The sequence below is a fragment of the Candidatus Rokuibacteriota bacterium genome, assembly GCA_030647435.1.
Lineage (GTDB): Bacteria > Methylomirabilota > Methylomirabilia > Rokubacteriales > CSP1-6 > AR37.
Window position 1 is genome coordinate 1 of the sequence record JAUSJX010000106.1, and the last position, 53,500, is coordinate 53,500.

Annotated in this window: 54 protein-coding genes and 1 pseudogene; 32 read left to right on the top strand and 23 right to left on the bottom strand. The window is 68.9% G+C overall.

Annotated features, from left to right (window positions below):
• Positions 1–390 precede the first annotated feature (390 nt).
• Positions 391–1,059 carry an ABC transporter substrate-binding protein gene (locus tag Q7W02_18520; protein ID MDO8478153.1) on the top strand — a complete coding sequence of 223 codons (669 nt, stop codon included), beginning with the start codon at positions 391–393 and terminating at the stop codon, positions 1,057–1,059.
• A gap of 5 nt (positions 1,060–1,064) precedes the next feature.
• On the top strand, positions 1,065–1,703 hold the full coding sequence (locus Q7W02_18525; protein MDO8478154.1) for an FMN-binding negative transcriptional regulator: 639 nt from the start codon (positions 1,065–1,067) through the stop codon (positions 1,701–1,703).
• 30 nt (positions 1,704–1,733) lie between these two features.
• Here the strand turns inward: Q7W02_18525 and Q7W02_18530 are convergent, their stop codons facing one another.
• Positions 1,734–2,366: an ABC transporter substrate-binding protein gene (locus Q7W02_18530; GenBank protein MDO8478155.1), complete on the bottom strand. Its 633-nt coding sequence runs from the start codon at positions 2,364–2,366 to the stop codon at positions 1,734–1,736.
• Positions 2,367–2,492: 126 nt separating this feature from the next.
• On the opposite strand from Q7W02_18530, the gene Q7W02_18535 reads away from it, so the two are divergent.
• Positions 2,493–3,782, top strand: coding sequence for an LLM class flavin-dependent oxidoreductase (locus Q7W02_18535; GenBank protein ID MDO8478156.1), 1,290 nt, complete (start codon positions 2,493–2,495; stop codon positions 3,780–3,782).
• 24 nt (positions 3,783–3,806) lie between these two features.
• Here the strand turns inward: Q7W02_18535 and Q7W02_18540 are convergent, their stop codons facing one another.
• The 5 genes from Q7W02_18540 to Q7W02_18560 form a co-directional block, all read right to left on the bottom strand.
• Positions 3,807–4,409 (bottom strand): thioredoxin family protein, encoded by a 603-nt coding sequence (locus tag Q7W02_18540; protein MDO8478157.1) that lies wholly within the window; start codon positions 4,407–4,409, stop codon positions 3,807–3,809.
• 97 nt (positions 4,410–4,506) lie between these two features.
• Positions 4,507–5,505, bottom strand: a complete 999-nt coding sequence (locus tag Q7W02_18545) for an MBL fold metallo-hydrolase (protein MDO8478158.1) — start codon at positions 5,503–5,505, stop codon at positions 4,507–4,509.
• A 31-nt stretch (positions 5,506–5,536) separates the two neighbouring features.
• A complete protein-coding gene (locus Q7W02_18550; protein MDO8478159.1) occupies positions 5,537–6,565 on the bottom strand; it encodes an amidohydrolase family protein in 1,029 nt (342 codons plus the stop codon).
• A complete protein-coding gene (locus Q7W02_18555) occupies positions 6,562–7,569 on the bottom strand; it encodes an NAD(P)-dependent oxidoreductase (protein MDO8478160.1) in 1,008 nt (335 codons plus the stop codon). Before Q7W02_18555 ends, Q7W02_18550 begins: the two co-directional genes overlap by 4 nt.
• The gene (locus Q7W02_18560; GenBank protein MDO8478161.1) at positions 7,569–9,278 is read right to left on the bottom strand and encodes a thiamine pyrophosphate-requiring protein; all 1,710 of its coding nucleotides are present in this window, start codon (positions 9,276–9,278) and stop codon (positions 7,569–7,571) included. Before Q7W02_18560 ends, Q7W02_18555 begins: the two co-directional genes overlap by 1 nt.
• A 169-nt stretch (positions 9,279–9,447) precedes the next feature.
• Between Q7W02_18560 and Q7W02_18565 the strand changes: the two genes are divergently transcribed.
• The gene (locus Q7W02_18565; GenBank protein ID MDO8478162.1) at positions 9,448–10,242 is read left to right on the top strand and encodes an enoyl-CoA hydratase-related protein; all 795 of its coding nucleotides are present in this window, start codon (positions 9,448–9,450) and stop codon (positions 10,240–10,242) included.
• The gene (locus Q7W02_18570; GenBank protein ID MDO8478163.1) at positions 10,242–11,018 is read left to right on the top strand and encodes an LLM class flavin-dependent oxidoreductase; all 777 of its coding nucleotides are present in this window, start codon (positions 10,242–10,244) and stop codon (positions 11,016–11,018) included. Before Q7W02_18565 ends, Q7W02_18570 begins: the two co-directional genes overlap by 1 nt.
• Positions 11,019–11,810: 792 nt before the next feature.
• On the opposite strand, the gene Q7W02_18575 is transcribed toward Q7W02_18570, so the two are convergent.
• Together Q7W02_18575 and Q7W02_18580 are read right to left on the bottom strand one after the other, a co-directional pair.
• A complete protein-coding gene (locus Q7W02_18575; protein ID MDO8478164.1) occupies positions 11,811–12,899 on the bottom strand; it encodes a mandelate racemase/muconate lactonizing enzyme family protein in 1,089 nt (362 codons plus the stop codon).
• 28 nt (positions 12,900–12,927) lie between these two features.
• Positions 12,928–13,743: an alpha/beta hydrolase gene (locus Q7W02_18580; protein MDO8478165.1), complete on the bottom strand. Its 816-nt coding sequence runs from the start codon at positions 13,741–13,743 to the stop codon at positions 12,928–12,930.
• Positions 13,744–13,827: 84 nt separating this feature from the next.
• Here Q7W02_18580 and Q7W02_18585 point away from each other — a divergent pair, with 84 nt between their 5' ends.
• A complete protein-coding gene (locus Q7W02_18585) occupies positions 13,828–14,721 on the top strand; it encodes a TIGR03619 family F420-dependent LLM class oxidoreductase (GenBank protein MDO8478166.1) in 894 nt (297 codons plus the stop codon).
• 16 nt (positions 14,722–14,737) lie between these two features.
• Here the strand turns inward: Q7W02_18585 and Q7W02_18590 are convergent, their stop codons facing one another.
• On the bottom strand, positions 14,738–15,520 hold the full coding sequence (locus tag Q7W02_18590) for an alpha/beta hydrolase (protein ID MDO8478167.1): 783 nt from the start codon (positions 15,518–15,520) through the stop codon (positions 14,738–14,740).
• 12 nt (positions 15,521–15,532) lie between these two features.
• On the bottom strand, positions 15,533–17,143 hold the full coding sequence (locus Q7W02_18595; GenBank protein ID MDO8478168.1) for an ABC transporter substrate-binding protein: 1,611 nt from the start codon (positions 17,141–17,143) through the stop codon (positions 15,533–15,535).
• Positions 17,144–17,357: 214 nt separating this feature from the next.
• Here Q7W02_18595 and tkt point away from each other — a divergent pair, with 214 nt between their 5' ends.
• Positions 17,358–19,436 (top strand): transketolase, encoded by a 2,079-nt coding sequence (gene tkt, locus Q7W02_18600; GenBank protein MDO8478169.1) that lies wholly within the window; start codon positions 17,358–17,360, stop codon positions 19,434–19,436.
• 39 nt (positions 19,437–19,475) lie between these two features.
• The gene (locus Q7W02_18605; protein ID MDO8478170.1) at positions 19,476–20,546 is read left to right on the top strand and encodes a C-terminal binding protein; all 1,071 of its coding nucleotides are present in this window, start codon (positions 19,476–19,478) and stop codon (positions 20,544–20,546) included.
• Positions 20,547–20,854: 308 nt separating this feature from the next.
• Here the strand turns inward: Q7W02_18605 and Q7W02_18610 are convergent, their stop codons facing one another.
• Both Q7W02_18610 and Q7W02_18615 read right to left on the bottom strand, forming a co-directional pair.
• Entirely contained in the window at positions 20,855–21,844 is a 990-nt protein-coding gene (locus tag Q7W02_18610; GenBank protein MDO8478171.1) for an aldo/keto reductase, read from the bottom strand.
• A gap of 4 nt (positions 21,845–21,848) precedes the next feature.
• The gene (locus Q7W02_18615) at positions 21,849–21,986 is read right to left on the bottom strand and encodes a hypothetical protein (GenBank protein MDO8478172.1); all 138 of its coding nucleotides are present in this window, start codon (positions 21,984–21,986) and stop codon (positions 21,849–21,851) included.
• Positions 21,987–22,080: 94 nt separating this feature from the next.
• On the opposite strand from Q7W02_18615, the gene Q7W02_18620 reads away from it, so the two are divergent.
• On the top strand, positions 22,081–23,397 hold the full coding sequence (locus Q7W02_18620) for an Npt1/Npt2 family nucleotide transporter (GenBank protein MDO8478173.1): 1,317 nt from the start codon (positions 22,081–22,083) through the stop codon (positions 23,395–23,397).
• 18 nt (positions 23,398–23,415) lie between these two features.
• Here Q7W02_18620 and Q7W02_18625 read toward each other — a convergent pair whose 3' ends face one another.
• From Q7W02_18625 to Q7W02_18645, 5 genes are all read right to left on the bottom strand, one after another.
• Entirely contained in the window at positions 23,416–24,030 is a 615-nt protein-coding gene (locus tag Q7W02_18625) for a hypothetical protein (protein ID MDO8478174.1), read from the bottom strand.
• A 110-nt stretch (positions 24,031–24,140) separates the two neighbouring features.
• A complete protein-coding gene (locus Q7W02_18630; GenBank protein MDO8478175.1) occupies positions 24,141–24,461 on the bottom strand; it encodes a hypothetical protein in 321 nt (106 codons plus the stop codon).
• A gap of 68 nt (positions 24,462–24,529) precedes the next feature.
• Positions 24,530–25,450, bottom strand: coding sequence for an aldo/keto reductase (locus Q7W02_18635; GenBank protein ID MDO8478176.1), 921 nt, complete (start codon positions 25,448–25,450; stop codon positions 24,530–24,532).
• A 76-nt stretch (positions 25,451–25,526) separates the two neighbouring features.
• The gene (locus tag Q7W02_18640) at positions 25,527–26,132 is read right to left on the bottom strand and encodes a glycoside hydrolase family 19 protein (protein ID MDO8478177.1); all 606 of its coding nucleotides are present in this window, start codon (positions 26,130–26,132) and stop codon (positions 25,527–25,529) included.
• Positions 26,133–26,284: 152 nt separating this feature from the next.
• Positions 26,285–27,472, bottom strand: a complete 1,188-nt coding sequence (locus Q7W02_18645) for an ABC transporter substrate-binding protein (protein MDO8478178.1) — start codon at positions 27,470–27,472, stop codon at positions 26,285–26,287.
• Between the two features lie 114 nt (positions 27,473–27,586).
• On the opposite strand from Q7W02_18645, the gene Q7W02_18650 reads away from it, so the two are divergent.
• Complete coding sequence (locus tag Q7W02_18650; GenBank protein ID MDO8478179.1) at positions 27,587–28,579, top strand: aldo/keto reductase; 993 nt, start codon at positions 27,587–27,589, stop codon at positions 28,577–28,579.
• A gap of 50 nt (positions 28,580–28,629) precedes the next feature.
• Complete coding sequence (locus tag Q7W02_18655) at positions 28,630–29,535, top strand: D-2-hydroxyacid dehydrogenase family protein (GenBank protein MDO8478180.1); 906 nt, start codon at positions 28,630–28,632, stop codon at positions 29,533–29,535.
• An 81-nt stretch (positions 29,536–29,616) separates the two neighbouring features.
• Here Q7W02_18655 and Q7W02_18660 read toward each other — a convergent pair whose 3' ends face one another.
• On the bottom strand, positions 29,617–30,240 hold the full coding sequence (locus Q7W02_18660; protein ID MDO8478181.1) for a DedA family protein: 624 nt from the start codon (positions 30,238–30,240) through the stop codon (positions 29,617–29,619).
• Between the two features lie 140 nt (positions 30,241–30,380).
• On the opposite strand from Q7W02_18660, the gene Q7W02_18665 reads away from it, so the two are divergent.
• From Q7W02_18665 to Q7W02_18690, 6 genes are all read left to right on the top strand, one after another.
• The gene (locus tag Q7W02_18665; protein MDO8478182.1) at positions 30,381–31,559 is read left to right on the top strand and encodes a mandelate racemase/muconate lactonizing enzyme family protein; all 1,179 of its coding nucleotides are present in this window, start codon (positions 30,381–30,383) and stop codon (positions 31,557–31,559) included.
• A complete protein-coding gene (locus Q7W02_18670; protein ID MDO8478183.1) occupies positions 31,556–32,302 on the top strand; it encodes a hypothetical protein in 747 nt (248 codons plus the stop codon). Before Q7W02_18665 ends, Q7W02_18670 begins: the two co-directional genes overlap by 4 nt.
• Positions 32,303–32,432: 130 nt before the next feature.
• The gene (locus tag Q7W02_18675) at positions 32,433–33,293 is read left to right on the top strand and encodes an amino acid ABC transporter substrate-binding protein (protein MDO8478184.1); all 861 of its coding nucleotides are present in this window, start codon (positions 32,433–32,435) and stop codon (positions 33,291–33,293) included.
• 13 nt (positions 33,294–33,306) lie between these two features.
• Positions 33,307–34,206 carry an ATP-dependent Clp protease proteolytic subunit gene (locus Q7W02_18680; GenBank protein MDO8478185.1) on the top strand — a complete coding sequence of 300 codons (900 nt, stop codon included), beginning with the start codon at positions 33,307–33,309 and terminating at the stop codon, positions 34,204–34,206.
• A gap of 4 nt (positions 34,207–34,210) precedes the next feature.
• Positions 34,211–34,792: a hypothetical protein gene (locus Q7W02_18685; protein MDO8478186.1), complete on the top strand. Its 582-nt coding sequence runs from the start codon at positions 34,211–34,213 to the stop codon at positions 34,790–34,792.
• Positions 34,789–35,427, top strand: a complete 639-nt coding sequence (locus Q7W02_18690; protein ID MDO8478187.1) for a hypothetical protein — start codon at positions 34,789–34,791, stop codon at positions 35,425–35,427. Before Q7W02_18685 ends, Q7W02_18690 begins: the two co-directional genes overlap by 4 nt.
• Before the next feature lie 21 nt (positions 35,428–35,448).
• Here the strand turns inward: Q7W02_18690 and Q7W02_18695 are convergent, their stop codons facing one another.
• Complete coding sequence (locus tag Q7W02_18695; GenBank protein ID MDO8478188.1) at positions 35,449–35,625, bottom strand: CPXCG motif-containing cysteine-rich protein; 177 nt, start codon at positions 35,623–35,625, stop codon at positions 35,449–35,451.
• 53 nt (positions 35,626–35,678) lie between these two features.
• Here Q7W02_18695 and Q7W02_18700 point away from each other — a divergent pair.
• Positions 35,679–36,029: pseudogene (locus Q7W02_18700) on the top strand (FKBP-type peptidyl-prolyl cis-trans isomerase).
• Here Q7W02_18700 and Q7W02_18705 read toward each other — a convergent pair.
• The gene (locus tag Q7W02_18705; protein MDO8478189.1) at positions 36,026–37,075 is read right to left on the bottom strand and encodes a hypothetical protein; all 1,050 of its coding nucleotides are present in this window, start codon (positions 37,073–37,075) and stop codon (positions 36,026–36,028) included. The pseudogene Q7W02_18700 and the gene Q7W02_18705 overlap by 4 nt on opposite strands.
• A gap of 132 nt (positions 37,076–37,207) precedes the next feature.
• Here Q7W02_18705 and Q7W02_18710 point away from each other — a divergent pair, with 132 nt between their 5' ends.
• The 5 genes from Q7W02_18710 to Q7W02_18730 all read left to right on the top strand — a co-directional run bounded on the left by Q7W02_18710 (position 37,208) and on the right by Q7W02_18730 (position 42,567).
• Positions 37,208–38,197, top strand: a complete 990-nt coding sequence (locus Q7W02_18710) for an L-threonylcarbamoyladenylate synthase (protein MDO8478190.1) — start codon at positions 37,208–37,210, stop codon at positions 38,195–38,197.
• A gap of 82 nt (positions 38,198–38,279) precedes the next feature.
• On the top strand, positions 38,280–39,221 hold the full coding sequence (locus Q7W02_18715; protein ID MDO8478191.1) for a Tim44 domain-containing protein: 942 nt from the start codon (positions 38,280–38,282) through the stop codon (positions 39,219–39,221).
• Positions 39,222–39,304: 83 nt separating this feature from the next.
• Entirely contained in the window at positions 39,305–39,883 is a 579-nt protein-coding gene (locus Q7W02_18720; protein ID MDO8478192.1) for a peroxidase-related enzyme, read from the top strand.
• 162 nt (positions 39,884–40,045) lie between these two features.
• The gene (locus Q7W02_18725; protein ID MDO8478193.1) at positions 40,046–41,806 is read left to right on the top strand and encodes an acyclic terpene utilization AtuA family protein; all 1,761 of its coding nucleotides are present in this window, start codon (positions 40,046–40,048) and stop codon (positions 41,804–41,806) included.
• On the top strand, positions 41,803–42,567 hold the full coding sequence (locus Q7W02_18730; GenBank protein ID MDO8478194.1) for an exodeoxyribonuclease III: 765 nt from the start codon (positions 41,803–41,805) through the stop codon (positions 42,565–42,567). Before Q7W02_18725 ends, Q7W02_18730 begins: the two co-directional genes overlap by 4 nt.
• Positions 42,568–42,573: 6 nt before the next feature.
• Here Q7W02_18730 and Q7W02_18735 read toward each other — a convergent pair whose 3' ends face one another.
• Positions 42,574–42,966 (bottom strand): RidA family protein, encoded by a 393-nt coding sequence (locus tag Q7W02_18735; protein MDO8478195.1) that lies wholly within the window; start codon positions 42,964–42,966, stop codon positions 42,574–42,576.
• Between the two features lie 176 nt (positions 42,967–43,142).
• On the opposite strand from Q7W02_18735, the gene Q7W02_18740 reads away from it, so the two are divergent.
• Positions 43,143–43,496 carry an ESPR-type extended signal peptide-containing protein gene (locus Q7W02_18740; GenBank protein ID MDO8478196.1) on the top strand — a complete coding sequence of 118 codons (354 nt, stop codon included), beginning with the start codon at positions 43,143–43,145 and terminating at the stop codon, positions 43,494–43,496.
• A 291-nt stretch (positions 43,497–43,787) separates the two neighbouring features.
• Here the strand turns inward: Q7W02_18740 and Q7W02_18745 are convergent, their stop codons facing one another.
• Positions 43,788–44,027 (bottom strand): carboxymuconolactone decarboxylase family protein, encoded by a 240-nt coding sequence (locus Q7W02_18745; protein ID MDO8478197.1) that lies wholly within the window; start codon positions 44,025–44,027, stop codon positions 43,788–43,790.
• Positions 44,028–44,079: 52 nt separating this feature from the next.
• On the opposite strand from Q7W02_18745, the gene Q7W02_18750 reads away from it, so the two are divergent.
• The 3 genes from Q7W02_18750 to Q7W02_18760 all read left to right on the top strand — a co-directional run bounded on the left by Q7W02_18750 (position 44,080) and on the right by Q7W02_18760 (position 47,072).
• Positions 44,080–44,958, top strand: a complete 879-nt coding sequence (locus Q7W02_18750) for an aldolase/citrate lyase family protein (protein MDO8478198.1) — start codon at positions 44,080–44,082, stop codon at positions 44,956–44,958.
• 554 nt (positions 44,959–45,512) lie between these two features.
• Positions 45,513–46,193, top strand: a complete 681-nt coding sequence (locus Q7W02_18755) for a PEP-CTERM sorting domain-containing protein (protein MDO8478199.1) — start codon at positions 45,513–45,515, stop codon at positions 46,191–46,193.
• Positions 46,194–46,346: 153 nt separating this feature from the next.
• Positions 46,347–47,072 carry a PEP-CTERM sorting domain-containing protein gene (locus Q7W02_18760; protein MDO8478200.1) on the top strand — a complete coding sequence of 242 codons (726 nt, stop codon included), beginning with the start codon at positions 46,347–46,349 and terminating at the stop codon, positions 47,070–47,072.
• Here the strand turns inward: Q7W02_18760 and Q7W02_18765 are convergent.
• Positions 47,038–47,493, bottom strand: a complete 456-nt coding sequence (locus Q7W02_18765) for a hypothetical protein (protein MDO8478201.1) — start codon at positions 47,491–47,493, stop codon at positions 47,038–47,040. The genes Q7W02_18760 and Q7W02_18765 overlap by 35 nt on opposite strands.
• A 212-nt stretch (positions 47,494–47,705) precedes the next feature.
• Here Q7W02_18765 and Q7W02_18770 point away from each other — a divergent pair, with 212 nt between their 5' ends.
• The 5 genes from Q7W02_18770 to Q7W02_18790 form a co-directional block, all read left to right on the top strand.
• Positions 47,706–49,052 carry a glycine/betaine/sarcosine/D-proline family reductase selenoprotein B gene (locus tag Q7W02_18770; GenBank protein ID MDO8478202.1) on the top strand — a complete coding sequence of 449 codons (1,347 nt, stop codon included), beginning with the start codon at positions 47,706–47,708 and terminating at the stop codon, positions 49,050–49,052.
• Positions 49,042–50,352, top strand: coding sequence for a glycine/sarcosine/betaine reductase component B subunit (locus Q7W02_18775; protein ID MDO8478203.1), 1,311 nt, complete (start codon positions 49,042–49,044; stop codon positions 50,350–50,352). Before Q7W02_18770 ends, Q7W02_18775 begins: the two co-directional genes overlap by 11 nt.
• A 16-nt stretch (positions 50,353–50,368) precedes the next feature.
• Positions 50,369–51,823, top strand: a complete 1,455-nt coding sequence (gene grdC / locus Q7W02_18780) for a glycine/sarcosine/betaine reductase complex component C subunit beta (GenBank protein ID MDO8478204.1) — start codon at positions 50,369–50,371, stop codon at positions 51,821–51,823.
• A 16-nt stretch (positions 51,824–51,839) separates the two neighbouring features.
• Complete coding sequence (grdA, locus tag Q7W02_18785) at positions 51,840–52,301, top strand: glycine/sarcosine/betaine reductase complex selenoprotein A (GenBank protein MDO8478205.1); 462 nt, start codon at positions 51,840–51,842, stop codon at positions 52,299–52,301.
• 487 nt (positions 52,302–52,788) lie between these two features.
• The coding region (locus Q7W02_18790; GenBank protein MDO8478206.1) for an ABC transporter substrate-binding protein at positions 52,789–53,500 on the top strand (712 nt) is incomplete at its 3' end.

The following is a 53,500-nucleotide window of genomic DNA, read 5'->3' on the forward strand; positions in this document are numbered from 1 at the left end:
TGCGGTACCTGAGCCAGGCCTGAAAGTGCTCCCAGCCGATAGGTCACATAACCCATGACGCGAAGCACCCAGGAAAGCCCGGTGCCGGAAACCGGCACGCCGGGTTTGAGGTGGCGGGGGCTGGAAACGGCTTACGGCGAAACCTACACGGGCACGAAGCTGGAAACGGCGGACACAGCCAAGGGGAGCCTACGGAGCTTTGCGCCAGTCCTCGACCCTACTCAAGACGGCGAAGGCACTCGGCCTGACGATTCCCCAGTCCCTGCTGGGGCGGGCGGACGAGGTGATCCGGTGAGCTGTGGCCCCGGATCCTGTGCGACAACGCGAGAGAGCTCTACGGGCTGTAAGCGTGTGGCTTCGGGTCGCCCTTCGGTATAAGATGACCCCGCTATGACCCGCGCGCTCATTGCCCTCGCCGCCATGCTGGCGCTTCTCGTGGCGCGCGACGCTGTCGCCGGCGTCCCCACCGACCAGCTCCGCGGGTCGATCGACCTCGTCCTGAAGATCGTCACGGATCCCGAGCTCAAGAAGGAGGCGAGGACGGCCGAGCGCCGGAGGAGGATCCGGGCGGTCGTCAACCAGATCTTCGACTTCACCGAGATCTCGCAGCGGGGCCTCGGGCGCCACTGGCAGGCGCGCACGCCCGCCGAGCGCGAGCAGTTCGTCGCGCTCTTCGGCGATCTCCTCGAGAACGCGTACATCACCAAGATCGAGAGCTACTCCGGGGAGAAGATCCAGTACCCCGGCGACCTCATCGACGGCGCCCTCGCGGTCGTCAAGACGCGGATCGTGACGAAGCAGGAGACGGAGATCCCGATCGACTACCGCATGTTCCTGAACGGCGGGCGCTGGGCCGTCTACGACGTGAGCATCGAGGGCATCAGCCTCATCGGCAACTACCGCACCCAGTTCAACGCGGTCATCCAGCGCTCGGGCTACCCCGACCTCGTCGCCAAGCTCAAGGCGAAGCAGGACGAGCGCCCCGGGGCGCGGGAGGCGGGGCGTACGGAGCCGGTCGCGCCGACCGCCGCGGCGGTGAAGCCGCACGAGTCGCCCTAGCCTGCATGTACGTCCCGTCGCATTTCGAAGAGACACGGCCCGAAGTCCTTCACCAGCTGATCCGCGACCACTCGTTGGCCGCGCTGGTAACGTTCGGCTCGGACGGGCTGAACGCGAACCACATCCCCCTCGAGCTCGACCCCGGGCCGGCTCCGTTCGGGACGCTGCGGGGCCATGTGGCGCGCGGCAATCCGGTGTGGCGCGACTTCTCACGAGACGTCGAGGCGCTCGCTGTCTTTCAGGGGCCCCAGGCGTACATCTCGCCCTCGTGGTACCAGACAAAGCGGGAGACGGGCAAGGTCGTGCCGACGTACAACTACATCGTCGTCCACGCGTACGGCCCCATGCGGATCATCGAAGACCGCGCGTGGCTGCGGGGGCTGGTGGAGCGGCTCACGAACCGCTACGAAGCGGGCAGGGCGGAGCCGTGGAAGGTCACGGACGCGCCCGCCGACTTCGTCGAGCAGATGCTGGGCGCCATCGTCGGAATCGAGATCCCGCTCACCCGGCTGGTCGGCAAGTGGAAGGTGAGCCAGAACAGGCCGTCGGCGGACCTGGACGGGGTCGTGACGGGCCTGCGTGAGATGAACGACAGCGATGCCCAGGTGATGTCGGGCCTGGTGAAGAAGACCGCGGGCTCGTAGCGCGAGGCCGCGGCGCCGTGAGACGGCCGGCTAGCGGTTGCCCTGACCGTCCCGTCGCGGGGTCTTGATCGCCTTGTCGCTGAGGAACTCGCCCCGGGTTTTCAGCCGCTTGACCAGCTCCTCGTACGAGGTCGTTCGGATCACCCGATCGAACTGCGAGCGGTAGTTGGAGATCAGGCTCAGGTTCTCGACGAGGATGTCGTAGATCAGCCAGCGGGTTTCCTTTCGCAGGAGCCGCGATTCGACCGGCACCTCGGTGCCGTTTTTGGTCATGATGCGCGCCCGGACGATTGCCCGGTCGCCGTCGATCTGCTCGCTCACGTACCTGAGCTTCTCCCCGCCGAACTCGTCGATCCTGGCGATATACGTCTGCTCGAGCAGGTTCGCGAAGAGCTTCACGAACTCCTCGCGCTCGGCTGGAGTCCGCTGCAGCCAGTGCGGGCCGAGCGCCCGCTTGGCCGTCTCTGACACTTCGAAGACGTCCTCGGCGAGGTGCTTGACCGCCTCGCGCCGCTCCGGCAGCGAGAGCGCGGGATTCTGCAGGACCTTCAGCACCTGGTCGGTGTAGGCGCGCAGCTGGTCCGTCGGCTGGCCCGCCCAAGCATCCGACGCGAGGCCCAGCACAAAAACCGCTAGCAGGGGGATCAATCGATGCCCGCTCATGCCGCCGTCTCAGTCATAGTGGTATTGTCGCACGACCGCGACTGTCGCGCCTCCGTTGGCGCTGAGCGGGCGGGCGTTATGGTACTGTCCCAGCGCGGGTCCGACGCAGGCGAAAGGAGGGGAGCAATGCGCTTCGGCATCTTCTACGAACACCAGCTCCCGCGCCCGTGGCCGGAAGGCGGCGAGCTCACGCTCTTCCAGGACGCCCTCAGCCAGGTCGAGCTGGCCGATCGGCTTGGCATCGACTACGCGTGGGAGGTCGAGCACCACTTCCTCGAGGAGTATTCCCATTCCTCGGCGCCCGAGGTTTTCCTGGCCGCCGCGTCTCAGCGCACCAAGCGGATCCGTCTCGGGCACGGCATCACCCTTATGCCGCCCGCGTACAACCATCCCGCGAGGGTGGCGGAGCGGCTGGCCACGCTCGACCTGGTCTCCAACGGCCGCGTCGAGTGGGGAACCGGCGAGTCGGCATCGCGCGCGGAGCTTGAAGGCTTCGGCATCGACCCGGCCGAGCGGCGGGCGATGTGGCGCGAGACCACCGAGCAGGTGGCGAACATGCTCGCGATGGACCCGTACCCGGGCTACCAGGGCAAGTACTTCGCGATGCCCGTGCGCAACGTGGTGCCCAAGCCCGTCCAGAAGCCGCACCCGCCGCTCTGGGTCGCGTGCTCGAACCGCGAGACCATCCACTTGGCAGCGCAGCTCGGGATGGGCGCGCTCACCTTCGCGTTCATCGACCCCGCGGAGGCGGCGCACTGGATCGCGGACTATTACGACACGTTCAAGCGCGAGTGCGTGCCGATCGGCCACAGCGTCAACCCGAACGTCGCCATGGTGACGGGCTTCTCGTGCCACTCGGACGCCGAGGAGGCGGGGCGGCGCGGCACGGACGGCTTCCGCTTCTTCCAGTTCGCGCTCGGCCACCACTACAGCTTCGGCAAGCACACGCCTGGGCGGACGGACATCTGGAAGAAGTTCATTGCCGTGCGCGAGCAGCTCGGGCTCGAAGTGCTCGGCGGCGGGACGGGCTGCATCGGCACGCCGGCGCAGCTCACGGCGAGCCTGCGGCAGTTCGAGGCGAACGGCGTCGACCAGACCATCTTCATCCAGCAGGGCGGCAACAACCGCCACGAGCACATCTGCGAGTCGCTCGAGCTGTTCGCGCGCGACGTGATGCCGGAGTTCAAGGAGCGCGACGCCGCGCGGCAGGCGCGGAAGATGGAGGGGCTGGCGCCGTACATCAAGGCGGCGTTCGAGCGCAAGAAGTCGATGCCGTCGCTCGCCGAGCGCGACATCCCGACCTACGAGGCCTACGGGCTGACGGTGGCCGAGGTGGACATATCCAAGATGCCGGAGGCGAACCGGCTCCGCTATCTGACCTTCCGCAAGATGCGCGAGATCGCCGAGCGAAGCTGAGCGCTCGGCGATCTCGCCGGTCGGCTACTTCTTGGCAACGAGCCCGAGCCGCGTCTCCAGCACGCCGCGCACCTCTTTCGCCGTGTCCCGCCAGAGGCTCTTGTCGGGAGCGGTGTCGTAGGCGGCCTGGATCTGCTTCCGGAACTCCGCCATCGCCGCCTCCTGCTGGTCCTGCGGCGCGACCTCGAGCGTCTTGGCGCGGATGGCGAACGCCCGCTGGGTGGCGGCGCCCGGGCGCTCGATCCAGCGCCCGATCTCGTTCCAGTCCTTGTCGAAGAAGGCGACGATGGGGATGGACCGGTAGCCGTTGTTCAGGAAGCAGTCCGTCAGGTCCGGGTTCTGGTCGCGCAGGAACACGCGCAGCTCGCAGCCCGGCATCGCCTCGGCGATCCGCGCGATCATCGGCGAGTTGCGGTGGACGTCGCCGCACCAGTTCTCGGCGAGCATGAGGATGGATTTGACCTGGCCCAAGGCGCTGAAGAACTGCTTCTCCTCGGCCGTCAGCGAGGCCTTGGTGTAGTTTTCCTCGGTGCGGGCTCGGGTGTCTCCCATCTGGGCCAGGTAGTCCTTCCAGGTCATGCCCTTGGCGAAGCGCTGCGCGTCCAGGGGAATTTTCACTTGCGCCATGTCGTCGTCTCCTTGGTTCTGAGGGTTGGATTGCATCGTCCGAGGCCCTGATAGTACACCCCGGGGCGCGCGTCCTGCTCGATCTCGGGCGGGCGCCTCAGCTGACCATCGCGTAGGTGCGCTCGATGTTGCGCAGGAGGCCCGCGCGCCAGGGCCTGTAGTCGCCGTACGTGGAGAACGGTTTCTCGTACGTGGGGGCGAGCCGGTCCGGAACGCGCCGCTGGACGTCTTCGAGCGTGGCGCCGCGGGCCGCCTCCTCGCTGACGGCCTCGACCATGTCGTGGACGTAGCCGCGGAAGGTGCGGAGCCAGTCGCGGCCCGCGGGCTCGCCGTGGCCCATGATGATCTGGGTGAAGTCGAGCTCGGCGAGACGGTCCAGCGTCGTCACCCAGTCCTCGGGGTAGCCGTCGCCCATGAAGGGCGTCCAGCCGATGACGGCGTCGCCCGTAACAACCACTTTTTCTTTCGGGAGATACACGAACACGTCCCCCTCGGTGTGGGCGCGCCCGAGGCAGAGGAGATGGATCTCGCGGTCGCGGCGGTAGAGCTTCATCGTCCGCTCGAAGGCCATGGTGGGGAGCGTGGGCTTGAGGGCCGTCACTTCCGCGAGGTACGACTCGGCGTGGCCCAGGTCGGCCTGGAGCTGCGCGCGCTCTCCGGGGGTGGCGGCCGCGGCGAGGTCGGCCTTGAGCTTTGCGATCTCGCCCGGCACCTGTCGGACGTGATCCTGGATGCGCTTGAGCCCCTTCCGCACCATCGCCTCTCGCGTGAGCTGGTTGGTGATGATCTCGGCGTTGGGGTAGGCGGCGGGGTAGACCTCGTTGCCGTGCCAGTGGTCCCAGTGGAAGTGCGTGTTGACGACGTAGCGGACGGGCTTCTTGGTGATGTCGCCCAGCCCCTCGACGATGACGCGCGCCGCCGAAGGCTTGGAGTGCGTGTCCACGATGACCACGCCGTCGTCGCTCTCGATGATCGCGGTGTTGCAGTTGACCTTGTAGGCGGGCGCCGCGACCGCGACGTGCACGCCGTCGGCGATCTTCTTGAAGTCGAACTTTGCGTCGCCCTTCGCCGGCCCCTCGTGGCCGCAGCAGTCCATTGATCGGGTCTCTCCCTCTCCGGGGGTTGGCTCAGGGCTTGAGGCCGTAGAGGCGGCGCGTATTGTCCGCGAGGATCTTCCGCTTCTGCGCATCCGTGATGTCGCCGCGGTCCTTGATCTCGTCGATCGAGCCCGGGTAGCTGTGGTCCCAGTGGGGGAAGTCGGACGCGTAGACGATCTGGTTCTCGCCGCAGAGCTTCACGGCCTGCGGCAGCAGCCACTCGTCCGCCTCGCAGGAGAAGTAGATGGATCCGCTCCGGATGTACTCGCTCGGACGCTTGCGCAGCGCCGGCGCTTCTTCCGCGCGCTTGGCGTACTCGTCGTCCATGCGCTCCATCCAGTACGGGGCCCAGCCGCAGCCGGCCTCGAGGAAGGCGAGGCGCAGGCGCGGGAAGCGCTCGGGGATGCCCTCGAAGACGACGGACGTGAGCTGGCGCATCTGACCGAAGGCGTGGGAGCAGGTGTGGGCCTGGATGAATTTCGGGAACAGGTCCACGCCGGCGCCGCCGAGATGCGAGCCCGAGGCGTGTATGCCCAGCATGACGCCGAGCCGGTCGGCTTCCTCGTAGACGGGCAAGAAGCGCTCGTCGCCCAGGAGGTGGTTGCCGTCGGCGGCGAGCATCCCGCCGACGTGGCCCAGCTCGCTGACGGCGCGCCGCAGCTCGAGCGCGGCGGCCTTGGGATCCTGCACGGGCAGGAGCGCGACGGCCTGGAGCCGGGGGCTGACCTTGATGAACTCCTCGTGCATGAGCGTGTTGTAGGCGCGGCAGAGCCTGACGGCCCAGTCGCGATCCTTGACGAAGCTCATGAAGAGGCCGAGGGTCGGGTAGAGCACCGACAGCTCCATGCCGCCCTTGTCGAGCGCGCGGAGCCACTCGTCGGCCGTGCCCGCCCAGTCATGGAATTTGTCGACGAGCCGCCGGTCCCACCCGTCGGCAGTATAGAGAGGGAAGGTGAGCGGGCGCCGGCGCCAGGGTTCGTCGAGGTACTTCGCGATCTGCTGGTACGACTCGGTGACGTGGCCGTCGGCGTCGAGAACGGGGATGGAAAGCTGGCTCATCGCCTGATCCTCCAGCGAGGGATCGCCTCGGGGTTGACGCAGTGGGCGGGCGCCTCGCCGCGACCGGCGGCGAGGATCTGCTCGAATGCCAGGCGGAGATTGGCGCGCCGGCCCGCCTCGCTGTGGCTGACGTTGTGCGGGGTCAGGATGAGACGCTCGGGATCGACCCCGCGGAGCGGGTTCCCGGGGCCCAGCGGCTCCTTGACGAACGCGTCGATGGCCGCGCCGGCGATCCAGCCCTCGCCGAGCGCCCGCGCTACGGCTTCCTCATCGGCCATCTCGCCGCGGGCCGTGTTGACGAGGAGCGCTCCGGGTTTCATGCGCCGGAGCTCCTTCTCGCCGATGAGCCCCCGCGTTTCCTCGGTCAGGGAAGCGTGGAGCGAGACGATGTCCGACTCGCCCAGCAATGCGGCGAGGTCCACCAGCGTTGCGCCGAGGGCCTCAGCGTGGGCCGCCGGCACATAGGGATCGGCTGCCAGGAGGCGCACGTCCCAGTTGCGGAGCCGCCGCGCGACGTGGGAGCCCACGCGGCCGAGGCCGACGAGGCCGACCGTCTTGCCGAAGAGGAACTCGCCGCGGTCCTGGCGCTGGGCCCACTCCCCGCGGCGGAGCTTGGCCTCGTTGTGCTTGATGCGCTTGAGCAGCATCAGGATGAGACCGATCGTCGCCTCCGCGACGGCGATGAAGTTCTCCGGCGTCGGGCTGTTGGCGACGAGGACGCCGAGCTTCGAGGCCGCGGCGAGGTCGATCTTGTCCGTTCCGATAAAGGGCACGATGACGAGCCGGAGGTCCGGCGCGGCTTCGAGGACCCCCCGGCTGATGGTCTCGAGGTGTGAAGCGAGGATGACGTCAACGCCGCGGGCACCCTCGATCAGCTCCGGTTCCGTGTAGGCCTGCCGGCCGGGCTGGTCGAGCGGGCGGCCGATGATGACCTTGTGGCCGGTTTCGAGTAGCGGATCGAGCTCTTCGGTCGGGCCGCTCGGTCCCGTGGCGAGGATCTTCATCACGGCTTCTTGCAGATCACGTTGAGGAGGGCCTGGCGCTTCTCTTCCTTGACGATGCGCAGCGCGCGCCTGAGGGCGTCGGGGAGCTGCGCGGGGTCCTCGACCCGCTCGCCGTGGCCGCCCGATGCCTGGCACACCAGCTCGTAGTCGGGCGCCGGCTCGAGCGCGGTCAGCGGCATGGAGCCGGTCCGGACGGCCCAGCCGTCGTGGGCAAAGGACTGGACGGCGCGCTTGACCGCGTTCCAGGTGCGGTTGTTGAAGACGACGAAGAGGACGGGCAGGTTGTAGGCGCGCGAGACGAAGTGAGCGGCGGTGGGCGCGCCGAAGATGTAAGCGCCGTCGCCGACGCAGCAGATCAGCGTTTTGTCCGGCGCCGCCAGCTTGGCCCCGAGCGCGGCGCCGAGTCCCCAGCCGAGCCCTCCGGACGGCGGCGCGGCGAAATAGGTTCCAGGTATCCGGAAGCACGCCTGTGTCGCGTCGAGGTCGTACTCGTTGACGACGATGGTCCGGTCATCCACGAGATCCCCCACGCAGCGCGAGAGCCACGTCATGTCGATGGGCGAGTCGGCCTCCACGGCGCGCGCCCGCGCCGCCGCGGCATCACGCTGGCGCGCGTGTAGGCCCTCCCAGCGCTTCCGGCGCTCCGCGACGGCACCGGCATCCACGCAGCGCGCGACGGCGTCGCGGAGCGCCAGGAGCGCCAGGCGCGGAGTGCCCGCGAGGGCCAGGTCGGTGGGGAAGCCTCGGAGCGGGTAGCGGGAGAAGAGCGGGTCCACGCCGAGGTGGACGATCCGCGCGTCTGGCCGCGGCCGCTTCAAAGCCGGGAGCCAGGGCACGTCGGACTCGACGACGAGGATCGCGTCGGCCTCCTCCAGATGGGGCATGACGTCGAATCCGCCGTGAAGCGGATGGTCCTGGGGAAAATTGACGTAGGTATGGAACTGGTCGAAGACCGGCGCGCCGAGCGCTTCGGCCAGCGCCACGAGGGCGGGAACGGCGCCCGGATCGCGGCCCACCGCCTTGACGATGATGAGCGGGTTCCGCGCTGACGCTAGAAGCTGCGCCGCCTCCGCGACGGACTCGGGAGAGGGAAGGAGCGGCCCGGGAGTGGCCATGCGGGCGGGATCGGCGTACTCGATCGCCTCCCGGCGCTCCGCCAGCACTTCGCGGGGCAGGGTGAGGTAGACCGGCCCCTGAGGCTCGGCCTGCGTCAACGTCAGCGCCCGGTCCACCACGGTCTCGAGGTCGGAAGCGCTCCTGAGCTCGTAGTCCCACTTGACGAACTCGCGGACCATCGCGGCCTGGTCGAAGGACTCCTGCGCCCAGTGGATGGGCCGGTCGCGGCTGCCGGGGTGGTCCGCCTCGGTGATGGGGTTCCTTCCGGCGCTGAAGAGCATCGGCACGTTCGAGCGCGCGGCATTGATGATGCCGCCGATAGCGTTGCCCGCGCCCACGATCACGTGGACCATGACCGCCTGGGGCCGTCCCGAGACCATCGCGTAGCCGTGAGCCATCGCGACGGCGGGCACCTCGTGCGGGACGGTTATCGGCCGCGGCGCGGCCTGCCCCTGCGCGTCGCGCTTGGCGTACGCTTCGATGAGGGGCGCGAAGTCCGTCCCGGCGTTGGCGAAGAGGTACTCGACGCCGCGCGCGGCGAGGAGCTCCAGATAGGCTTCGGCGGTGCTCTCGACTGCCGCTCGCTTCTGCATCTCGGGCTCTCCTTTACGCGGAAACGGGTAAGGGGCGAAAGCCTGCCGAGCTTAGCGCCGGGCGCCCAAGCGGTCAAGGACCCCGGAGACCGGTCCGGCTTGCGTCCCATTGCCGTCCGGGATAAGGTCGCGGTGGCCTCTACCCTTTCCCTCCGGAAGGAGCCCTATCGTGCCGCGTGACTACAAGGACATCCTGTACGTGACGAAGAACCACGTCGCCCGGATTACCATCAACCGGCCCAAGCAGTACAACGCGTTCACGGGCGACACGCTCAAGGAGCTGACGCTCGCGTTCGAGGAGGCCAACGCCGACGACGAGGTGGGCGTGGTCGTGCTCACGGGCGCCGGCGACAAGGCGTTCTGCGCGGGCGGCGACGTCAACTGGGAAAAGGAAGGCGGGCTCGAGCGGCAGGTGCTCGAGCCGTACATGCTCCACGTGACCGTGTCGCGCTGCTCCAAGCCCGTCATCGCGCGGGTGAACGGCTACTCGATCGGCGGCGGCAACCACCTCGCGTACTTCTGCGACTTCACCATCGCCGCCGACCACGCGGTCTTCGGCCAGAACGGCCCGCGCGTGGGCAGCCCGGCCGGAGGGCCGATCGTGAACTATCTGGCGCACGTGATCGGGCAGAAGCGCGCTCGGGAGATGTGGATGCTCTGCCGGCGCTACACGGCGAAGCAGGCGCTGGACTGGGGCCTCGCCAACGCGGTCGTGCCGCTGGCCGAGCTCGACGCCGAGGTCGGGCGCTGGTGCGAGGAGCTGCTGGCCCTGTCGCCCACCTGCCTCAGGATCCTCAAGGCATCGTTCGTCGCCGAGTTCGACCACATCCTCGGGCAGGGCGACGCGGTCCGGCGTCTGGTCGTCACACCGGAGTTCTGGAAGGAAGAGCAGCAGGAAGGCGCGCGGGCGTTTCTCGAGAAGCGAAAGCCCGACTTTTCCCGTTTCCGCAAAAGGAGGGTGTGATGGCACGCGGTTTCGCACTGTTCGCCGGCTCCACTCCCGAGATCATCCGCGCCTCGGCGCGGGAAGCCGAGGCGCTCGGGTACAGCTCCTTCTGGGTCAACCATCCCGGCTCCTTCGACGGGCTGGCCGCGCTCGCCTTCGGGGCGCGTGAGACGAAGAGTATCGAGCTCGGCATCGGCGTCATTCCGCTCCACACGCGGGGACCCGAGGCGATCGTCCAGGGAGTGCGGGTCACCGCGCTGCCGCTCGAGCGCCTTCTCCTGGGCGTGGGCAGCCCGAACCCGAATTCCCTCGGCCGCGTGCGCGACGGCGTGGCGGCGTTGAAGTCACAGCTCAAGACGCGCGTGATCGTGGCGGCGCTCGGCCCCAAGATGTGCCGCCTGGCGGGGGAGATCGCCGACGGCGTGCTCTTCAACTGGCTGACGCCCGAGCACGCGCGCGTCTCGGCCGGCTGGGTGCGCGAAGGTGCCCAGGCGGCGGGCAGGAAGCCGCCCACGCTCTTCGCCTACGTCCGTCTCGCCCTCGGCGGGAAGGCGTGCGAGAAGCTCGCGGAGGAAGGCGGTCGCTACGCGGCGATCCCGGCCTACGGCGCCCACTTCGAGCGCATGGGGGTGAAGCCCGTCGACACGTGTATCGCCGCGCAGAAGGTGGACGAGATCCCGAAAGCGCTCGGGAAGTGGCATGGTGTGGTGGACGAGGTCGTGCTCCGGGCCATCACCGGCGACGACACCGTCGAGGACAATCTGGCGCTGCTCCGGGCCGCGAAGCCGGTGTAGCGGTCAGAAAGGCGTCGGCTCCCCACGGCTATCTTGAGACCTCCACGAGCGCCGGACCTGGCTGGAATTTCCAGCCTTTGGGGCCCCGCGCGACCCGCAGTCGTACGGGCTTAGCGGGCCGGTCGTCAGCCGCCAGTTGCGCAAGCACGTCGACCTGATACCCGGTGACGGGTGTTTCCTTTGCCACGAGGAGTCATAGAAGCCGATCGGACGCGGACCCCATCGGCGCGCGTCCATGCTCCCAGCGTGACACCGTCTCTGCGGAGGTGCCCATGTGTTTGGCGAAATCGACGCCCGACCAGCCGAGGGACTTCCGAAGGAACTTGATCTCTTGCGGCGCGAGCCGTCCCTTCTTGTAAATGACCGCCGCCGCGATAGCGCGATGCAACCCTTCGATAGCCGGGATCCCCGTGTATGTCTCTCCGCAGCGTCGACACTCAGTGATTTCGACGCCGCCCACGACAACGTTTGGTAGGCCGCACTCCGGGTAGCGATAGTTCTTCTCCAGCCTCGTCTTTACAGGGCCACCGCAGTCGACACACGTCGTCATCGTCCAATCCTCCAGGCCGTTATCACGATAGCCTCCGTTTTGGAGGGCAGGGTCACGACCACACAAATTCGGTTGGTCTTGACGCGGTGTCGCCAGGAGCCGCTCACGAGTTCCGAGGGCTCAACCACACCGGCTCGCAAAACATTCAGCGCGTCCTGGGTCGTCAGCTGATCCTTCGCCATCTCTGCCTTGGCGTGGCCCGAGAAGCGAAAGACTCCTGACGTCTTCTGGATGCGGCGGCTTCAGCTCACCTGGTAGCGCTTGATCGCCGCCTGGTCGAAGGCGAGGCCGAGGCCCGGCTTCTTGGGCACGATCAGATGTCCGCCTTCCATCGCCGGCGTCTCCTCGTAGAGCCGGAGCGTCCACGGCATGTACTCGACGGTGAGGCCGTTGGGGATAGCGGCCACAAGGTGGACGTGGATCTCCGGGATGAGGTGGCTCACCACGGGCAGGTTGAATGCCTCGGCCATGCCGGCGACCTTCATCCACTGCGTGATGCCGCCCACCCGCAGGAGATCGATCATCACGATGTCGACGGAGCGCGCCTCCAGTAGGTGACGGAAGGGCACGATGCCGTAGTGGTACTCGCCCGCAGCGATGGGCGTGACCAGGGCGTCGGCCACGCGCGCGAGGCCGGCATAGTCGTCGTGGGCGGTCGGATCCTCTAACCAAAAGAGGTGGTATGGGGCGATCCGGTGCCCCACGTCGATGGCGTGGTGCACGCTCCACAGCTGGTTGATGTCGCACATGAGGTCGATGTCGGGGCCTACGGCTTCGCGCATGACGCGCACGCGCTCGACGGATGCCGCCATCGTCGCCTCGCTCCCGCACTGCATCTTCATCTGCCTGAAGCCCATGTCCACCAGCCGCGGTCCCGCCTTGGCGAGGTAGTCGACCGGGTGCTGGCGCATGAGAGCGCCGCTCGCATAGGTCGGCACGCGATCGCGCAGGTCACCGAGCAGCGCGCAGACCGACTTGCCCGCGGCCTTTCCCTTGAGGTCCCAGCACGCGATGTCCACGGCCGAGAGCGCCAGCGAGAAGATGCCGCCGGAACCCGAGCTGCCCGCGGCGCGTCTGAGCTTTGCGGCGATGGCCTCGACCTGCGTCGGGTCGTCGCCGATGATGAGCCGCGCGAGCGCATCCACGGCGGCCTTGAGCGCCGGCGTCAGCGCGCCGCCGAAGAAGGTCAGCCCGAGCCCGACCAGGCCCTGATCGGTGCCCAGCTCGAGCGTGACGAACTCGCGCGTGTCGGTGGGCTCGGGCAGGCCGACGACGAGCGGGTTATCGGCCGGCGTGCGCAGCACGCGCGTGGTGACGTGGGTGATCTTCATCGGCGGAGCCTCTCTTGTCGATCCAGGGTCAGAAGGCCAGGAAGTCCTTCAACGCTGCCAGGACCGCCTCGGGATTGTCCTCGTGAAGCGTGTGGACCGCCCGCGGGATCTCGACGAAGCGGCCGTGCGGCAGCTCTCGAGCCATGCGTAGGGCGACCTCGCGGTCGAGGATGGGGCTCGATTCGCCGCGGAGCACCAGGGTCGGCGGCGTGATCGAGCGCACGACGCCCCACCAGTCGAGATCCGGCTGGGAGCGCCGCTCCTTCACGCTCGGGTGCCAGGCCCACACGATCGCGCCGTCGGGGCGCTGCCGGAGGCTGTGCGACGCGACCCAGCGATAGTAGTGGATCCCGGGATACGGGTTGCCGCGGTAGAGATGCTGGGCCGCCTGCTCGATGCTCTCCCACGTGTCGGGCTCGGGAGGCCCCGCCGGAGCTTGAGCCGCCCGCTTGCTGATCTCGGGACCTATGTCGACGATGACCAGCTTCTGGACCCTGTCGGGCCGCTTTGACGTGAAGTACATCCCGTTCCGGCCGCCCATCGAGAGCCCGATGAGGACGAACGAGGTGAGGCCCAGCTGATCCACGACGCCGGAGATATCGTCGAAGGCCACGATGGCGTTGTAGACCTCGGCCGGATCGCTGTCGCCATGGCCGCGCTGGTCGACCGCGTACACGTGGAAATGCGGCTGCAGCGCGATGCTGAGGGTGTCCCAGGCGTGCGCGTTCCCCGTGAAGCCGTGCAGGAGCACCAGCGGCGTGCGGTCGCCACCGCCCCAGTCCAGGACGTGGAGCCGCAGGCCATTGACGACCAGGTGACGATCCAGCGGTCGAAGGAGATTCATCGGGTCCGCCCGGCATGATAGCAGGCTTGGCGGCCCCTCTCCATCGCTTGACGCGGGCCCGCCGCCGGCGCAATATCTGGCCCCATGGATATCGGCTGCCACCTTCCGACGCAGGGGCCCGTGGCCACGCGGGACGCGCTGATGACCTTCGCGCGCGAGGCCGAGAAGCGCGACATCGCGTCGCTGTGGGTCAGCGACCACGTCATCTTCCCAAGGAAGGCGACGGGCAGCTACCCCGGCGGGCGCTTCCCGCATCCGCCCGACAAGGCCTACCTCGAGCCCGTCGTCGCCCTCGCCGCCGCCGCCGTCTGCACGTCGCGCGCGCGGCTCGGCGCGTCGGTCTTCATCCTGGGACACCGGCATCCCGTCGTCATGGCCAAGATGCTCACCAGCATCGACGCGCTGTCGAACGGGCGGCTCATCTGCGGCGTGGGTGTCGGCTGGTGGAAGGAAGAGCTCGAGATCCTGGGCGCGCCTTTCCACGAGCGGGGCCGGCAGGCCGACGAGATGCTGCGCGTCTTCAAGGCGCTGTGGACTGAGGACAACCCGTCCTTCGCCGGCGAGTACTTCCGCTTCAGCGACATCGGCTTCGCCCCCAAGCCCGTGCAGAAGCCGCACCCGCCGATCTGGGTCGGCGGCGACAGCCCGGGTGCCTTCCGGCGCGTCGTCACGCTGGGAGACGGCTGGCACGCAACGTCGAAGACTCCGGCTGAGCTCAAGGAGGCGCTGGGCCGACTGCGCACTGTCGCCGACTCGGCGCGCCGCCCCTTCGAGAGCATCGCGCTCTCGATCCGCCTCTCTCTGAAGGCCGAGCTCCTCGCCCAGGGGAATCAGGCAGTGGTGGACCAGCTCTGCGAGTACAAGCGCCTCGGCTTGGGCCACGTCATGATCGACTTCCGCCGCGACGACCTGACGCAGATGCTCGAGCTCCTCGACCTCGTCACCGGCACCATCCGCCCCGCCGTGGACAGGGCCTGAGCGGGGCCGCGCTCCTTCAGCGAGGCTCGACGTGGTGGCGCAGAAATGCGCCGATCATCGCGTTGACCTGATCGGGTACCTCCATCATGTTGAAGTGCCCGGCGCCCACGGTCCAGCCGTTGACGACGTTTGGCAGCCATCCCGACATGAGATGCGGCGGGTTGAGCGGCGGCGTGGCGCACAGGTGGAGCGCGGGGACCTTGCAGCGCGCCGCGGTCGCCGGCCCGTCGAAGGCGAGGATGCCCTTCATCGCGTTCGCGGCGACGTAGCTCGGCGACGCCATCATCACCTTGAGCACGCGCTTGACGAGCCGCTTGTCCGAGGTCTTCATGAAGAGGTTGTTGGCGATGAACTGCCGGCGCGGCTCCTGGTTGCCCGCCTCGATGGCCGCCACCATGGCTCCGACCCCGGCCTTGAGCTCGGGAGGAAAGACGAATGGCGCCGGGTCGACCATGACGATGGCGGCCACCTTGTCCGGATGGGAGGCGCCCAGGTCGAGGACCGTGATGCCGCCCATGCTGTGACCGACGGCGACGACCTTGCCGAGGCCGAGCTTGCCGATCAGGAAGGCGATGTCGTCCGTGTAGGCGGAGATGGGGTACGGCCCCTGGGGCTTGTCACTTGCGCCGTGGCCGCGCAGGTCGAGAGAGACCACGCGGTGGCGCCGCGCGAAGTGCTTCGCCTGAGGGGCGAAGAACGACCGGTCGCAGGTCCAGCCGTGCACGAAGACGAAGGCTGGCTTGCCCCTGCCCCGGCTCTCGTAGGCCAGCTTGACGCCCTTGTGGGTGATCGTAGGCATGATGGCCTCCTCCTACTTGTCGAGCCAGACGTCCTGCATCCGCCCGTAGTTGTACAGCGAGTTGTGGGGGACGAGGTTCTTGACGTAGGGCCACTGGGTGAAGTACTCGTTGCGCCAGCCCAGCATGGGCCGTGCGACGTCGGCCTCGAGCTTCCGCTGGATGTCCCAGACGCGCGTGAGCCGCTTGGCGCGGTCCAGCTCCTGAGACTGGAGGTCGATCAACTTGTCCATCTCCTCGCTGCAGTAGTCGGTGTAGTTCCGCGAGGAGCCGCACCGGTAGTTCTCGTAGAGGAACCCGTCGGGGTCGTCGATGCCCGACGCCGTGAGGTTGGCGCCGATCTGGTAGTCGCGCCGGGCGAGGGCAGGGAAGAACTGGGCCGTCTCGATTTGCTTGAGCGTCGCCTCCACCCCCACCTGCCGAAGCTGGTCCACCACGAACGAGGCCAGGTCTATGTAGATCGCGAACGCCCGCGTGACCAGCTCGACGCGGAGCGGCTTGCCGGGGCCGTAGCCTGCGGAGGCCAGGAGCCGCTTCGCCTCCGCCTTGTCCTGCTCCGGCCCGCGATAGCCCGGGAGCGTCCGAAGGTCCTTGTCGAGGAGGCCCCACGCGTCGAAGGGCTTGGGCATCAGCGCGGCGCCGACCACGGCGCCGTTCTGGCGGACGCCCTGCACGTAGGCGTGCCGGTCCATCGCATAGCTGATCGCGCGCCGAATCGTCAGGTTGTCGAATGGGGCGCGCTTGTGGTTCACGACCACGTTGTCGCTGCCGTTCTGGCCGATCACACTCACCACGAGCGACGGCACGTTCTTCTTCGCCGTCTCCGCCATGAGCTTTGTCATCTCGAGCGGCACGGAGGTGTCCAGCCGTCCGGCCTGGAGCGCTGCGAGCCGGGTGCCCCGCTCTGTGATGACCGGGTAGCGGATCCCGTCGAGGTAGGGCCGGTTCGGGACGAAGTAGTCGGGGTTCCGCTCCATCTCGATCATCTGGCCCCGGACGTACTCCTTGAGCTTGAAAGGCCCCGTGCCGACGCAGCGCTGACGCAGGTCGGCGACAGGGACGTGGGCCGGGTACACCGGCGAGTAGCCGGAGGCGAGCATGAGCAGGAGCGAAGGCTGGGGCCGCTTGAGCCTGAAGATCACCGTGTAGGGCTCAGGCGCCTCGATGGCCTCGATGTTGGCGTACCAGTCTTTTCGTGGACTGAGGCGGAGTTTGGTCGGCGCGTCCGGCGCTTCGCGGACGACGTCGAACGTGTACTTGACGTCCCTCGACGTGAAGGGCTTGCCGTCGTGCCACCGCACGTTCTTTCTCAGGAAGAAGACGAGGTTCCGGTAGTTGTCCTGCCACGACCACCGCTCCGCCAGCTCGGGAATGACCGTCTCCGCGGTCTCCAGGGGCTTGAAGGGATCAAAGAGGACGAGGTTCGAGTAGCAGGGCGCCACCGGCCACACGCCGGAGATCGTGGCCGACTCGTGGATCGAGAGCCCCGGCGGGTCTTCGGCGAGCATCGCGTTGAGGATGCCGCCGCGTTTCGGTGTCTGGGCGCCGGCTGGTGCCCCCACGCAGAGCGTTCCAAAGAGCATGACGAGGCCGAGGCCGAGCGGGAGCATCGTGTGTTTTTTCATGGTGTCCTCCACATACAGGGGCGACGACGGTGCTGTCAAGGGCGAGGTGCTTCGGTCACCGCCGCCCGCTCGCCGCGCCGGGGCCCGGCGCTGGCCTGAGACGCCGCTCCGGTGCTACTCTCTTGAGGCTATCCACGGGCGGCCCGACGTGGAGAGGTTTCGCGTGCGCGACTGGACATTGACTTGACAATGGGACCTGGCAAGGGAGCCGACCCTGACCCCACAGAGCCTCGACGAGCGAGCCATCAACACCATCCGCTTCCTGTCGGTCGACGCCGTGCAGAAGGCGAACTCCGGCCACCCCGGCCTGCCCATGGGCGCGGCCGCGCCGGCCTACGTCCTGTGGACGCGGTTCCTGCGCCACAACCCGTCCGACCCGGCCTGGCCTGACCGCGACCGCTTCGTCCTCTCGGCGGGCCACGGCTCCATGCTGCTGTACTCGCTGCTGCACCTCACGGGCTACGACCTGCCGCTCGAGCAGATCAAGCAGTTCCGCCAGTGGGGGAGTCTCACCCCGGGGCACCCGGAGAGTCACCTGACGAAGGGAGTCGAGGCGACGACCGGGCCGCTCGGGCAGGGCATCGGCAACGCGGTCGGCATGGCGCTCGCCGAGGCGCACCTGGCCGCGCGCTTCAACCGGCCGGAACACGACATCATCAACCACTACACGTACGTCCTGGCGGGCGACGGCGACATGATGGAAGGCGTGCAGGCCGAGGCCGTCTCCCTCGCGGGCCACCTCAAGCTCGGCAAGCTCATCGTCCTCTACGACGACAACGGCATCTCGCTCGCGGGCACGACCTCGGTCTCGTTCAACGAAGACGTCCAAGCCCGCTTTGCCGCCTACGGCTGGCACGTCCAGGCGGTGGAGAACGGCAACGACCTGGGCGCGGTGGACAAGGCCCTCCGGGCCGCCCAGCAGGTCGGCGACCGCCCCTCGCTCATTGCGGTGCGCACGGTCATCGGGTACGGCGCGCCCCACAAGCAGGGCACCTTCCATGTCCATGGCAGCCCGCTGGGACCCGATGAGGTCAAGGCGGCCAAGGAGAACCTGGGCTGGCCTCTCGATCCGCCGTTCCTCGTTCCCGGCGACGTGAGCGCGCACTTCAGCAAAGCGGTGGAGCGCGGCTCGAAGGAGCAGGATGACTGGCGCCGACGCCTGGCTGCCTACCAGGCCGCCTTCCCCGATCTCGCCGCCGAGCTCACCCGGCGGATGGCCGGCGCGCTGCCCGCGGCCTGGGACACAGACCTGCCGGCCTTCGCCGCCGATCCGAAGGGGCTCGCCACGCGGAAGGCCTCGGAGGGCGTCATGCAGGCGTTAGCAAAGAAGCTGCCCGAGCTCGTGGGCGGCTCGGCGGACCTCGACCCCTCCACGTTCACCTGGCTCAAGGGGCAGGGCGATTTCGCGCCCGCGTCGCAGCCGCAGGAGGGCGTGCAGGGGGCGGTGGGAGGAGCGTGGGACTACAGCGGGCGAAATGTCCACTTCGGCGTCCGCGAGCACGCGATGGGCGCGGTCGTGAACGGCATGGCGTATCACGGCGGCTTCATTCCGTACGGCTCGACCTTCCTGGTCTTCTCCGACTACATGCGCGGGGCGGTCCGCCTCTCGGCGCTCGCGCGCCTCGGCTCCATCTGGGTCTACACCCACGACAGCATCGGCGTGGGCGAGGACGGCCCGACGCACCAGCCGGTGGAGCACTTCCTGGCGCTCCGGGCCATCCCCGACCTGCTGTTCATCCGTCCCGGCGACGCGAACGAGACGGCGTGGGCGTGGAAGATCGCCATCCGGAACCGCCACCGGCCGACCGCCATGGCGCTGACCCGCCAGAACGTGCCGACGCTCGATCGCTCCGTCTACGCCTCCGCCGAAGGGCTGACGCGCGGCGCGTACGTGCTGAACCCCCGCGCCGGGGCGGCGCGCCCCGACATCATCCTGATCGCCACCGGGTCGGAAGTGCAGCTCATCGTCGCGGCGGAGTCCATCCTCGCCGCGAAGGGCATCACCGCGCGGCTCGTGTCCATGCCCTGCTGGGAGCTGTTCGAGGAGCAGAGCGCCGAGTACCGGGAGAGCGTGCTGCCCAGCTCGGTGACGGCGCGCCTCGCCGTGGAGATGGGCTCTACGCTGGGCTGGGAGCGGTGGACCGGAACGGACGGCGCCACCGTCACGCTGGACCGCTTCGGCGCCTCGGCGCCCGGCGATGTCCTGATGAAAGAGCTCGGCTTCACCACGGAGCGCGTCGTCGGCGCGGCCGAGGCGCTGCTCGCGCGGACGGGCCGCCGCAGCCGGAGCTGACGGAACTCGCGGCACTACACCCATAGGGAGGACGCACGCATGCCAGCCGAAAAGGGAAAGTTCAAGGTCGTCGTCCAGCAGCCATCCGGTGGGATCACCTATGATCTCGCCGACGGCGCCTACGCGATCGAGCGGGAGGCGCTGGACCCGATCGGCGCCGAGATCGTCGAGGTGCCCGCGAAGACGGAGGAGGAGTTCATCGCAGCGGCGAAGGACGCCGACGCCGTGATCGCGCGGAACCGCCGCATCACGGCCGCCGTCATCAAGGGCTTGAAGAACTGCAAGGTCATCGGTCTCGGCAGCGTCGGCGCCGACACGGTGGACGTGGACGCGGCCACGGAGGCCGGCATCGTCGTCACCAACGTCCCCGACGTCTTCATCGACGAGGTCGCCGACCATACGATGGCGATGTTCCTGGCCGCCCATCGGCGCCTGCGCCTCATGCACCAGCTGACGGTGGACGCCAAGTGGACGGAGGGACGGCCGTACTTCAAGGATATCCCGCGCCTCTACGGCCAGACGATCGGCCTCATCTCCTTCGGCAACGTCGCCAAGGCCGTCGCCCGCCGCTGCCACGCCTTCGGCCTGCGGGTCATCGCGTATGACCCGTTCCTGGGTGAGCTCGAGATGACCGCCGTGGGCGTGGAGCCGGTCACGAGCCTCATCGACCTGTGCCAGCGCTCGGACTTTCTGTCCATGCACGCGCCCTTGAACTCGGAGACGCACCACATGATGAGCGAGAAGCAGTTCAAGGCCATGAAGAAGAGCGCCATCTTCATCAATAACGGCCGCGGGCCGACGGTGGACGAGAAGGCGCTGATCGAGGCGCTCAAGCAGAGGGAGATCGCGGGGGCGGCGCTGGACGTCTTCGAGCAGGAGCCCGTGGATCCAATGAACCCGCTGCTGCACATGGACAACGTCATCGTCACGCCTCACATCGCGTCCGCCACCGCCCGCATGGCGCCCGAGACCCGCCGTCGTCTCGGCCGCGAGATCGCTACCGTGCTCCAAGGCAAGTGGCCCCGCTCGGCCGTTAATCCCGGCGTCCTCGCAAGAACCACCCTCATCCGCTGGCAACCCTATCCAATGGGCAGAGGCCCCAACCGCTAACAGGCGGCTGAAAAAGGCCCATCTGCTTCGTTGGCGCCCTCGGCCGCACGCTCAACGTAGAAAGACTACGCCTCGCGTGCGGCCGTCGGGCGCCGCCTCGCATCTGGACCTTTTTGAGCCGCCTGCTTGTCACTTGTCGCGACACCGAACCCGGGCGGGTGGCGTTGGGGGCGGCGGGGCCGCGGCCTGCGGAGTGGGCCCTTCGCAAGTGCGCGCAGCCCGCAGGGCTGCGAATCACGCCAGCGTAGGGTGACGTAGCCGGCCGCGGCCCCGCCGCCCCCGACGACAGGCCCCGCCCGCCTCGAGCGCTAGGTAGTGGCGAGCTTCGCCCAGACGGAGCGGAGTCGCTCCATCGCAGGGGCGGGCAGGGGTCCCTTAGCCACGGCGGCGGCGGCGAACTCGAGCTGAGAGAGGTCCGAAGTGCCGATGAGCACCGTGGACAGGGCGTCCGTGGTCAGCGCGAAGCGGAAGGCGGCCTCGATCACGCTAGAGGCATATCCCTCGGCGACAAGCGGCTCGAAGGCCCGGGCGCGCGAAACATCGGTCGCGTAGTCCGGGCCCGAGGCGATCGGGTCGACCGCGGGGATGGCGATCGGATGCCGGGCGCTTTGCCCGCTGAGCGCGCCGCCCGCGAGCACGCGGATGCCGATCGTGCCCACGCCCTGCTCGCCCGCCAAGAGCGCGAGCCCGTCGAAGTCCTGCGCCGGGAAGCCTGCCGGCACCTCGTGCGCCGCGGTCGGGCTCAGCAGGTTGAAGCACACCTGCGCCGTGTCGATGGCGCCGCTCGCCAGCGCGCGGTGGAGCGCCCCGGTCTCGCCGAGCGCCGTCACGCCGAAGAAGCGGATCTTGCCCTGCTCCTGGAGGCGTCGGACCGCAGGCACGACCGCGTCCAGCACGTCGGCGACCCCGAGGCGCCGCTCGCTCCTGACGCGCGCGATCGGGTTGTGGAGGTGGAAGAGGTCGAGGCGTCCCCGTCCGAGCAGCCCGAGGCTCGTCTCGACTGAGCGCGCGATCGCGCCCGGCACGTCCTCCATGTCGGCCTGGCTCAGCCGGCACTTGCTGCCCACGATCACCGGCGGGCGCAGCGCGCGCAAGACGGCTCCCAGGTTCTTCTCCGACTGGCCGCTGCCGTAGGATGGCGCGGTGTCGAGGTAGTTGATGCCGAGCTCGACTGCGCGCGCTACGGCGCGCTCGCGGTCGGCCGGCTCGCCCCGCACCATCAAGCCGCCGACGTCGCCGCACCCGAAGGCGAGCGCGGAAACTTTGAGCCCCGTCCGGCCGAGTGTCCGGTATTCCATCACGTCAGGAACCGAGGCCGAGCCCGCGGCGCAGATCCTTCGCCGCGAGCGGGATCGTGCCGAGGGCCGCGCCCGCGACGGCCGCCCCTGCGGACTGAAGGAGCCGGCGGCGACCTTCGTTGAGTGCGCCATTCGCTCTCATCGTAAATCTCCTCACCCGGTGGGATGCGATACTGCTACTCTTTTTGATCGGTCATGTCCGGCGGTCCGTGCGAACACCCAACAAGGAATACTCCGTGCCCACCGAAAAGTCCAGCGACGCCGGCGGCGGTTTGACGCTCCGAGTGCTCCGCACCGTGATCGACGTGAGGCCTGCCGAAGCGACGGCGGTGGCATGGTCGTGGCTCTATTTCTTTTCGATCCTGTCCGCGTACTACGTCATCCGGCCGATTCGCGACGAGATCGGCGCGGCGGGCGGCATCGAGAACCTGCCGTGGCTTTTCACCGGAACGCTGATCGGCATGTTGATCGCCAACCCGCCGTTCTCGGCGCTTGTGGTCCGGCTCGCGCCCGTTCGTTTTATCTCGTGGACGTACCGATTCTTCATGGCCGACCTCGTGCTCTTTCTGGTCCTGCTGGAGACGACCTCGGGGCCCGCCAATGTGTGGGCGGGCAGGGTGTTCTACATCTGGGTGGCGATCTTCAATCTCTTCGTCGTGTCGGTGTTCTGGGGTTTTCTCGCCGACGTGTTCAGCAGCGAGCAGAGCCGGCGGCTGTTCGGCTTCATTGCCGCGGGCGGCACCATCGGCGGGATCGTCGGATCGTCGTTGACCTCCGCGCTGGTCGAACATCTCGGCCGGAGCCGGCTCCTGCTCGTCTCGGCCGTGCTGCTCGAGGTGGCCGTGTTCAGCGTCCGGCGCCTGGCGAGGATCGCGCGGGGCCTGCGCGAGCGGGCCGGAGCGGGCGGAGACGACGCGGCCGTCGGCGGCGGCGTGCTGTCCGGATTCGCCCACGCCGTCCGATCGCCCTATCTCTTAAACCTGACGGTGTACATGCTGCTCTTCACGATCCTGTCGACGTTTCTCTACTTCCAACAGGCCGATATCGCGAAACACAGCTTCACGGACCGCTCGGCGCGAACGGCGTTCTTCGCCAATATCGACTTGGCGGTCAACGTCCTCACGCTTCTCATTCAGCTCTTCCTGACGGGGCGGATCATCAAGAGGCTCGGCGTCGCTGTCACGCTCACCCTGCTTCCGGCGCTGAGCGTCGGGGGGTTCGCCGTCCTCGGGCTCGCGCCGACCGTGTCGGCAATCATCACGTTCCAGGTCCTGCGGCGGGCCGGCAACTTCGCCGTGGCGCGGCCCACCCGCGAGATGTGCTTCACCGTCGTACCCCGCGAAGACAAGTACAAGGCCAAGAGCTTCATCGATACCTTCGTCTACCGCGCGGGCGACCAGATCGGCGCCTGGGTGTATGCGGGCATGGGGCTCCTTGGGCTCGGGCTGGCGGGCATCAGCGTTGCGGCCGTGCCGATCGCGGTTCTCTGGCTGGTCAACGGGCTCTGGCTGGGCCGGCGAAACGAGTCGCTCGCCCGCGAAGCCGCGCATTGAGCGGACGCCGCGCCGTGCTCAGCGGCAGAGAGCCGAGACGAGCGCGAATGCGACACCCGTCAGCGGGAAGGCGAGAATCGCCCCCCAGGATGAGCCACGCCCGCACGTGGGCGAAGTTGAGCGTCGCGCCGAAGCCGGAAGCTTCGGCACCCACAGGCGCGGATCCTTCGCGTTGCTGTAGATGAACCCGTTCCAGCCCTCGAGGCCCCCGAGCTGTCCCGTGCGTTCGAGTCGGCGATGCACCGACTTGAGAGACCACACCGACCAGACGATGGCGCCCAGGAGGATCGCCGTCCCGAGGCCGAGCGCCCGTCCCTGGCCGAAGTCGGGGAGCCAGGTCTGCGGGACAACCAGCAGGGACATGAACACGGAGATCGCGAGGCTCACGACTCGAGTCAGCCCGGCGCTGGCGTCGAGGATGGCCCGCGCGGCCTCGGGCGACGCGTCGAATCCCGTCGCGAGACGCTGACGGGCCACGCACGTCCGCGCCACCACCTCGAGAAACACGGCGAGCGCCAGTCCCATCATGAGCGTCAGCGCCCACACCGTTCTCAGCGGGCCCGTCGCCGGCCCCTGACGCCCGCCGCCCAGGAAAACGACGCGCCGCCGGCCGCGAGAATGACGAACGACCACCAGCGGAGACCGGGCAGCGACCCTTCGGAGGGGCCGGGCACAGCGAGGTCGGGCTGGCGGGTCGGTGTCATCGCGACGGATGCCTGCGCGGCATGCCTCAGGCTGGCACGCTAGCAGGGCGGGCCGGAGGTCGCGAGCCGCCGGCACACGGCCTGAAGCTCGGCCGTGCGGCCGGTCTGCTTGTAGTAGAAGGCAAGTATCACCAGGGCCCGCCGGGCCAGGTCGCGATCACCCGACGCTTCGGCCTCGCGGACTGCTCCCTGGAGGATCCGGTCCGCCTCCGCGGTGCGACCCGCCCGCTGCGCCGTCCCGGCCGCGTCCCAGGCTTCCTCGACCGCCTTGCGAGCGGCGGCCGCCCGGTGCTGGGGCAGCATCCGCGCTTCCAGCGCCGCCGCGTCAGCCGGGCGCCCGGCGGCACGCAGCAGTTGCACGCACCGGACGAGCGCCTCGTCACGCGCCTCCGTGGCCCGCGGGCCGGCCTTGTCGAAGAGGGGGCGGGCTACAGCGAGTGGAAGTAGCCCGACATCCTCTTGCGCATTGCCTCGTCCGGCGGGGGGCCGGCGGCGGCGTTGACGTTGTCGACGACATGCGCCGGATTGCGCGTGGCCGGAATGACGCAGGTGACGGCCGGCTGCGCGAGGATCCACTTGAGGAAGAACTGCGCCCAGCTCGCGCAGCCGATCTCCCTCGCCCACTCGGGCACGGGCTTCCCCTTCACCCGCCGGAACATCGCGCCTTCGGCGAACGGGCGGTTGACGATCACGGCGGTGCCGCTGTCGGCGGCGGCCCGGAGCAGCCGCCGCTCCGCCTCCGGCTCGGCGAGCGAGTAGTTGACCTGGATGCAATCGATGTCTCCCCGCTTGAGGAATCTCTCCAGCTCCGCGTGGGCTGAGGCGTGGTAGTGGGTGACGCCGGCGTAGCGGACCCGGCCGGATGCCTTCCAGTCGGAGAGCGTCGCCCAGTGCGTGTCCGCGTCGACGAGGTTGTGCACCTGCATCAGGTCGAGGCGCTCGACGCGCAGCTTCCGCATCGAGTCCTCCATCTGGCGGATGCCCGCCTGCCTCCCGCTGGTCCACACCTTGGTCGCGACGAACAGCTTCGCCCGGACGCCCAGCTCGGACGCGAGCTGCCCGGTCACCGATTCGGACGATCCGTACATCGGGGAGCTGTCGACCACACGGGCGCCCAGGCCGACGAAGGCTTTGAGCGTGTCCCTCGCCTGGGCCATCGCGGCGGGATCGCCGGCGACGTCGAACACCTGCCAGGTGCCCAGGCCGATCGCGGGAATCGATTCGCCCGTCTTTGGAATGCGCCGCTCGAGGACACCATCACCGCTCGATTCAGCGGGCATCAGCATGGCTCCCAGGGCAACGGCACCGGTCTTGAGAAAGGCGCGCCGGGTGGCGTCTGGGCCGGTCACGAAGGCCATCGTAGGTGATCGGCAGAGCCCGCGCAACGCGCCGCTTCACTTGCGACCTTCTCCCGCCTCGCGCAGGTCACGCCAGCATGACTGCCCGGGCCTCCGCCCAGTTCTCAAGCCGGTCCTCCTTGCCGTTCCATCCGCCGTTCATCTTGAAGCTGATCTGGTTGAAGCCGGCCTGGTCGCCCGCATCGGCGATCGAGTTGAGGCCGTGGCTTTGCCAGAACCAGCACGCCGACAGGGCGGCGTGGCGCGGTTGGGCGACAGGCGAAGGCGCACTGATGACGGACGGCTCGGTGATTGCCCGGGAATAGGCGACGTAGTTGTCATGAAACGTGAGCTGGATCAGGCCGCGCCCGCGATACTTCCAGCCGTCGCCGCTGGCTTCGGCGCCGTTGCCGTAGCGGCCGGCATAGACGACGTTGGCGATCCGCTCGGGCTGGCGGTGATACTGCTGCGCGATTGCGTCGGTCGTGAACTTCCCGGGCCAGGTTTTCCGCAGTCCCGCCCATGAGTAGTTCAGGTTCTCTTCGGTGTGACGGAAATCGCCTGACTCGTGAGCGAGCTGCGCGATGAACGCGGCGATCCGGTTGGGCGTGTTGATCTCGAACCGGGTCATGCCCTCGTTCAGGAAGTCGACGTACATGACGAGGTCCTCGTAGCGGGCCATCGGCACCGTCATATCCAGCTGATCGATCGTGATGAGGCTCATTGCACATTCCTCCTTGGAGAAGCCAGGCCGGGAGAGAAGAGGGTCAGCCTGCCCCTCGGCGCGGCGGTGAAATCAGGAGAGAGGAAGAGGGCGAAGGCGCCGATCGAGTCGCGGGCTCGACGTCAGTGGCGCGCTGCGGCGATGAACGGCGCGTAGCCGCGCGCTATGAGCTCGCGAAGCTTCGACTGGGCGTCCGAGTGAGTCGCGAAGGGCCCCACGCGCACCCGCGCCAGCGCCCCCGCCGGATGCCCCGGCGCGCTCGTGAGCGGATCATTCGAGGCCGCCATGCCTTGGCGGCGAAGCCCTTCAGCCAGCTGCACCGCGGCCCCCACCGTCCTGAACGCTCCCACCTGGATCCAGTAGTGGCTCGCGACCACCCGGCTCGCGCCCTTGGGCGCTGCCTGGACGGGGATCGCGGGCTCGGGCGCGCTCACGCGGATGACTTCGACCCTCGGGGCCGCGATCTCGACGGGGCGCGCCGCCAGTTGAACCTCCTGGCGGACGACCGGCGGCGCGATCACCGCCGGTACAACCACTGCCGGGGGTGACGCGGGCTTGGTGGGCTGGGGGGCCGGTGCCACTGCCGGCGCCACCGTCGGAGCTGGCGCGACCTTCGGTACTTGAGCCACTGGCGCCACTTGAGCCACTGGCGCCACTTGCGCCACAGGCGCCGCTAGCGCCGCCGCGGCGACAGCCGGCCGCGGGACCTCGGGCGTATCGCCCTGCATTCTAGCAACCAGTTCCGAATACGACGAGCTGCTGAGTATCCGGTTGAACTGCGCCCGGTAGTTCGCGATGAGGCTCATCCCGTCGACGACCACGTCCCGGACCATCCAGCGCCCGCCCCGTCGGACCATGAAGTAGTCGACGTCGAGATCGCTTCCGTTGCGGGTGAGCAGGCTGGTTGCCACGGCGGCCGAGTCGCCGGTGATGGATTCTTCGAGGTAGCGGATCTGCATGCCGCCGCTCACGTTCGCCTTCGTGCCGACGAAGGCGATGTAGCCGCGCTCGAGGAAATCGGCAAAGAGCCGGACGAACTCCGCCTGCTGGGACGGGGTCCTCGACTGCCACGCGGGGCCGAGGGCCCGCGCGGCGGCGTCCCGGTAGTCGAAGATCTCGTTGACGAGCGCGCGGATGGCCTGTCGCGGCGCCTCTGTCCCTCGCTCCGCGTCGGCGGATCGCAGGATCGCGTTCGCGCCCCCGAAGAAGGTCTCCAGCACTTCTTTCGGCGACGCCCCCCAGGCAGACTGGGCGATTGCGATCTCCAGCGCCACAGCGAGAGCCAGCACCATGGACTTGCGGTGGGTCATACCGTGTAAGCATAGGCTCCCGCCGCGAGTTTTCTGTCATCTTTTCTGGCTCAGGATGACGGCCGGCGGCGCCCACTTGCCGATCGCGGGCATCCCCGCTACTCTCGGGGTCCCATGCGCCATGTCCGCCTCGGCCGCACCGGTCTCCGGGTCTCCCGCCTCTGTCTCGGCACGATGACGTTCGGGCTGCAGTGCGACGAGGCGGCCTCGGCTGCCATCCTCGACCGCGCGGCCGCGGGCGGGATCACCTTCCTCGACGCGGCGGACGTCTATCCGCTGGGCGGCACCTTCGATACTGTGGGCCGCACCGAGGAGATCCTGGGGCGGTGGCTCGCGAGCCGGCGCCACGACTTCGTGGTCGCCACCAAGTGCGCCGGCGCTTTGAGCGCGAAGCCCTGGGACCGCGGCGCCTCCCGCAAGCACATCCTCGACGCCATCGAGGGCTCGCTGCGCCGCCTCCGCACCGACTACGTCGACCTCTACCAGATCCATCACCCCGACCCCGAGACGCCGATGGACGAGACCTTGCGCGCGCTCGACGACGTGGTGCGGGCGGGCAAGGCGCGCCATGTCGGCTGCTCGAACTACCCCGCGTGGCAGGTGGCGAGGGCGCTCGGCAGGAGCGAGGCGCAGGGGCTGGCGCGCTTCGACTCGGTCCAGCCGCGCTACAACCTGCTCTTCCGCCAGATCGAGCGCGAGCTGCTGCCGCTCTGCGGGGTCGAGGGCATCGGCGTCATCCCGTACAACCCGCTGGCGGGAGGCTTCCTCTCGGGCAAGCACCGCAGGGAGACGGGCCCGACGGCGGGCACCCGCTTCACGCTCGGTACCGCGGCCGGGCGCTACCAGGAGCGCTACTGGCACGAGCGGGAGTTCGCCACTGTGGAAGAGCTGCGCCCGCTGGCGGCCGCGGCCGGGATGTCCATGGCGCAGATGGCGGTCGCGTGGGTCCTGGCGCATCCGGCCGTCACGGCCCCCATCATCGGGGCAAGCCGGCCCGAGCAGCTCGACGACGTGCTGGCCGCCGCAGACAAGGGGCTGGCCGCCGACCTCAAGGCGCGGCTCGACGAGATGACGCGCGAATACCGCTACGGCGACGACCCCCGGTGATTGTGGCGCGCGTGGCGCTTCTCGACGACTACCAGGGCGTGGCGCTCAGCATGGCCGACTGGAAGAGCTTGCCGACAGGCACGGAGGTCGTGGTCTTCAAGGACCATCTCGCCGACGAGGACGCGCTCGCGGCGCGGCTGGCCGATTTCGACATCATCATGGCCCTGCGCGAGCGGACGCCGTTCCCGCGATCGCTGCTCGAGCGCCTGCCGAAGCTCAAGCTCCTCATCACCGCGGGCATGCGGAACGCCTCCATCGACATGAAGGCGGCGGCCGACCGCGGCGTCCTCGTCTGCGGCACGGCCGGGCTGCCGTACCCGACGGCGGAGCTGGCGTGGGGCTTGATCCTCTCGCTCGCCCGGCGCATCCCCGCCGAGGACCGCGCGACGCGCGAGGGGCGCTGGCAGACGAGCGTCGGGCTCGGCTTGAACGGCAAGACGCTCGGGGTCCTCGGGCTCGGGACGCTGGGCTCGCGCGCGGCGCGGGTAGGGCGCGCGTTCGAGATGGAAGTGCTCGCGTGGAGCCAGAACCTCACGGCCGAGCGCGCCGCCGAGGTGGGGGCGAGCCTCACGACAAAAGACGAGCTGCTCGCGCGCTCGGACTTCGTCTCGATCCACCTGGTCCTGGGCGAGCGCACCCGCGGGCTCATCGGCGCGCGCGAGCTGGGTCTCATGAAGCGGAGCGCGTACCTCGTCAACACCTCGCGGGGCCCCATCGTGGAGGAGGCCGCGGTGATCCGCGCGCTCCAGGACGGCACGATCGCCGGCGCCGGGCTCGATGTCTTCGACGAGGAGCCGCTGCCGCCCGACCATCCGTTCCGGCGGCTCCCCAACACCGCGATCACGCCTCATCTCGGCTATGTCACCGAGGAGACCTACCGGGTCTTCTACGGCCAGGCCCTCGAAGATATCAAGGCATACCTCGGCGGCACGCCGCTCCGGGTGCTGCGCCCCTAGTACCGGCCCGGCGCGTCACCGAATTCGGATGGTGGACCCGGGGCGCTCCACAGTGACAGAGCGCCTCTCGACCGAGTCGCTCTAGCGGCGCTGTCGACCGCGGCGCTTCCGGTGCCGGCGGCGGAGCCACCATGCGGCCACCGCGACGACGACGACTCCGAGCACGAGGCCGGCACGGCCGACCCACTTCTCCGCGATCGGCCAGGCCGCGCCGAGGAAGTAGCCAAGGAAGACGCACGCGACGGTCCAGAGGATCGCGCCGGCCACGTTGTAGGCCAGGAAACGGCCGTACGGCATCCGCGCCGAGCCCGCCACGAATGGCGCCAGCGCCCGCAGGAAGCCGATGAAGCGGCCGATGAGCACCGCCTTGCCGCCGTGGCGCTTGAAGAACGCGTCCACGGCTTCGATGCGGTCCCGGTGGAACCCCAGCCGCGCCCCCCGCCGCAGGAGCCACGGGCGCCCAAGGCGCCGACCCAGCTCGTAGCCGATGGAGTCGCCGACCACGGCGCCGGCGGACACGACTGCGATCAGCGTGGGTAGCTCGAAGAGACCCGCCGAAGCGAGAACCCCGGAGACGATCACAAGGCTCTCCCCGGGCACGAGCAGGCCGAGGAAGGCGGACGACTCCAGCGCGGCGCCGAGGAAGACGACCACGTAGCCCCACGAGCCGATGCTCCAGACGAAATCGATGAGCCAGTCGAGCATTGTGATATGAATATCTTTATCAGGAAGGCCGTCCTCATCGCCACCACAAACGCCGCCCAATTTCGGGAGCCCGGGCCGCCCGCGCCGACTTGCCGACCGTCGGCATCCCCGCTACTCTCATGGTCGGAGGTCACGCCCTGATGAAAATCGCCAAGCTCGAATCGCTCCACGCCGACGCGGGAACGCGCAACTTCGACTTCCTCAAGCTCACGACCGACACGGGGCTCGTGGGCTGGAGCGAGTACAACGAGACCTTCGGCGGCCCCGGCCTCTCGGCGGTGATCGAGCGCCTGGCGCCCGCCGTCATCGGCAAGGACCCTCGCGCCTGGGAGGCGCACGTCACCCACATGTACGCCGTCCGGCGCCAGTCGTCCGGCGGCGTGGTCCAGCAGGCTATCGCCGCCATTGAGAACGCGATGCTCGACGTCAAGGCGCGCGCCCTCGGCATCCCCGTGTACGAGATGCTGGGCGGGCCCGTGCGCGACCGCATCCGCCTCTACTGGTCTCACTGCGGGACGTACCGGGTCAGGGCCCACAAGGAAATGCAGATCCCGCCGGTGCGGTCGCTCGACGACATCGTGAAGCTGGGCAAGGAAGTGGTCGCCAAGGGCTATACGGCGCTCAAGACCAACGTGCTGCTCTTCGGTGACAACCCGCGCAACTACGCCCCGGGCTTCGCCCGCGCGGCCGAGGGGTTCCCCGAGCTGAACCCCGACCGCTACGTGATCAAGGGCATCCAGGACCAGTTGGCCGCCTTCCGCGAGGGCGCGGGGCCGAACATGGACATCATGGTGGACCTCAACTTCAACTACAAGACGGAAGGCTTCGTGAAGATGGCGCGCGCGATGGAGCCCTTCGATCTCCTGTGGATGGAGCTCGACACGCGGGACCCGAAGGCGCTCCAGTACATCCGCAGCCGCGCGCCCATGCCCGTCGCCTCGTGCGAGAGCCTGTTCGGGCGGCGGGACTACCGGCCGTACTTCGAGAACTACTCCGTGGACGTGGCGATCATCGACACGCCCTGGAACGGGGTGGGGGAGTCGGTCAAGATCGCCAACATGGCGGACACGTACGAGATCAACATCGCCCCGCACAACTTCTACGGGCCGCTCGCGACGATGATGAGCGCGCACTTCTGCGCGGTCGTCCCCAACCTGCGCATCATGGAGACCGATCCCGACACGGTGCCCTGGCACGACGACCTCGTGACCGTGAAACCCGCCATCAAGGACGGCCACATGAGTCTGCCGACTGGTCCTGGCTGGGGCACCGAGATCAACGAGGCGACCGTGCGGGCCCATCCGCCCCGCCAGCGGTGATCGTTCCCCGGGCGCTGATCCTCTCCGCCGTCCTCGCCTCGGCCCTCCTGCCCGCGCGGGCGCCCTGGGCAGCCGGCCCCACGCCGGCCCCCGTTTCAGCCAGAGAGCGCCCGGCCGAGATCGTCGCCGCGCTCAAGGAATACCGGGCGAGCCTCGAGACCCTCCTGCCGCTGCGGGAGCGGGAGCTCGCGGGGGCGAACAAGCTGCGCGCCCAGCGGCGGGAGTTCCTCGAGCGCGGCATCGTCTCGCGCAAGGAGTTCGAGGAGACCGAGGCGGCTGTCGCACGAGCGGAGGAGAGGCTCGAAGAGACCCGGCGCGCCATCGCCGCCGCCGACCAGGCGATGGCCGAGGCGACGACGGCGCGCGCACTGGCGGGTCTCCCGCCGCTGGGCCCGGGAGGCTACGAGCAGAGCGCGGACCTGATCCGCTACAACGGCCCGGCCGCCTGGTCATTGACTGCGGACACCCCCAGGCTTCGGCGGTTCTTCGCGGCCCGCTTCGGCCGGCCGCTCCCCGTGAGCTCCTACGGCCAGACGCCGCTGCACGACCGCATGGGCCTTGACCACAGGGATGCGCTCGACGTCGCCGTGCACCCGGACAGCCCGGAGGGGCGGACACTTAGGGACTACCTGCGCGCGGCCGGTATCCCCTTCATCGCCTCCTGGGGCGCCGTGCCGGGCTCCGCGTCTGGCGCGCACATCCACGTCGGGCAGCCGTCGCCGCGGATCTCGGTCACGCGATGACGGCGGGGGCCGGCGCGGTTGCGCCTCGTCCCGCAAAGGTGCTACGGTGCCTCCGTCTTCCACTTGGCTGTCGTGAAGGGAGTACCGGATGGTCCGCTGTGAACGGCCTGCCCGAGTAAGCGGCATCTCCATGCGACGGCTGCTGACCTCGACCGCCCTCGCGTTGCTGCTGGCGGTCCCCTCATTGGCGGCCGCGCAGGAGGACACGCTCGCGAAGATCAAGCGGACGAGCGCCATCACCATTGGCTACACCGAGACGTCGGCGCCGTTTTCCTCCGTGGGCCCCAGCGGCACGCCGCAGGGGTACTCGATCGATCTCTGCCTGCGCATCGCCGACAGCATCAAAAAGGACCTCTCGCTGTCGCAACTCGACGTCAAGTGGGCCAAGGTGACCGCGGAGAATCGCATCGCTTCCGTCGCCAACGGCGCTGTGGACATCGAGTGCGGCACGACGACGAAGACGCTCTCCCGCATGGCGCAGGTGGACTTCACGCTGCTGACCTTCCTCGACGGCGGCAGCCTGCTCGTGACGACCGCCTCCGGCATCGGCAAGCTCACGGACCTGCCCGGCAAGCGCGTGGCGGTCATCCCGACCACGACGACCGAGCGGGCCATCCGCGATGTCGTCAGGAAGCTCTCGCTCCAGAACGTGACGCTTCTGTCCGTGAAGGACCATGCGGAGGGGCTCGCCGCCCTCGACGCGGGCAAGATCGACGCCTACGCCTCGGACCGGGCGCTCCTGGTCGGGCTGGTCGCCGGCTCGAAGGACCGGGCCAAGCTGAGGGTCATCGAGGACTTTATCTCGTACGAGCCCTACGCGTTCATGGTCCGCCGGGGCGACGCGAACTTCCAGCTGGCGGTCAACCGCACGCTGACCCGGCTCTACCGCAGCGCCGAGGTCGTGCCGATCTACGAGAAGTGGTTCGGGCCGTTCCCCGAGGGCGGCAGCCTGATCGCGGCGCTGTACGTGCTGAACAGCGTGCCCGAGTAAGCGCGGGGCCGCCGTGCGCGTCGTCTGGGCCGCGTGGGTGCAGGGGCTGCTGGGCCTGGCGAAGGCGGCACTGTTTATCACGCTGGCCGTCGTCATCGTCCAGCAGGTCTACTTCGGGCCCAACCGCCTCGCCGCGGCGCGCACCGACGTCATCAACCGCTTCGAACAGGAGCGCAAATCGCGCGTCATCGCGCTGATCCACCGGCAGGAGACGGTCAGCGTCTTTGGCGTCCCGGTCTCGAGCAACATCACCATCGAAGACTCCGAGGCCGTGCTGCGCGCCATCAGGCTCACGCCGGACGCCCAGCCCATCGACGTCATCCTGCACACTCCCGGCGGCCAGGTCCTGGCCGCCGAGCAGATCGCCAAGGCGCTCTCGGAGCGCAAGGCGAAGGTGACGGTCTTCGTGCCCCACTACGCCATGAGCGGCGGCACCATCATCGCGCTCGCGGCGGACCTGATCGTCATGGACGCCAACGCGGTGCTCGGGCCCGTGGACCCGCAGATCGGCGACATGCCGGCCGCCTCGATCGTGCGCATGGTCGAGATCAAAGGCCCGGCCAACGTCAGCGACCAGATGCTGGTGCTGGCCGACGTGGCGCAGAAGGCGCGCATCCAGGTCGCGTACTTCGTGTCGCAGATCCTCCTGCGCAAGCGCTACCCGCAGAAGAAGGCGATCGAGATCGCGACGATCCTCTCCGAGGGACGATGGACGCACGACTTCCCGATCCTGGTGGTCAACGCGAAGCAGCTCGGGCTGCCCGTCTCCACGGACATGCCGCGCACGGTCTACGACCTGATGGATCTCTACCCCCAGGGCGCCAAGGGCCGGCCGTCGGTGCTCTACGTCCCGGTCAGGCGCGGCTTCGGCGGGTCGGACCTGTTCCCGTCGCTGCCGGGCCTCATGCCGTAGCCCGGTGAGGCCGCTCATAACGTCAGCGCAGGCCAACATCGACGGCACGCGCACCGAGTACTTCGACGTCGAGTGCTCGGAGCCCGCGTTGCTGACGCTCCTCCGGGAGATGTTCGAGGCGCACTGGCGGGACGTGATCTTCGGCCCCTGCATCGAGGGCGCCGTGTTCGAGGGGCGCTTCGGCGAGAAGCCCATGATCTCGCTCCTCGACGGCTACGCGACGGTGCAGGTGGGCGGCAGCGAGTCCTGGCACTTCCACCTGTGCATCGGCCCTCACCGCGGAAGCTCGAGCCTGCCAACACCTCCCGAGCTTGCCGAGTGGCGCCGGTGCGCGCGGGCGGCCTTCTTCCGCAACCTCGACCGCGGCGGCCGCGCGAGCTCCTGGGGCTTCCGGATGTGGAACGGGCGGGGCGAGCAGATGCTGACGGTCTTCTTCCCCAACCCGTGGATCGATCCCGCCCGCCAGCGCTACGTCGCCGAGCCGGCCTGGTCGCGGCTCGAGCTCTGGATGACGCTGCGGGAGCGGTTCACTGGGATACCCGGCGAGCCGCCCCCGGCCCACGCCGAGCCTCCGGTGACCCATTGAACGCGGCGCGCGGCGTCGCGAAGAAGTCACTGGGGCTTACATCACGTGAGCTTTGGATCCTCCGCGGGCTCAAGACCCCGGGCGGCGTGCAGGACCTGCTCGACTCCATGCCGTACCACCTCGCGGACACGGCGTGGTCCCCGCGCCGCGTGCTGCGCGAGCGCACGGCGCACTGCCTCGAGGGCGCCATCTTCGCGGCCGCGGCGCTCCGGGTGCTGGGCTACCCGCCGCTGCTCCTTGATTTCGAATCCGTCCCGGACGACACCGACCACGTCATCGCCGTCTTCAGCCAGCACGGCCGCTGGGGCGCCGTCGCCAAGTCGAACTACTCGGGGCTGCGCTACCGCGAGCCCGTGTACCGGAGTCTCCGGGAGCTGGCGATGAGCTACTTCGAGGGCTACGTCGACCTGCGGGGGAGGCGGACGCTCCGCACGTTCTCGCGCCCGGTCAACCTCGCGCGATTCGACAGGGCGCACGCGGGCTGGATGACGTCGGAGGCCGCGCTGTGGTGGATCCCCGAGCACCTGGTCGACATCCCGCACACGCGGTTGCTGACGCCGGCCATGGCGCGCGGTCTCACGCGCGCGGACCGCCGCTCGCTGGTGGCCGCGCTCGTCGGCCGCCGCACTCGCTGAGGCCGCCTCGCCGCGACGCTCTCACGCCTCGTACTCCTGGACCACGTCGAGGCGGACGTCGTCCCCATCGAAGACGAGCGTGATCAGGTTCGGCCGGCAGCACACGGTACAGTCCTCGGTGAAGGTCTGGCGTCTGGCGCCGCTCGGGTCCGCGAGGACCTCGTTGTCCTCGCCGCAGAACGCGCAACTGTATGTCACGTTCCCATTCTACGCGTTATGATGCCGGCCAGGAGGGACTCCCGATCATGGACGAGCAGGTTATCCAGACGGCTAGCGGGCTCGAGTACGTCGAGATCGCCGAAGGCACGGGGGCACGGCCCAAGCAGGGCGACACGGTCAGCGTGCACTACACGGGGTGGCTCAAGAGTGGCCAGAAGTTCGACAGCTCGGTGGACCGCGGCGAGCCGTTCGCCTTCCCGGTCGGCAAGGGTCGCGTGATCAAGGGCTGGGACGAGGGCGTGGGCACGATGAAGGCGGGCGGCAAGCGCAAGCTCATCATCCCCGCGCACCTGGGCTACGGCGAGCGCGGCGCGGGCGGCGTCATCCCGCCCGGCGCCACGCTCATCTTCGAAGTCGAGCTGCTAGGAGTCCAGCCCGCCTAAAGGATAGCGGTGTGGATGGTGCCACCCTCGAAGAGGAGGGCCGCGCCGCGGCCTGCCGGCACGCGGAACTCGAAGAGTTGGCCCACGCCCGCATTGCCCCGGAGCGTGCCCTCGACCTTGGCCGCTTGGGCGACGATTCCTTCCACCTGCGCGCGGAGCTTCGGCTCGAGCGTGTCGGGCGTCGGCGGACGCCGGTAGGCCTCGACGGCGTGCGCGCGCAGGAGCTTGGGCCACTCGCGCCCGAAGAGCGACGGGGCGTGGAAGAGGTCGAGGCCCAGGAGCGAGGTCCCCGCGAACACGGCGGCGCCGTGGGCGGGGGCCGGGGCGCGAGAGGTCAGCCCGCGCTCGATCTCGCTCAGGTGCGCCCGGACCTTGCCGTCCTCGTAGATGGCCTGGTAGCTGCCGGTGGGCGAGGCGGGCACCTCCGCCGCGCGGGCCGACTTGGCCACGCTGTCCCAGACGCGGGCCTGGTCCGGGCGCTCCAGAAGCTTCGAGCGCAGCCCGGGCTGGGCGAAGCTGCCCTTGCTCTCGAAGTCCTTACGGCCTTCGTTCCAGCGCCCCTGCTCGACGCAGAAGACGCCGATCGCGCGCGGGCCACTCCACGGCGGCAGCAGGATGTCCTCGCGCAGCACGCGGTTTTGCTTGCCGCCGATCAGGATCTCGCCGGCCAGGAGCAGGACGTGTGTCTTGCCGCGGTTCTCGACGACGAGCTCGGGCACCGTCGCCTGGTCGCGCTCGGTGATCAGGAGCGCGCCTGATTTGCGCGCCTCGTCCAGCGTGGCGACCTCGAGCGCGGGCGCCTGTTCCTTGGCGTTGAGCCAGAAGACCAGGAGGCCGCCGTGGGCCGCGGCCTGGCCCACGCGCACCGCGCCGATCCAGCGCTGGAAGTCCGGGCTGACCTGGCCGCCGAGCGCGGGCCGCTCGACGTCGACCGGCTCGCCGAGCACCCTCAGCCGGCCCTCCGCCCAGGCCAGCGCCGGGGCCGTCATGGCTCCGAGCGCGCCCGCACCACATCCAAGCAGGAACTGCCGACGGTTCTTGTCCATGTTCCCTCCTCGCCCGGTCAAGCCGGGCATTTACCCGCTTAGACCGGGCGGGGAGGGGAAAGTTCCGGTGGCGCGCCCTACTTCTTCGCGGCGGCTTGCCTCCAGGGCCTCTCTCCGGTAGGGTCGGCCTCCATGTCCATGCGCACTCTCTTCCTCAAGGCCGATGAGCTGGGAGTCCGGCGTGGGGCGGAGGTGATCCGCGCGGGTGGGCTCGTCGCCTTCCCGACCGAGACGGTCTACGGGCTCGGCGCCGACGCGCTTTCCGACTCCGCGGTCGCGCGCATCTTCGAAGCCAAGGAGCGGCCGCGGGGCAACCCGCTGATCGTCCACCTGGCGGACGCGGCCGCGCTCGAGAGCGTGGCCGCGCGCGTCCCGCCGCGCGCGCGGGATGCCGCCGCGCGCTTCTGGCCCGGGCCCCTGACCCTCGTCCTGCCGCGCGCCAGCGCGGTGCCGCTCATCACCACCGGCGGCCTCGACACCGTGGCCGCGCGCGTGCCGTCCCACCCCGTGGCGCTTGCGCTGATCGAGGCGAGCGGGCGCCCCATCGCCGCGCCCTCGGCCAACCGCTCGGGGCGGCCGAGTCCGACTCGCGCCGAGCATGTGCGGGCAGACCTCGACGGCCGCATCGAGCTGATCCTGGACGGCGGGCCGACTCCGGTCGGCGTGGAATCCACCGTCCTCGACATGACCACTGAGCCGCCCATGCTGCTGAGACCCGGCGGCGTGACGCTGGAGCAGCTGCGGGACTGCCTCGGCGAGGTGGCCGTGCTCACGGGCGACGACGAGGAGGCCGCGGGGCGCTCACCCGGGCTCCGCTACCGCCACTATGCCCCCCGCGCCCAGGTCATCATCGTCGAGCGCGGAGCGGGGGAGGTGGCAGTTGCGCCGTGGCTGGTGGCCGGCAGGCCCGTGGCCCTGATGGCCCAGCGCCCCGTCTCCCTCGATCGCCCGGGGCTCCTCGTGAGGACCATGCCGGGCGACCTCGGGGCCTATGCCCGTGATCTCTTCGCGGTCCTCCGGGAGCTCGACGCCGCCGGGGTGGAGGGCATCTTCGTCGAGGCCGTCTCCGAGGACGGCATGGGGCGGACCATCATGGACAGGCTGCGCCGGGCGGCCTCTTGACGCACGACGCCCGCTCATCGTTTATACTGCGACCGAGGCGCCGGGGCCGTACGCATCCGGAGCCCAAGGAGGGGGAAACCCCATGAAGCGATTCCTCGTACTCACGTGCCTTGTGGTCGTCGCGCTCGCTCCGGTATTGCTCGTCACCGACGCGTGGGCCCGGGCCGGCAGCGGCAGCTCGGGCGGCAGCCGGGGATCGCGCAGCTATTCGTCTCCCGCGCGTCCTTCGCAGAGCCCCGCGACTCCAAGTCAGCCCTCCTCTCCGCCCTCGTCGGTCCAGCAGCCCCAGCGTTCGGGGTGGGGCGCGGGCCTCATGGGCGGCCTCGCGGGCTTCGCGCTCGGCGGGCTTCTCGGCAGCATGCTCTTCGGCGGCGGCATGGGCGGCGGCATCGGCCTCATGGAGATCCTGCTGATCGGCGGTGGTATCTTCCTCCTCTTCAGGATGATGCGGAGCCGCCAGGCCGCGCCCGCCTCCGGCCAGGGCTATGGCGGAGGTCAACCGCAGGCCCAGCCACAACCCCAGCCCCAGCCATACCAGACGTCGTACCAGGCGCAGGCCGTGGACACTGGCCCGAGGGACCTCGATCGCGGCGTGAGCTACATCCGCCAGATGGACGCGGGTTTCGACCCCGCGCGCTTCGGCGACACCGCCTCGGATGTCTTCTTCCGCGTGCAGGCGGCGTGGATGGCGCGTGACATCAGCCAGGCGTCGGCCTCGATCACCCCCGAGATGGCCGACATACTCCAGAAGGACTGCGACCGTCTCCGCGGCCAGGGACGGATCAACCGGCTCGACAACATCGCGGTGCGCTCCGTCACCGTCACCGAGGCCTGGCAGGAGAGCGGCCAGGACTACGTCACGGCCCACTTCCTGGCGAGCCTTCTCGACTACACGGTCGACGAGCACTCCGGGCAGGTTGTGGAGGGCAGCCGCACCGAGCCCGTGAAGTTCGAGGAGTTCTGGACGTTCGTGCGGCCCGTCGGGCCCAATGCCTGGAGGCTTTCCGCCATCCAGCAGGCCTAGCTCGCGCCTATTGCAGAGATCGTGAAGCCCCGGCCGAATCATCGGCCGGGGCTTCGCTGTCCGCCTTCGAGGAGAGTGTCGCGATGACCGATGACGCGTCGCCTATCAGCCGCTTCCCCGTGCCCGCGCCCGAGACGCTTCCGGAAGACATCCGAAAGGTGGTCGAGGCCAACGCCGCCAAGGCGGGCTTCACGCCCAACGTGTTTCTGGCCTACGGCTACAAGCCGGAGCACTTCCGCGCCTTCTTCCACTACTACGACGTGCTGATGAAGGGCCCTTCGGGGCTCTCGCGCGCCGAGCGCGAGATGATCGTGCTGGCGGTGAGTCGCGTCAACAACTGCACCTACTGCACCGTGGCCCACGGCGCGGCGCTCCGCATCCTCAGCAAGAACCCCGTCCTCGCCGACCAGATCAGCGCCAATTACCGCGCGGCCGATGTCACGCCGCGCCAGCGCGCCATGCTCGACTTCGCGGTCAAGGTGACGGAGCGGTCGGGGGAGATCGAGCAGGCGGACTTCGAGCGCCTGCGCGAGCACGGCTTCACCGACTCGGACATCTGGGACATCGGCGCCGTCGCGGCCTTCTTCAACCTGTCCAACCGCATGGCCAATCTGGCCGACATGAAGCCCAACCGCGAGTTCTACACCATGGGGCGCGGCTAGCGCATGCGCCTCGCCGTGCCGCCGTCCCTCAGCGGCCGCGCCGACCAGGTGATCCGATGACCATCCGTTTCCCTCTCCCCTCTGGGGAGCGGGCCGCAGTTCGAGCAGAGACGCTCGCTTCGAGCGGTGAGGCGAGGGCTGAGAAGGTGAGGGGCTGATCCGATGGCCGACATTCTCCGCATCGCCAACTGCAGCGGGTTCTACGGCGACCGGCTGTCGGCCGCGCGGGAGATGGTCGAGGGCGGGCCCATCGACGTGCTGACGGGCGACTACCTGGCCGAGCTGACCATGGCGATCCTCTACAAGAGCCGCGCGAAGAAGCCGGAGACGGGCTACGCGACGACCTTCGTGACCCAGATGGAGCAGGTGCTGGGCGCCTGCCTCGCCAAGGGGATCAAGGTCGTGGCGAACGCGGGCGGGCTCAACCCCGCGGGCTGCGCCGCGGCGGTGCAGGCCGTCGCGGACAAGCAGGGGCTCAAGCCGAAGATCGCCTACGTCACCGGCGACGACGTGCTGGACAAGCTCGACGAGTGGCAGCGGGCGGGCCACGCGCTGGCGCACCTCGACCGAGGCCGTCCGTTAAATGATCTGCGCGCGCCCGTCGTCACCGCCAACGCCTACCTCGGCGGCTGGGGCATCGCCCTAGCGCTGGCCCAGGGCGCCGACGTCGTCATCACCGGCCGCGTTACGGATGCCGCGCTGGCGCTCGGCCCCGCGGCGTGGAGGTTCGGCTGGAAGCGCGACGACTGGGACCGCCTCGCGGCGGGCGTCGTCTGCGGGCACATCCTGGAATGCGGCGCCCAGTGCTGCGGCGGCAACTACTCCTTCTTCCAGGAAGTGCCGACGTACACGAAGATCGGCTTCCCCGTGGCGGAGATGGAGGCCTCCGGCGAGTTCGTCGTCACCAAGCACCCAGGCACGGGCGGCCTCGTCTCCGTCGGCACCATCACGGCCCAGCTCCTCTACGAGATCGGCGGGCCGCGCTATCTCAACCCCGACGTGACCGCGCGCTTCGACTCGATTCGTCTCGCCCAGGACGGACCCGATCGCGTGCGCGTGAGGAGCGTGAAGGGCGAGCCGCCGCCGCCCGACACGAAGCTCTGTCTCAACTACTTCGGCGGCTACCGGAACACCATGACCTTCGTGCTGACGGGGCTCGATATCCCCGAGAAGGCCAAGCTCATCGAGGACACCTTCTGGGGCATGGTGGGCGGGCGCGAGCGCTTCGCGGAAGTCGCGGTCTCCCTGCGGCGCTCGGACCAGGAGGACCCCGAGTCGAACGAGTCGGCGCAGGCCCTGCTCAAGATCACCGTGAAGGATCCCGACGGCGCCAAGGTGGGGCGCGCCTGGTCGAACCGCGCGATCGAGATGGCGCTCGCGCACTACCCCGGCTTCCACATGACCTCGCCGCCGACCGAAGAGACGGCCTACGCCGTGTACTGGCCGGCGCTGGTGCCGTCGCGGATGATCGAGCAGGTGGTGCACGTGGGTGGGCGCGCGATCGCCATTCCGCCAACGATGAGCGAGGGCCGAGACATGGCCTCCGCACTTCCCCAATCCGCGGCTGTTCCGCCGCCGCCGGGCGCCAAGACGGTCCGGGCGCCGCTCGGGCGGGTTGTGGGAGCGCGCTCGGGAGACAAGGGCGGCAACGCCAATGTCGGCGTCTGGGCGCGCACTCCCGAGGCGTATGCGTGGCTCTGCTGGTTCCTGACCGCCGAGCGGCTCAGCCAGCTCCTGCCCGAGGCGCGCGGCCTCGAGGTCGAGCGCTACCTCCTGCCCAATCTCCATGCGGTCAACTTCGTGATCCAGCGTCTGCTCGGTGAGGGGGTGTCGGCCTCGACGCGGAGCGATCCCCAGGCCAAGAGCCTGGGCGAGTACCTGCGCGCCAAGGTCGTGGACGTCCCGGAAACGCTCCTCGGTTGAAGCTCATCTCCTGGAACGTCAACGGTATCCGCGCGGCCTGGAAGAAGGGGCTGCCCGAGTTCGTCGCCGCTTCGAGCCCCGACGTGCTCTGCGTCCAGGAGACCAAGATCCAGGAGGACCAGATCACGCCGGAGATGAAGGACCTAAGCGGCTATCGATCCTACTGGAGCGTGGCGGAGAAGAAGGGCTATAGCGGCGTGGCGACCTACAGCAAGCCCGAGCCGCTCGCGGTCGCCACGGCCTTCGGCTCGCCGGTCCTCGACGCCGAGGGGCGAATCGTCCACGCCGAGTATCCCGACTTCCACCTCTTCAATGTCTATTTCCCCAACAGCGGCATGGGCCCGGAGCGCCTCGCCCACAAGCTCGCCTTCTACGACGAGTTCCTGGCCCTCACCGAGCGCCTCCGTTCCGCGGGCAAGGGCATCATCGTGTGCGGCGACGTCAACACCGCGCACACCGAGATCGACCTTGCGCGCCCCAAGGAGAACGAGAAGAGCCCGGGCTTCATGCTGATCGAGCGGGAGTGGGTGTCGAAGCTCGTCGTCCACGGTTACCACGACACCTTCCGGATCTTCGTGAGCGAGCCGGGCCACTACACCTGGTGGGACATGCGACGGGTAGGCGCGCGAGCCCGCAACGTCGGCTGGCGCATCGACTACTTCTTCGTCTCCGAAGAGCTGCGCGGCAGGGTCAAGGCCGCCGGGATCCTGCCCCACGTCCAGGGCTCGGACCACTGCCCGATCACGCTGGAGCTCGCGTGACCCCGCTTACGGCTTGACGATCAGGTCGATCTCGACGAGGGCGCTCAGCGCCAGGCCTGTGACGCCGACGCAGGTGCGAGCGGGCAGGCGCCCGGGCGTGAAGTACGTCACGTAGACCCCGTTCATCGCCGCGTAGTCCTGGAAGTCGACAAGGTAGACCCGCGCGAAGACGGCGCGGTCGAGGCTCGTGCCCGCGCCCGTGAGCACGGCTTGGAGATTTTTCATCACCTGATGCGTCTGCTCGACGATGCCGCCCGGCACGAGCCTGTCGCCGGTCTTGGGATCCGACGGCATCTGGCCCGTGACGAAGAGGTAGTCGCCCGCGCGGACGGCGTGGCTGTAGGGCGCCGTAGGCGGCGGCGGCGGCGCGCCCGGCACCATCAGGAACTCGAGGTCCATGGCCCGGGAGTCTAGCACCGTCCGGTCATGTACGACTCGGGCGGGCCGGACGGGACGCGTTTCGTGGCCCTGGTGCGTCCGCACTAGAAAAAGGGGCGGAATGACGGATGGTCAAAACTCCACCTTCCCGGCGAGAATGAGGAGACGCTGGGACTCCAGACCAAGGAGGTGTCGCTATGAGCCTGCACCACGATCTCTTGGCCGAGCTCGAGCTGACGATGGTTCCCTCGCTGAGGATCCGCCCGGCGCGGGGCATGTATGTGCCCGCGAGCGAGCTGGCGAAGGCGGCCACCCGAAGCGGGTCATGCCGCCGGCGCTTCTGGTGCGGGATCAAGAAGCAGGAGGTGGAGGTCGAGTTCGAGACGAAGCGATTTCTCGGGTTCCCGCGCCTCGTCGGCGTGAAGCGCTGCAGCGTGTTCGACGAGCCGGAGAAAGCGGCCTGTGGTCGCCACTGCCTGGACTCGAAGTTCCGCCGGCAGTGGCCGTTCGCCCTGCCCACGGCTGACCATCGGCGCCCGCTCGGGGGCTAGCCGGCGCGGCGGCTACGCCGGATCCAGCCCCACGATCTCGTTGAACCGTCCGAAGCCGATGTAGAGCGTCGTGTGGGCGACCAGCTCGATGATCTCGGCCTCCGAGAAGTGCTGGCGCATCTCCGACCAGAGCGTGTCGTCGACTTTCTGGTGGTCGACGGCGAGCTTCTCGGCGAATCGGATGGCGGCCCGCTCCCGCGGGCTCAGGAGATCCGAGCTCTCGTCGTTGATCGCGGCGATCTTCGCTTCTGTCGCCCCCGCATGCCGTGCCCCGGCATAGCGCAGGGTGAGTCAGTATCGGCAGGCGTTGAGGCCGGCGATCTTGATCCGCACCAGCTCGCGGAGCACCGGATCGATCGCGCCCTCGCGCCCGAGCGCGGCGCGGAATGCGCCGAGCGCCTTGAAGACGGCCGGATTCTTCGCGTAGGTTCGCGTGCTCGCCGAGGTGCCGGTCTGGCGCTCGGCCTCCTCGCAGGCGTGCCGGATCTCGTCGTCGACCTCATGGATGTTCAGCGGCTCGATCCTCGCCATCGTCGCCTCCTCATGGACTGCACGTAGATGATCGCCCAGCGCGGGCGGCCGAATGGCCGACCACCTGGCGCGCACCATGATGCCCCAGCATGACCGGCAACGCCAGGTGTGCTACGCTTCCCGCGCTTGCCGGGCGACCGGATATCCCACAACGCGAGGTGCGACAGTGCGACCGAACAAGATCAAGCAGATGTGGCGCGACGGGCGATGGGTCACCATGGGCTGGCTCTCGGTGTCCCATGGGTTCACCGCCGAGGTGATGGCCCGCCAGGGTTTCGACGCCCTGGTCGTGGACATGCAGCACGGGACCACCGACATGAGCGATCTCTGGCCGATGCTGCAGGCGATCTCGCAGACCGACACGGTGCCGGTGGTGCGGGTGGCGTGGAACGACCCGGCGACCATCATGAAATCGCTGGACCTCGGCGCGTACGGCATCCTCGTGCCGCTGATCAATACCGCCGAGGACGCGGCGAAGGCGGTGGCCGCGTGCCGCTATCCGCCGGTGGGCATGCGCTCGTCCGGGCCGGTGCGCGCCGTGCACTACGGCGGCGCCGACTACGTGGCCAAGGCGAACGACGAGATCGTCGTGATGGCGATGGTGGAGACGAAGGAAGGGCTCGCCAACCTGGACGCCATCTGCGCCACGCCCGGGCTCGACGCCGTCTACATCGGTCCCGCCGACCTATCGTTCGCGCTGGGCTTGCCGCCCGGCCCCGACAAGACCGACCCGGTGCACATGGCCGCGTGTGACAAGATCCGCGATACGGCGCACAAGCACGGCATCAAGGCGTGCATGCACTGCGCGAGCGCGGCCTTCGCGGCCGGCGCGGTGAAGCGCGGCTTCGACCTCGTCATGCTCACGTCGGATCTGGCGTCGATGATCGCCGGGGTCCGCCGCCAGCTCGATGAGCTCAAGGCTCTGGTGTGAGCGGAGGCAACACCCGTTCTCAGTCATGACCCGCCGAGCCTGAAGGGCTTCCCCAGGGGTCTGCGGTGTCAGCGCGCGGCTCAGCTCGATCCCAAGCTGGGCGACAGCGAGCGAATCGACAGCGTGATCAGGGAGCTGGGCGGATAGGCTCGCCGCCGTCGCCCGCCCCGGGTGTCGAACCGGGCCGTTTCGGGGGTAGGGGCGGTTCGGAATCGTAAAGCTTTCCGTCAATCGCACAGTCATCCGAGTGTTCGACTCCAGCCGAACTCCCCACCGGCCCCCCTGCCGCTGTCCTGATGCCGGCAGGGGGGCGGAACGTCTCGCGTAATCAACCAGTTGGCTGATGCCCCCCCCTGGGCTTTTTTTGCCGTCGCAAACGGCCCTGGGTCAGTTGGGGATCTTTACATGTCGGCCGGGAGCGGTTTGCGCAGGTAGACGTATCGTACGGTCTCTAAAGTGTTTTCTTAATCTGGCACCCCTTGTGCTCCCCAAAACCTTGGACGCGTTGTCTCGTCACGCCACAACGAACTGGACTCCTTGCGGGGGGAATAGTCATGAGGAGACTGCTGGCGCTTGGGCTTCTCGTATGCGCGATGACGGCTGTTCAGGCCGAAGGCGCTGTGATCGTCACGAGCGATAAGGTGACCTTCCTCACCTCCACCGGCGCAACCAGTGCCACCGGTCCGCTGCCCGACCTCGGCACAGCCACACCACAGCCTGTTACCGTCGGATCCATCACGTTCAGCTCGCCGCCGCCCAGCACTGTCGTCATCGGTGTGGCCGGGCATGGGATTCTCGATTGGACGACGCTTCTGCCCGGAAACGATATCGCCATCAACGCCGTCGAGAACCTCAACATGGTGTCGGCCGCGCCCGTTTTCGCAATGGGTTTCGATTTCGTCGAGCCGGCCCTTGGTGGCAGCACCACCGACACCTGCTTCGTGGCGATCTGCACGGATTCGACCTTCGCGGTCACCGTGAAGAACGGATCGACGATTATCCACGCCTTCACGTTCAACGCCGCGGACGATGTCGCGGCGTTCGTCGGCGTGTGGTCGTCGGACGCCTTCGATCGCCTCGAAATCCGCGAGCTCAACAATACTATCGACGACGAATTCTGGGGCCAAGTCTATACGGGTGACCGCCCCCTGCCCGCCGTCCCAGCGCCCATGACGCTCGCCCTGTTGGGCGCCGGTCTTGCCGGTCTCGGCCTGATGCGCCGGTGCGCGCGCTGAGACCGCTGGTGCCGGACATCGACTAGGCTCGGCCCATAGCAGTTCGTATCGGCAGTGTTTTTCAATGATTGTCCGCTGGCACTAGACTTGCCGGCCAGTCGCCGGGCGCATCATGAACTCGACGACCTGCCGCTTCATCGAGGAGGATGAGATATGGCTCTCAGATCATTGACCCTGGGGTTTGCTGTCGTGGTGGGGGTCGGGGCGGTTCTACTTTCGACCGAGGCGGGCGCCGTACCGGTCACGAACCCGAGCTTCGAGGCCGTCCAGATCGGCTCACCGTTCTTCTCGACGAACGTCGCCGATGTTCCGGGCTGGACGCGCTCCGGTGCGGCGGGTGACGCGGCAGTGTGGCATGTCGGCTATGTAGACGGGGGTGGAAGCATTACGGTCGCCGGCGAGGGCAATCAGTTCGTCACCCTCGGCGGCGGAGCCAGCGGATCGGTGGGCGAGACGCACTGGTCGCAGACGATCGGTGGCTTCGTGCCGGGGCTGGACTACGCGCTGAGCTTCATGATGGCGACCGAGCACGGCACGGACCTGCCGGAATTCGCCATTTCACAAACCATCACGGTCTCACTCCTTTCGGGCTCCGATACAGCCGCGCAGTCATTCACGGAGGATGCGCCTGACGGCGCGAACTATTGGCGAGTCTGGGTGACGAAGCTCATGGTGTTCCACGCGACGGATTCAACCGTTACGCTGGATTTCGGTTCCATCACGCCATTTGACGTCGGCCTGGACAACGTGCGCATCGACGCGGCGGCGGTCCCTGAACCCGGCTCCCTGCTTTTGCTCGGCATCGGACTGGCGGCCCTCGTGCTGTCGAGCGCAGGCGCTCGTCTCACCCGCGCGGCGTGGAGGTGCGGTCGCCCGTAAGGGCTGCTCCCGCCCCTGAGTCCTGAGTGCCGATCAGGCGCGCGCGTGCCGCGCGGCGAATCGCTCGATCCGCGCTCACACCGCCGTCGTGCTCGCCGTAGAGCACCAGGACCGGCGCTTTCACGCCCTTCGCCTCGGCGGAGAAGTCCGTCTTGTGAAAGGCGGTGAAGTAGTGTGAGAACGCGTCCGGCGTCGCCGTCCGCCGCGCATGCTGGAGGATGTGGGCGGTCACGGTCGGCGCGAGGCGCTGGCCGGGCGAGCCCTCGATCACCGTTCTCGCGGCCGCATCGTCGCGGACGACGCTCTCGAACATCCGTGCGACCTCCGGCGGGAACGGCACGCCGCTCGCGGGCACCGGGGTCACGCCGACGATCGTCCGCACTCGCCCGCCGGCGTCCACCGCCACGCGCTGCGCGGCCATGCCGCCCATTAGGGCTACGATCGCCGCTTGGCCATGGGTGCCGTGTTACAGCGCTGTCGCTCATGAGCTGGGAAGATCCCCCGAAACCTCGGCTGGCGTACAATGCTTGGCGAGCCGCCGCCGAAGGCGAGACGGGCGACTCTGGCAATGCAGTGGCAACGTCCGCAAAGCGTGAGAGCGAACCGCGGCCGAGCAATCACGGGAGACACGCCATGACCACTCCGATACGCATCGCCCACTACCTCAACCAGTTCTTCGCCGGCATCGGCGGGGAGGAGCGCGCAGACGTCGGCGTGTCCGTGCGGGAGGGGCCGGTGGGCCCGGGCCGCGCGCTCCAGGCCGCTCTGGGCGACGCGGCGCGGGTGGTGGGCACCGTGATCTGCGGCGACAACTTCATCAACGAGAGCCCGGAAGCGGCGCTGGCGGCCATCGTCGCGCATCTGCGCGAGCTGGCGCCCGACGTGGTGGTGGCGGGGCCGGCTTTCGGCTCCGGGCGCTACGGCCTGGCCTGCGGCATGGTCTGCCGCGCGGCGCGGGAAGCGGAGCTCCCGGCTGTGACCGCCATGCATCCCGAGAACCCCGGCGCCCTCGCCTACCGGCGGGAAATCATCATCGTCCCCGCCGGCGAAAGCTCCACGTCCATGCAGCCGGCGCTGGCGGGGTTGGCACGGCTCGCCCTCAAGCTCGGCCGCGGCGAGCCGCTCGGGCCCGCGGAGATCGAGGGCTACATTTCCCAGGGTACCCGCCTGGTCTGGGACCGCGGCCGCCCCGGCTACCAGCGCGCGCTCGACATGCTGCTGGCCAAGCTCCACGGCCGGCCCTTCGTCAGCGAGGTGCCGTTCCGCGCCCCCGAGCGCGTGACGCCGGCCCTTCCCATCGCCGATCTCTCGCGGGCGCGCATCGCCATGGTCACGACGGGCGGGCTCGTGCGCAAGGGCAACCCGGACAAGCAGGTGGCGGCCAATGCCACGCGCTACCACCGCCATTCGGTGAAGGACCTCGAGGCCCTGACCCCGGAAGGCTGGGAGGCCTACCACGCCGGCTACTTCAACCACATCGTCAACCGGAATCCGAACTATATCCTGCCCCTGTCCTTCCTGCGCGACCTCGAGGGCAAGGGGCAGATCGGGCGGGTGCACGAGTCGATGTACGCGCTGCCCGGCGTCTCGACGCCGGTGGCCATGGCGCGCCAGCTCGGGCGCGCGATCGCGGAAGATCTCAAGGCGGGTGGGGTGGAGGGGGTGCTCCTCGTCGCCACCTGAGGCACCTGTAATCGTTGCGGCGCAACGATAGCCAAGGAGATCGAGCGGGCCGGGATCCCGGTGGGGATGATCTCGGCCATCTACACCTTCGCGATGACCACGGGCGCCAACCGGGTGATTCGCGGCGCCCGCATCGAGCATGTCTGCGGCGATCCGAGCCTGGGGCCGGAGAAGGACTACGCCTACGGGATGCGCATCGTCCGGAAGGCTCTCGAAGCGCTCACCGTCCCGGTGATGGGACCCACCCTCTTCGACCCCCAGGCGGGGGACATCCAGGAGCCGAGCCATGCGTCTTGAGCTGGGGAGCTTCCCGGTCCGCACCATCAGCTTCGGTCCGGCCACGCGGTGGGATGCCGGGCACCTCACGGTGGACCGGGCGGCGGCGCTCCGCGAGGTGCGGCGCGACCCGCGTATCGTCACCGCCGACCTCGAGCTCGCCGCGCCGGGCGACTCCGTGCGCATCTGGCCCGTGCGCGACGTGATCGAGCCGCGGATCAAGGTGGAGGGGCCCGGGCAGTGCTATCCGGGCATCTGCGGGCGCGACGTCACGACGGTGGGCGAGGGGCGCACGCATCGGCTGTCGGGGATGGGCGTGGTCGAGGTTTCGAGCGTCAACTGGCACGACGCCGGCGGCGACTTCGTCGAGACCTACCTCGACATGGCCGGTCCCTTCGCCGAGATGTATCCCTACCAGCGCCTGCAGCTCCTCTGCGCGGTGGTCGAGCCCGACCCCGCGCTGTCCGACGAGAGCCGCAACGACGCCGTCCACAAGGCAGCGCTGACCGTGAGCGATCACGTGGCGCGCGCCACCGCGGGCCTCACGCCGCCCGAGCGCGAGACGTTCGAGCTGACGCCATGCGACCCGGCGCTACCGCGCGTGGCCTATATCTGGGGCGTGCACTCGCCGCAGGCCATGTCGGGCTCGCTCACCGCCTTCTGCACGGCGACCTACGGGCTCACCCAGCTCACGCCGCCGTGGATGCTCCACCCCAACGAGATCATCGACGGAGCGCTCACCGGCCCCTACCGCACGGCCTTCGCCATGTCGTGGACGGTGGCCAATAATCCGCTCTTCCTCGACCTCTTCCGGCGCCACGGCAAGGACTGGAACTTCCTCGGGGTGATCGTGCTCCGCACCGAGTGGACGACCCAGCACGAGAAGCAGATGATCGCCAACCAGACCGCCAAGACCGCCAGGATGCTGGGGGCCCAGGGGGCGGTGGTGACGTGGGACGCCGGCGGCAACGAGTTCATCGAGGTGGTGCGCACCATCCAGGCCTGCGAGCGCCTCGGCATCAAGACGGTGTTCCTCACCAGCGAGGACGACGCCACCGACGGCGCGCCCACCATGCTCGAGCCGCTGCCCGAGGCCGACGCCATCGTGAGCACGAGCTTCTTCAAGAACGTGACGCTCAAGGTCGCCGACCCCGGGCCGGTGAGCCGCGTGATCGGCCTGGAGCGGAAAGTCATCCACCGCGGCTCGGGGGTGGGCCTACACGGCGGCTCGGACTCCGCGCTGCCGACGGCCGGGACGCTGCCGCCCCCGTGGCGTTACGACGACCACTACGGCTTCGGCAGCCTCTCGTGTATCGAATGACGGGCGAGCGGTGCGTATGACGGAAACGACGCTCGCTAGGCCGGTGATCCGCGGCGTGCGCTTCTTCCTGGCCCATGCCCCGGGGCTGGTATGCCACGGCTCCAAGCCCAGCCGCGACATTAAGCGCGAGCCGGCCGTGAAAGCGCGGATCCAGGCTGCGCTGCGTCCCTTCGAGGCCGCCCGTGACTACCCGCCCACGCAGGTCCTCCTCGGCGCCCTCCACCCTGACGCGCTCCACGACCTGCCGCGGCCGTGGTTCGGCGTGGGCAAACCCGGTGAGCGCCGTGGTCCTCACGGCGAGATCGCCCCCGAGGAGGAGCTCTACGGCCTCCTCAAGATCGCCGACGCCTTCGATCTGGTGAGCATCGAGCGCGGCTTCGTCGCCCAGGCGCGCGCCGCTCTTTCCGCGCATCCCCTCGTGACGCCGGCGGATCTGGCGCGGCTCGGCGACGGCGTGGCCGACGGCGAGATCGCCGCGCGACTGGCCGGGACGCTGCCCGCTCTGCCGCTCACGCTGCGCTCCGGCCGGCGGGTGGGGGCCATCGTCGCGGGCCACGAGGTGGACGCCACGCTCTCGGCCGACGTGCTCCTCGAGAACCTCGCGACCAAGGTCACCGCCGCGATGGCGCTGCGCGGGCTTCTCGCTGCCGAGGGCGTCGAGGCGGCATCGATCGACTACGTGCTCAATAGCGGCGAGGAGGCGGTGGGCGACCGCTACCAGCGCGGCGGCGGTAATCTTGCCAAGGCGGTGGCCGCCGAGGCGGGCTGCGCCCGCGCCACCGGGGTCGACGTCAAGGGCTTCTGCTGCGGTCCCCTGCATGCCCTCGCGCTAGCCGGCGGCCTCGTGGCCTCCCGCGTGTTCGAGCGTGTGGCCGTGGTGGCCGGCTGCTCGCTGGCCAAGCTCGGCATGAAGTACCAGGGGCACCTGCTCCATCAGCAGCCCGTGCTCGAGGACGTGCTGGTGGGCGCGGCGATAATTGTCGCTGCCGACGACGGGCGCTCGCCTCGCCTCCGGCTCGACGTCCTCGGCCGCCATACGGTCTCGGCCGGCTCGTCGCAGAAGGCCATCCTCGAGGCGCTGGTGGTCGAGCCTCTCGAGCGGCTCGGGCTCAAGTTCACCGACGTGGACAAGTACGCCACCGAGCTCCAGAATCCCGAGCTGACCGAGCCCAGCGGCAGCGGCAATGTGCCGCTCCTGAACTACCGGGTCATCGCGAGCCTCGCCGCCCTCCGGAAGGAGATCGCGCCCGCCGACGTGGACGGCTTCGTGCGGCGGCACGGGCTGCCGGGCTTCTCGCCCACCCAGGGCCATATCGCCTCGGCCATCCCGTTTCTCGGCCATGCCCTCGACGGCCTGCGCGAGGGCCCGCTGCGCCGCGTCCTGCTCCTCGCCAAGGGCAGCCTCTTCCTTGGCCGCATGACCCAGATGGCCGACGGTCTCTCGGTGCTGCTCGAGCGCAACGACTCATGATGATCGGGGAGGACACATGAACCTCAAGGGCAAGAAGGTGATAGCGCTGGGCGAGCGTGACGGCGTGCAGGGCGGCGCGCTGGCCGCCTGCGCCCGGAGTGCCGGCGCCGAGGTGGTGCTGGAGAAGACCTACTGCTTCGTCTGAACGGCGGCCGGCGCCCTTGACCTGGAAGGTCAAGACGAGATCAAGCGCGTGGCGGAGCGATTCCACAAGGAGGACCTCGTGGTGCTGCTCGGCACGCCCACCGAGGACAGTAGCCGTCTCTACGCCCTGACCGTGACCAGCGGCGACCCATCCTGGGCCGGCGCGCTGGCCGGCGTGGCGCTCGACCTGCCCGTCTATCACGTCGCCGAAGAGGCGCTCAAGACCCAGATCTCCCCGGCCGACTACGAGGAGCACGTGGCGCTCATGGCCATGGCCATGGATGTGGACGCCATCGCCTTGGCCGTGCGCGGCGTGCGCGAGGGCCAGGGCTGATTTCCGGCGCGGTGCCCGCGGCCTCCCCCGCGTGCCCGAGGCCAATGGGAAGGTCGAACGGAGCCACCGCACCGACGCCGATGAGTTCTACCGACGGACCGCCTTCCGCACAGCGGCCCAGCGGGTGACGTGATCTTGCCCCGGTTTCATGGGCACCCCAGATCGCACGAAAGTGCGGTAGGGCGGTCCTCCGCGGAGCGTAGATAACATAAGACCCGTTCTCAGTCATGGCCCGCCGCGCCCGAGGGTCTTCCCCCCGGGTCTGCCTTGTCACAGAGGAGAGCATCGTCTATCCGGTTCTACCTGATGCAGGTCAGCCCCTTCCTCCAGTGGACGCGCGCTTCGCCGTGCTGTTCGGCGGCGCGATGGTGGCCGCGAACGCGCTCCTCCTGCTTACGTCCAGGCGGCTGCGGGCGATCGGCTAGATTCTCCCTCTCCGCGTTGTGCTATCATCCGCGGCACCCTTTCACATCATCGGAGGTCAACCATGAGGCAGCGCGTCACACGATCACTGTGGATTCTGACCTGCTTCGCCATCATCGCGACGCTCGGGCCGGCAGTCCGGGCCTCCGCCCAGGACAAGCCGCGCTACGGGGGCGAGCTGGTCTTCGTGGTGGCCGCCGAGCCGCCGGGCTTCGACGGGCACCGGGAAGAGACGTTCGCGATGCTCCACCCGGTCGGGCCCCATTACAACACCCTCCTGCGGGTGGATCCCGTCGACAAGACAGGCACGAAGTTCATCGGCGACCTGGCCGAGTCCTGGACCGTCTCCGCCGACAAGCGCACCTACACCTTCAGGCTGCGGCAGGGCGTGAAGTTCCACGACGGCAGCGTGATGTCGTCCAAGGACGTGAAGGCCTCCTACGACAAGATCATCTTCCCCCCGGCGGGCGTCGTCTCGAGCCGCCAGGCCGCCTACAGGGCGGTGGAAGCGGTGGAAGCCCCGACCGCCGACACTATCGTCTTCCGGCTGAAGTGGCCCGAGGCGTCCTTCATCGCCAACCTGTCCTCGCCGTGGAACTGGATCTACAAGGCCGACATCCTCGCCAAGGACCCGCACTGGTACGAGAAGAACGTGATGGGGACGGGGCCCTTCAAGTACGTGGAGTACGTGCGGGGCTCGCACTGGATCGGCAAGAAGAACCCGGACTACTGGGACAAAGGCAAGCCCTACCTCGACGGCTACCGCGCGATCTTCA

Excerpts from the sequence above, each read along its gene's own strand:
- grdC (MDO8478204.1), top strand. The coding sequence starts at position 50,369 with ATGACGGAAACGACGCTCGCTAGGCCGGTGATCCGCGGCGTGCGCTTC.
- Q7W02_18645 (MDO8478178.1), bottom strand. The coding sequence starts at position 27,472 with ATGACCCACCGCAAGTCCATGGTGCTGGCTCTCGCTGTGGCGCTGGAG.
- Q7W02_18615 (MDO8478172.1), bottom strand. The coding sequence starts at position 21,986 with ATGAGAGCGAATGGCGCACTCAACGAAGGTCGCCGCCGGCTCCTTCAG.
- Q7W02_18605 (MDO8478170.1), top strand. The coding sequence starts at position 19,476 with ATGCCAGCCGAAAAGGGAAAGTTCAAGGTCGTCGTCCAGCAGCCATCC.
- Q7W02_18520 (MDO8478153.1), top strand. The coding sequence starts at position 391 with ATGACCCGCGCGCTCATTGCCCTCGCCGCCATGCTGGCGCTTCTCGTG.
- Q7W02_18595 (MDO8478168.1), bottom strand. The coding sequence starts at position 17,143 with ATGAAAAAACACACGATGCTCCCGCTCGGCCTCGGCCTCGTCATGCTC.
- Q7W02_18755 (MDO8478199.1), top strand. The coding sequence starts at position 45,513 with ATGAGGAGACTGCTGGCGCTTGGGCTTCTCGTATGCGCGATGACGGCT.
- Q7W02_18765 (MDO8478201.1), bottom strand. The coding sequence starts at position 47,493 with ATGGCCGCGCAGCGCGTGGCGGTGGACGCCGGCGGGCGAGTGCGGACG.
- Q7W02_18760 (MDO8478200.1), top strand. The coding sequence starts at position 46,347 with ATGGCTCTCAGATCATTGACCCTGGGGTTTGCTGTCGTGGTGGGGGTC.
- Q7W02_18555 (MDO8478160.1), bottom strand. The coding sequence starts at position 7,569 with ATGAAGATCCTCGCCACGGGACCGAGCGGCCCGACCGAAGAGCTCGAT.
- Q7W02_18665 (MDO8478182.1), top strand. The coding sequence starts at position 30,381 with ATGAAAATCGCCAAGCTCGAATCGCTCCACGCCGACGCGGGAACGCGC.
- Q7W02_18655 (MDO8478180.1), top strand. The coding sequence starts at position 28,630 with ATGGCCGACTGGAAGAGCTTGCCGACAGGCACGGAGGTCGTGGTCTTC.
- Q7W02_18715 (MDO8478191.1), top strand. The coding sequence starts at position 38,280 with ATGAAGCGATTCCTCGTACTCACGTGCCTTGTGGTCGTCGCGCTCGCT.
- Q7W02_18580 (MDO8478165.1), bottom strand. The coding sequence starts at position 13,743 with ATGAATCTCCTTCGACCGCTGGATCGTCACCTGGTCGTCAATGGCCTG.
- Q7W02_18775 (MDO8478203.1), top strand. The coding sequence starts at position 49,042 with ATGCGTCTTGAGCTGGGGAGCTTCCCGGTCCGCACCATCAGCTTCGGT.
- Q7W02_18525 (MDO8478154.1), top strand. The coding sequence starts at position 1,065 with ATGTACGTCCCGTCGCATTTCGAAGAGACACGGCCCGAAGTCCTTCAC.
- Q7W02_18640 (MDO8478177.1), bottom strand. The coding sequence starts at position 26,132 with ATGACGGTGCCGATGGCCCGCTACGAGGACCTCGTCATGTACGTCGAC.
- Q7W02_18750 (MDO8478198.1), top strand. The coding sequence starts at position 44,080 with ATGGCCGACCACCTGGCGCGCACCATGATGCCCCAGCATGACCGGCAA.
- Q7W02_18725 (MDO8478193.1), top strand. The coding sequence starts at position 40,046 with ATGGCCGACATTCTCCGCATCGCCAACTGCAGCGGGTTCTACGGCGAC.
- Q7W02_18560 (MDO8478161.1), bottom strand. The coding sequence starts at position 9,278 with ATGCAGAAGCGAGCGGCAGTCGAGAGCACCGCCGAAGCCTATCTGGAG.
- Q7W02_18650 (MDO8478179.1), top strand. The coding sequence starts at position 27,587 with ATGCGCCATGTCCGCCTCGGCCGCACCGGTCTCCGGGTCTCCCGCCTC.
- Q7W02_18590 (MDO8478167.1), bottom strand. The coding sequence starts at position 15,520 with ATGCCTACGATCACCCACAAGGGCGTCAAGCTGGCCTACGAGAGCCGG.
- Q7W02_18740 (MDO8478196.1), top strand. The coding sequence starts at position 43,143 with ATGAGCCTGCACCACGATCTCTTGGCCGAGCTCGAGCTGACGATGGTT.
- Q7W02_18660 (MDO8478181.1), bottom strand. The coding sequence starts at position 30,240 with ATGCTCGACTGGCTCATCGATTTCGTCTGGAGCATCGGCTCGTGGGGC.
- Q7W02_18535 (MDO8478156.1), top strand. The coding sequence starts at position 2,493 with ATGCGCTTCGGCATCTTCTACGAACACCAGCTCCCGCGCCCGTGGCCG.
- Q7W02_18710 (MDO8478190.1), top strand. The coding sequence starts at position 37,208 with ATGTCCATGCGCACTCTCTTCCTCAAGGCCGATGAGCTGGGAGTCCGG.
- Q7W02_18540 (MDO8478157.1), bottom strand. The coding sequence starts at position 4,409 with ATGGCGCAAGTGAAAATTCCCCTGGACGCGCAGCGCTTCGCCAAGGGC.
- Q7W02_18610 (MDO8478171.1), bottom strand. The coding sequence starts at position 21,844 with ATGGAATACCGGACACTCGGCCGGACGGGGCTCAAAGTTTCCGCGCTC.
- Q7W02_18550 (MDO8478159.1), bottom strand. The coding sequence starts at position 6,565 with ATGAGCCAGCTTTCCATCCCCGTTCTCGACGCCGACGGCCACGTCACC.
- Q7W02_18720 (MDO8478192.1), top strand. The coding sequence starts at position 39,305 with ATGACCGATGACGCGTCGCCTATCAGCCGCTTCCCCGTGCCCGCGCCC.
- Q7W02_18570 (MDO8478163.1), top strand. The coding sequence starts at position 10,242 with ATGGCACGCGGTTTCGCACTGTTCGCCGGCTCCACTCCCGAGATCATC.
- Q7W02_18675 (MDO8478184.1), top strand. The coding sequence starts at position 32,433 with ATGCGACGGCTGCTGACCTCGACCGCCCTCGCGTTGCTGCTGGCGGTC.
- Q7W02_18745 (MDO8478197.1), bottom strand. The coding sequence starts at position 44,027 with ATGGCGAGGATCGAGCCGCTGAACATCCATGAGGTCGACGACGAGATC.
- Q7W02_18530 (MDO8478155.1), bottom strand. The coding sequence starts at position 2,366 with ATGAGCGGGCATCGATTGATCCCCCTGCTAGCGGTTTTTGTGCTGGGC.
- Q7W02_18735 (MDO8478195.1), bottom strand. The coding sequence starts at position 42,966 with ATGGACCTCGAGTTCCTGATGGTGCCGGGCGCGCCGCCGCCGCCGCCT.
- Q7W02_18585 (MDO8478166.1), top strand. The coding sequence starts at position 13,828 with ATGGATATCGGCTGCCACCTTCCGACGCAGGGGCCCGTGGCCACGCGG.
- Q7W02_18705 (MDO8478189.1), bottom strand. The coding sequence starts at position 37,075 with ATGGACAAGAACCGTCGGCAGTTCCTGCTTGGATGTGGTGCGGGCGCG.
- Q7W02_18545 (MDO8478158.1), bottom strand. The coding sequence starts at position 5,505 with ATGGACTGCTGCGGCCACGAGGGGCCGGCGAAGGGCGACGCAAAGTTC.
- Q7W02_18575 (MDO8478164.1), bottom strand. The coding sequence starts at position 12,899 with ATGAAGATCACCCACGTCACCACGCGCGTGCTGCGCACGCCGGCCGAT.